Raw genomic sequence first — 56891 nt, 5'->3', positions numbered from 1 at the left:
CGAGGACGATGTGGCGGCGGTGGTCCTGGCCAACTGCACCTCCGGCCCGCCGCTGTCCGCCGTGGGCGCCGATCTGGTGCGCATCGTCGCGGAGGCCGAACCCAGGATTCCCGAGCCCTGGCGGCCGCTGCCGGACGTCGACCCGTCCGTCCTGGAGCTGGCCGGACCGTGGTACTGGGGGACGAACTCCTTCGCCCTGCGGCTCACCGCCGGGGGAGGCGTTTCCCTGGAGCCGCTGACGGGCGGCGGCCGGCGGTCGCGGTTCCGGCCCAACGGCGACGGCACCTGGCGCGGACTGGAGGGCTACTACGCCGGTGAGCTGCTGCGGGCCGTACGGCGCGGGGACGGGACGGTGAGCCACCTGGACCTCGGGTCATTCGTCTTCACCCGGCAGCCCTACGAGGCGGACGCCCCTGTGCCGGGGGGAGTGGACCCGGAGGGCTGGCGGGGGATCGGCTGAACCGGGGCGGTGTGCGGCGGGGCCGTGTTTCACGTGGAACACGGCCCCGGGCGGCGCTCCGTCAGAGCTGCATCTTGAAACCGACGTGCGAGGCCGAGAAGCCGAGCCGCTCGTAGAAGCGGTGCGCGTCGGTGCGGCTGGCGTCGGAGGTCAGCTGGACGAGGGCGCATCCGAGGCGCCGAGACTCCTCGATCGCCCACGCGATGAGCTGTGTGCCCAGGCCGCTGCCGCGCTCGTCGGCGTGGATACGGACGGCCTCGATGACCGACCGGGTCGCGCCGCGCCGGGACAGCCCGGGGACGACGGTCAGCTGAAGTGTGCCGATGACCCGGCCCCTGCGGACGGCGACGGTCAGCCGCTGGTTGGGGTCGGCGGCGATCCGCTCGAAAGCGGCCAGGTAGGGGCCCGGGTCGTCAGGTGACTCACGCTGGGCGCCCAGCGGGTCGTCGGCGAGCATCGCCACGATCGCCGGTATGTCGTCCGCGACGGCGGGCCTCATCTCAAGATCTCCCATGCCCCGCACCCTACGCAGGGGCGTCCCGTGCCGGGAGGGCGAGCGGGTCAGGCGGGAACCGGTGCCTTCAGCGTCTCGATGACCCGGACCAGCGGCGCCAGGTCGGGGTTCCGGGCGGCTTCGTCCAGAGCCTCGCGCAGTGCGGCGTCGTTGGTGGGCCGGGCCTCCTCCAGCAGCTTCAGGCCGGCCTCGGTGACGTTGGTGTAGATACCCCGGCGGTCGGTGGGGCAGAGATAGCGCTCCAGCAGGCCACGGTCCTCCAGCCGGGTCACCAGCCGGGTGGTCGCGCTCTGGCTGAGCACCACCGCGTCGGCGACCTGCTTCATCTGCAGATGCCCCCCGTCGCCGTCGTGCTGCCGGCTGAGCACGTCGAGCAGGGAGTACTCGCGCACGCTGAGGCCATGGCCGGCCTGCAGGGCGCGCTCGATGTGGGCCTCGATCCTCCCGTGCAGCAGGGAGAGGGCGCACCAGCCCTGGGCGAGGGCGGTGAGCGCGGGGTCCGTCGCTGTCATGGCGGTTCTCCTCCGTCCGGAGCGGCTCACACCAGGGTAGACCAGATCCGCAATTGCCAGCCTTTGCCATTAGCCCGCGTGTGCAACTATTGTGGACGCGTTCAATCTTCTTCCGCAATCTCTTGGAAGGTGTACCCCTTCATGCCTCTCGCGCTGCTGGCCCTGGCCATCGGGGCCTTCGGGATCGGGACGACCGAGTTCGTGATCATGGGGTTGCTTCCCGAGGTCGCGAGTGACTTCGGGGTCTCCATCCCCACCGCCGGGTTCCTGGTGACCGGCTACGCCCTCGGCGTCGTGCTCGGCGCGCCGGTGATGACCGTCCTCGGCACCCGGTTCTCCCGCAAGCGGATGCTGATGCTGCTGATGGGACTGTTCGTCGTCGGCAACCTGCTCTCCGCCGTCGCCCCCGTCTTCTCCGTCATGGTGACCGGCCGGGTGGTGGCCTCCCTCGCCCACGGCGCCTTCTTCGGCATCGGGTCGGTCGTCGCCGCCGACCTGGTCGCCCCGGACAAGAAGGCCGGCGCCATCGCCATGATGTTCACCGGGCTGACCGTCGCCAACGTGGTCGGCGTCCCGCTGGGCACCTTCGTCGGCCAGTCCGCCGGCTGGCGCGTCACCTTCGCCCTCGTCGCCGGCCTCGGCGTCATCGGACTGGCCGGTGTCGCCAGGCTGGTCCCCGACCTGCCGAAGCCCGAGGGGGTACGGCTCCGGCACGAACTGGCCGCCTTCCGCAACGTCCAGGTCCTGCTCGCGATGGCGATGACCGTGCTCGGCTTCGGCGGGGTCTTCGCGGCCATCACCTACATCGCGCCGATGATGACCCATGTGGCGGGCTTCGCGGACTCCTCGGTCACCTGGCTGCTGGTCCTCTTCGGCCTCGGCATGGTCGGCGGCAACCTCGTCGGCGGCCGGCTCGCCGACCGGGCCACCATGCCCCTGCTGTACGTCTCCCTGAGCGCCCTGGCCGTCGTGCTGGCGCTGTTCACGCTCACCGCGCACAACGAGGTCGCGGCGGCCGTGACCATCGTGCTGATCGGCGCCCTCGGCTTCGCGACCGTGCCGCCCCTGCAGAAGCGCGTCCTCGACCAGGCCCACGGCGCCCCGACCCTGGCCTCGGCCGTCAACATCGGCGCCTTCAACCTGGGCAACGCGCTGTCCGCCTGGCTCGGCGGCCTGGTCATCGCCGCCGGCTTCGGCTACACCGCCCCGAACTGGGTGGGCGCCGTCCTGGCCGCCGCCGCCCTGGTCCTCGCCGTCCTCTCGGCCGCCCTCGAACGGCGGCGGGTCGGTGACGCCGGCACCGTCGTCACGGGCTCGGCCTCCCTGCCCGCGGACCGGCGGCACACCGCCGCCCACTGAGCCGTCCGACCGGCCTCCCTCCGGTGCGGCCGACCGGTCACCGGGGCCGGCCGGCCCCACTCCTCATCCAGCTCCCGGGGCCGGTCGGCTCCACCCCTCACCCCAGCAAGGAGAACCACCCATGAGCACCACCACCGCGGCCGTCGCCCCGCTGACCACCCAGGACGCCGACGCCCTGGTCACCGCGGCGCGGCGGGCCGCCGAGGCCGCCGGAGTGGCGGTCAGCGTCACCGTCCTCGACGCCGGCGGCCACCAGCTCGCCTTCCGGCGGGACGACCGGGCCGTGCTGATCTCCGGGGAGACCAGCACCCGCAAGGCGTACACGGCACTCCAGCTGGACGCGCCCACCGCCGACCTCGTCGAGGCGGTCCGGCCCGGCGGCCTCTTCCACACGCTGCCCACCGCGCTCGACCGGCCGCTGCTGTTCATCGCGGGCGGCGTGCCCGTGCACCGCGACGGCCGGCTGATCGGCGCGGTCGGGGTGGGCGGCGGAACCCCCGAGCAGGACCACTCCCTCGCCACGGCCGCCGTGACGGCCCTGGCCTGACGGACCGGGGTCCGCGTCCGCCGCCGAGCGTGCCGGACGGAGTCAGCCGGCCGCCACCGTCAGCGGAGCGAACCGGCGGGTCCAGTCCCCCGGCAGCTCGGCGGCGCCGCACGTCATGACCGCGTTGTCGGCGACACGCTCCAGACCGCGGGCCGTCACCCAGGCAAGCAGCTCCTCGTGCCGTACGTCGATGTCCGTCCGCAGCGGGCGTCGGGTGTGCGCCGCGAGGGAGGAGACCAGGGCCTTGGCCGTCTCCGTGTCGCGGGCGACGAGTGGGCCCACGACGTCGTCGTGCGTATGGGGCCAGGACGCGGCATAGCCGATGAGCCGGCCCTCCTCCTCCGCGACGTGGAACCGGTCGGCGAAGGCGGGCAGCCGCGCGATGATGTGCGTACGGTCCGTCCCGAAGACCTCCGCGTCCAGCCGCAGGACCGCGGCGAGGTCCTCGGCGGTGGCCGCGCGGGTGGCGGTCCGGGGCACGGGACCGCCGGGCGAGAAGCGCCCGCGGACCATCTCCGCGCGCCCGACGACCTTGAAGCCCAGCTCCTCGTAGAGCGGCCGGCCGTTCGGCGTCGCGTGCAGGGTCAGGGGCGTGGGGCCCAGCGCCGAGATGACATGGCGCATCAGCCGGCGGCCGACTCCTCGGCGGGCGTGCCGCGCGGCGACCAGCACCATGCCGACGGCCGCGAGCGCCGGGCGCTCGGGCGGTCCGTACTCGGTGACGGTGCACGCGCTGACGAGTCCCCCCTCGGGGTCGTCGATGCCGTACCCCCGTCCGGCCGTCAGGAGCAGGCCCCACTTGTGTTCTTCGCGGGACCAGCCGCGGTCCTCGGACAGATCGGCGCAGGCGCGGAGGTCGCGGAGGGTCAGGCGTCGGACCGGCAGCGCGGCGAGGGAAGGAGTCGGCACGCGGGTCAGGCTGTCGGACGGCGGGCCGTGCCGTCCACCTGTTAACACCGGGACGGACGAGCTTCGGCCATGCCGGAAGGGGCCGACGGCCCTCATGGCCCGCTCGCGCTCGGCGTTTCACGTGAAACATCGCTGAACGCGTGGTGGCGGCGCGGAAGGACGACAGTCCGGGGACAGGCGGGCAGCGTAACGTGCTGCTCCGGTCGAATTCCGGTGTTTCCGATCCCGGGGTCGTGCAGCCGGGTTCCTTCACCGTGTTAAGCGGCCGGGGCCCCTCCGTACGGTGGGATGCTCGGGCGGAACGCCGCGACGCGTGTCCCGGCGAAGGACGCAGACCGACCGCGAGCTGTTCTGGCGAGGCACCCATGGACGCGTCCCCGGACGCCCTCCTCATCCGGCGCACCCTGGCGGAGATCGCGCCCGTGTCCGGAAAGGTCACCTCGTACTTCTACGCCCCGCTGTTCGTCCGCCGTCCCGAGCTGCGCGCGCTGTTCCCGCCCGCGATGGACGTCCAGCGCGACCGGCTGGCGAGGCGCTGCTCACGGCCACCGAGCACATCGACGCCCCGCCTGCCCCCGCCGCCTTTCTGGCGGACCTCGGCCGGGGGCACCGCAAGGACGGCACCCGCCCCGAGCGCTGTCCGGCGGTCGGCGAGTGCCTCCTCGGGGCGCTCGGCGCCCACGCCACCGACACCTGGGACGCGGAGACCGAGCAGGCCGCCTGGATACGGGCCTGTACCACCGTCTCGCAGATGATGATCGACGCGGCGGCGGAGGACGAACCACGCGCCCCTGCCTGGTGGTACGCCGCGATCGTCGCCCATGACCGCAGAACCCCCGACGTCGCGGTCCTCACGCTCCGCCCGACCAGTCCTGCCCCTTCCTTGCCGGGCAGTACACGAGCCTGGAGACGCCGTAGTGGCCCCGGGTGTGGCGGAACTACTCCTTCGCGTCGGCGCCCCGCTCCGACGGGTTGCTGACGCCCCAGGTGAAGGCCGTCCCGGCGGGCTGGGTCTCCAGCGCCCTGGTACACCGCGCCCGGTCCGGCGACATCATCCGCCTCGGTCCGCCGGCCGGCTCGATGACCGTCGACCACACCACCGACACCGGGCTGCTCTGTCTCGGCGGCGGAGCCGGCATCGCGCCGATCAAGGCACTGGTCGAGGACGTCGCGGAACACGGGGACCGGCGACCGGTCGAGGTCTTCCGCGGCGCCCGCACCGAACGGGAGCTGTACGACACCGACACCATGCTCCGGCTGCAGCAGACCCATCCGTGGCTCTCGGTCCGGGCGGTCACCGACGAGCGGGCCCGCCTCCAGCTCCCCGACGCGGTGCACGCCTACGGGTCCTGGACCGAGTACGACGCCTGTCTGCGGGGTCCGCCCGGGATGATCCGCAGGGGTCTGGCCACGCTGCGCGCCGGTGGCCTTCCGCGGGAACGGATCCGCCATGACGCGGTGGACGAGCCGGACGTGCGAAAGTGACCGGACGCGCCGTCCTCAGCCCAGGTCATGGGCCTGAAGGGCCCGCACTCCCTCGATGTTGCCGTCCAGATAGTGCCGCAGCGACAGCGGGACGAGGTGGACGGTGGCGATGCCGACCCGGGTGAACGGCACCCGGACGATCTCGTACTCCCCGGCCGGTTCCTCGATCTCGGGGCCATGGCGCTGGGACGGGTCCATGGACTCCAGGTGGCAGACGAAGAAGTGCTGCACCTTCACGCCCGTGGAGCCCTCGTCGGCACCGATGTGCTCCACCGTGTCCACGAAGCACGGCACCACGTCGGTGATCTTCGCGCCGAGCTCCTCGTGCACCTCGCGGTGCAGGGCGTCGACGACGGTCGCGTCCCCCGGCTCGACCCCGCCGCCGGGGGTGACCCAGTAGGGGTCCACACCGGGCTTGGTGCGCTTGATCAGGATCAGGTCGTCGCCGTCCAGGAGCACGGCACGGGCGGTGCGCTTGACCACGGGTCGGTCGGTCATGGGGGAAATGTGGCCCGGCTGGTTCCACGTGAAACATCGCGGCACGACGCGGAGCCCGGATGCTTCCGGTGCCCGCCTGTGCGAACGCGTTCAGTTCCAGTCGGCCGCCGCCCGCAGCAGCCACTCATGGGCCCGCGCGACATGCGGCAGGGCCAGGGTGCCGGTACGCACCGCCAGGAAGTACGTCCGCAGCGGCGGCACCGCCGGATCGTGGAGGGAGACCAGATCGCCGCGCCGCAGCGTCTCGGCGCACAGATAGCGGGGCAGCACCGCCAGCCCGGCGCCCGCCAGGCAGCAGGCGAGCACCGCCCGCAGGTCGGGAGCGATGACCGTCCCGGGAGGGACGGGGCAGGTGTCGAAGACCGAGGCCCAGTAGCGGGCCACGAAGGGCAGCGACTCGTGCACCTCGATCACGGGGACGCGCTCCAGCAGGCACGTCCCGTCGCCGGGCCGTCCGGCGGCGCCGGTCTGCTTGGCCCAGCGGGGCGCGGCGACCAGGACGTGCTCCTCGTCGCAGAGCGGAGTCGCCGTGAGCAGAGCGCCGCGCGGACGGGCCGTACTGATGGCCAGATCATGATGGCCCGAGGCCAGTCCCTCCAGCGTCTCGTCCGCGGTGCCGAAGGAGGCCCGCAGGGCGAAGCCCTGGCCGTCCTCACCGGTGAGTTCCGACAGCGCGGGCAGCGCCCGCTCGGCGGTGAACTCCGGGGGACCGGCCAGGTGCAGCGTCCGTAAGGACGACCCGTCGTCGAGGCCGGTCTCGGCTATCTCCACCAGGGCGTCGAGGTGCGGCGCGGCCTTGTGCGCCAGCTCGTCCCCGATGGACGTGGGCGTCACACCACGGGCTTGACGCAGGAAGAGAGGGCGGCCGAGCTGCCGTTCCAGTGTGCGGATCTGCGAGGTGACGGCCGGCTGGGAGAGACCGAGCAGCGCGGCGGCCCGGGTGAAGGAACCGGCCCGGTGGACCGTGACGAACGTGCGCAACAAGGCCAGATCCACAAAGACGCTTCCCCTCTTCGGCCCTTCACCCGGCCTCCCGGCCCCCCGGCACCCGACCAACCATAAAAACGACGATAGGCATCTGTCGCTACTGTGATTGGACACTGACACAGAGTCAACTAGCCTTGTGGGCGCGGTTCTTCGCGCGCGGAACCGAGGGCGGTCCGAGCCACGAGGGGGGGAGGTTCGGATCGCCCGCCGTACCGGCCGGCCGGACCGGGGACGTCCGGTCGGCCGGTTCCCGCCGTACGGGTCACCCGGCGGACGCGTCCAGCGCCCTCAGCAGATCGGCTACCAGGTCCTCCGGGTCCTCGGCGCCCACCGAGAGGCGGACGAAGCCCTCCGGCACCGCGTCCCCGCCCCAGCGTCCGCGCCGCTCCGCCGTGGACCGCACGCCGCCGAAGCTCGTCGCGTCGTCCACCAGGCGCAGCGCGTCCAGGAAGCGGTCGGCCCGGTCGCGCGAGGGCAGCGTGAAGGACACCACGCACCCGTAGCGCCGCATCTGCCGCGAGGCGATCTCGTGCGAGGGGTCGTCGGGCAGCCCGGGGTAGCGCAGTCCCGTGACCTCCGGCCGGCTCCGCAGGGCCTCGGCCACCCTCAGGGCGGTGGCGTTCTGCCGGTCGGCGCGGAGCTGGAGCGTGGCGAGCGAGCGGTGGGCGAGCCACGCCTCCATCGGGCCGGGGATCGCGCCGACGATCTTGCGCCAGCGCCGTACCGCGGTCATGGGCGCACCGGTGCGGCCGGCGACGTATCCCAGCAGGATGTCGCCGTGCCCGGTGAGCTGCTTGGTGCCGCTGGCCACCACGAAGTCCGCGCCCAGCTCCAGCGGACGCTGCCCGAGGGGGGTGGCCAGGGTGTTGTCGACGGCGACGAGAGCGCCCCGCGCCTGGGCCGCCTCGGCGAGCCGCCGGACGTCGCACACGTCGAGGCCGGGGTTCGACGGCGTCTCGATCCACAGCAGCCGCGCCCCGTCCAGCACGTCGAGCTGGGCGTCCTGGCCGGTCGGCGCGGTGCGCACCTCGACGCCGTACGCCTCCAGCTGCGCGCGCACCAGGGGCAGCACCTGATAGCCGTCGGAGGGCAGGACGACGACGTCCCCGGCCTTCACCTGCGAGAAGAGCACCGAGGAGATCGCCGCCATGCCCGAGGCGAAGACGAGCGTCTCCACGTCGTCCCGGCCGGGCGCCTCCAGCCCGCCGATGGCGTCCTCCAGCAGCGTCCAGGTCGGGTTCTCGTCGCGGCCGTAGGTGTACGGCCCGGTGGGGTCGCCCGGCAGGTGGAAGTGCGCGGCGAAGACCGGGCCGGGCAGCGTCGGCTCGTGCTTGACCGGCTCGGGGAGCCCGGCGCGCACGGCGCGCGTGCCGTCACCCGCGTCGGGCGGAAGCGCCGTCCGCGCCGCGTCGTGCCCGTTGGTAGCGGAGTCGCTCATGCCGCTCGTCCTTCCACTTGCTCACGTACGGCGGCGAGCAGACCGTCGCTCGCCGCCTCCACCATCTCAAGGCACTCCTCGAAGCCGTCCCTGCCCCCGTAGTACGGATCGGGGACGTCGAGGCCGCCGTCGTGGCCGGCGGGGTCGTAGGACCGCAGCAGGCGCACCTTGGCCGCGTCCCGCTCGGTGGGCGCCAGGCGGTGCAGTTCCCGGAGGTGGCCGGAGTCGAGGGCGACGACGAGGTCGAGGCGGGAGAACCAGGAGGCGTGGAACTGCCGGGCCGTGTGGTCGACGGCGTAGCCGTGGGCCGTCAGGACGGACACGGCCCGCGGGTCCGCGCCCTCGCCCTCGTGCCAGCCGCCGGTGCCGGCGCTGTCGGCCTCGACCAGGCCGTCGAGCCCGGCGTCCGCCACGCGCGCGCGGAAGACGGCCTCGGCCATCGGTGAGCGGCAGATGTTGCCGCTGCAGACGAAACAGACGCGGTAGGTCATGGCGCGGTCCTAGTCCTTGTCCGGCAGGGCCATGTTCAGGGCCCAGGAGACGATCGAGACGATCAGGCCGCCGAGGACGGCGGTCCAGAAGCCCTCCACATGGAAGGCGAGGTCGAGCTTGTCGGCGAGCCAGGAGGTCAGCAGCAGCATGAGCGCGTTCACCACCAGGGTGAACAGGCCGAGGGTCAGGACGAACAACGGGAACGTCAGCAACTGGACGACCGGTTTGACCAGAAGGTTCACCAGGCCGAAGACGAGCGCGACGAGGATCAGCGTGCCGGCCTTCTTGCCGGTGCCGCCGCCGGTCAGCGTGATCTTGTCGAGCAGCCAGACGGCGACCGCGAGGGCGGCCGCGTTGGCGATCGTCTTGACTACGAAATTCTTCATGTGTCTGATCGTGGCAGACACGATCGGACATCACGGGTGAGGCAGGGGCGGACGAGGCGATGAAGGCATTCCGGCTGGACGAACTGGAGGCGGAGCGCGCCGCCAACGACGGTGCCTACCTGCAGTTCCTGCGGGAACGGAACATGTCGGTCGGGCTCTACGCGCTCGACGCGGGCACCTCCGACCCGCAGCAGCCGCACGCGCAGGACGAGGTGTACTTCGTCGTCAGCGGGCGGGCCGCGATCACCGTCGGCATGGAGACGACCGAGGTGGCGCGCGGCAGCGTGGTGTACGTGCCGGCCGGAGTCGCGCACAAGTTCCACCACATCAGCGAGGACCTCAGGGTGCTGGTGGTCTTCTCTCCGCCCGAGAGCTGAGGCCCCGGCCCCCGGGTTCCCTAGGGGATCGGTCAGGGGAGGACAAGGGCTGCCGGGCCCCCGCACGGGAGCGGCGCCGCCTAGCATCGGGGACAGGACATCGGAAGATCCCCGGACGCCGGGCGATTCCCGGGAGCGGGAGAGAAGAGGACGAGGGCGATGCGAGAGATCTTCGCGGGACTGCCGTGGTGGGTGAAGTGGATCGCGGTGCCGGTCATCGCCCTGGTGGTGTTCGGCGGCCTGATCGCCAGCGTGGTCGGCTTCCTGGTCGGACTGCTCTTCAAGCTGCTGGTCTTCGTGGCGCTGGTCGGCGGGCTCATCTACATCGTGCGGAAGTTCATGTCCAACTCCTCCACCCGCGGCGACTGGTGAGAGCGGCGGGGCACCGGTGGGGATGACGGGAACCGCGGGTTCCCTCGCGCGAGGGACATTTGCCGGGCGGGCCGCCTGCGAGCGGTGAGCGGCGATTAGAGTCCGGAGCTCCAGGCGGGGGCGACCCCGCAGCGGCGTACACCCCCACCCGTGTTCCCCGCAACGGCTGCCCCCTCGCTCCGGGAGTGACCCTTGGCCACGGCTGACACCGCATCCGCCCACTCGCACGCACTCCCCGTACAGCCCCGCCCGGCGTCGTCCCCCGCCGACGGCCCGCCCGCCGATCCCCCCTCCGGGACGCTCATCGGTTCCGTGCAGCGGGCCATGCGCCTGCTGGAGTGCGTGGCCGGACACCGGTACGGCGCCCCCGCCAAGCAACTGGCCCGGGAGACCGGCCTGGCCCTGCCCACGGCCTACCACCTGCTGCGCACCCTGGTGCACGAGGGATACCTCCGGCGCGACAAGGGGCTGTTCTTCCTCGGGGAGGCCGCCGAGCGGCTGAGCGGCAGCGCGGCCCAGCAGAAACGTCGCACCGCGCTGACGGACGCGCTCGCCGGCCTGAGCGAGGTGATCGGTGTCCCCGTGTACTACGCGAGGTACCGCGCCGGAGAGATCGACGTGGTGTGCGTCGCCGACACCCCGAGCGCCCCGGCGGTCGAGGAATGGACGGACTTCCGCGGGACCGCGCACGCCCACGCCGTCGGCCAGTGCCTGCTGGCCCAGCTGGACGAGGACGCCCGCCTGGACCACCTCGGCCGCCACCCCGTGCGGCCCATCACCCGGTACACCGTGCGGGACGCCCACACCCTGCTGAAGCGACTGGAGCGGCTGGGGTGCGACGAGCCGGTGACCGAGCATCAGGAGTACGCCCTGGGCACGGTGTGCGGGGCGATCCCGCTCACCGTCGGCGACATGGCGGCGACCCTGGCCGTCTCCCTGCCGGTCCACCAGGCCGACCGGCTGCTGCCCGCGGTGCGGCAGTTGCGGAGCGAGGCGGGCCGGCTCATGGGGACTCTCTCGCTCTCTATCAGTATGTGAAAACTAACTCCTTGTGATCTGGTGTGTACGTTCAGCAAGATGCCATCAGTGTTAGAGGTTGATTCCCGGCCAGTCGACGGCGAATGACGGGGTAGGCGATGCACGAGTCCGTACAGGCAGAGGTCATGATGAGCTTTCTCGTCTCCGAGGAGCTCTCCTTCCGTATCCCCGTGGAGCTGCGCTACGAGACCAGCGATCCCTACGCCGTGCGGCTGACCTTCCATCTGCCCGGAGACGCGCCCGTGACCTGGGCCTTCGGCCGGGAGCTGCTGATCGACGGCGTGGGCCGGCCCTGCGGGGACGGCGATGTGCGCATCGCTCCCGTCGATCCCGAGCCCCTGGCCGAGGTGCTGATCCGTCTTCAGGTCGGCGCCGATCAGGCGCTGTTCCGCTCCTCGGCGGCCCCGCTCGTGGCCTTCCTCGACCGCACCGACAAGCTGGTGCCGCTGGGGCAGGAGGGCGTGCTCGCCGACTTCGACGCCCATCTCGACGAGGCCCTGGACCGCATCCTGGCCGAGGAACAGAGCGCGGGCTGAAGCGTTCCGGCAGTTTCAAGCGGTGGCGTAACGCTTCGCCGGACGCCGCTTCCGATGCCGGAACGATTCTTCGGGTGCGGTGCCTTCCCGTGCCGGGGGTATCCAGGTACCGCTGTCCTCAGAGGTTCCGCTGTTCTCCGGGGTACCGCTGTCCGCAGAGGTGCCGCTGCCCTCCGGGGTGCCGCTGCCCTCCGAGGTGCCGCCGTCCTCTGGGGCATCGCCGTACTCCGGGGCACTGCTGCTCCCCTGGCACGCCGTACTCCGGGCCGTCGTCGTCCTCAAGGCGCCCCGTCCGGACGCCCCCGCAGTCACCGCTTACGGCGCCGGCCCCGCCCGCCACGAGCCGCGCCCGGGGCCGGTGCCGCCGTCGGCGCGGTGGTGCCGGCGCCCGGCCGGTCGGCCGAGACGACGAGCGCCGCGAGCGCGGTGGTCACCGGCACCGACGCCACCAGCCCGATCGAGCCGACCAGGGTGCGCACGATCTCCTCGGCGACCAGTTCGCTGTTGGCGACCGTGCCGACGCTGCTCTGGGCGATCGAGAACAGCAGCAGCAACGGCAGCGCGGCACCCGCGTAGGCGAGGACCAGCGTGTTCACGACGGACGCGATGTGGTCCCGGCCGATCCGGATGCCCGCGCGGTACAGCGCGCGCCGGCCCATCGCCGGGTTGGCCTCGTGCAGCTCCCAGACCGCCGAGGTCTGCGTCACCGTCACGTCGTCCAGCACACCGAGCGAACCGATGATGACGCCCGCCAGCAGCAGACCGCTCATGTCGATCGACGGGTACAGGCCGTGGATCAGCCCCGTGTTGTCGTCCGTGTCACCGGTCAGCGCGGCCCAGCCGATGAAGAGCGAGCCGAGGACACCGATCAGCACCAGCGAGACCAGTGTGCCGAGCACCGCGACGGAGGTGCGGGCCGACAGCCCGTGGCACAGGTACAGGGCGATCAGCATGATGGCGCTGGACCCGACCACCGCCACGACCAGCGGGTTCGATCCTTGCAGGATCGCGGGCAGGACGAAGAAGTTCAGCACCAGGAAGCTGATCGCCAAGGCCACCAGCGCCATCACGCCCCGCAGCCGCCCGACGACCACGACGGCGAGGGCGAAGATCCCGGCGAGCAGCGCCATCGGGAACCGGCGGTTGGTGTCGGCGACCGAGTACTGCAGGTCCTTCGGCGCGGAGGGCTCGTAGGCGACCACGACCTTCTGCCCCTGGCTCAGCTGCCGTGACTGGTCCGGCTGCACGATCTCGGTGAACGTCCGGCCTTTGTCCTGGCCGGTGTCGACCCGGATCGTCGCCTTCTTGCAGGTCCCGCTCTCCTGCTGCTGCGCCGACGAGCCCTCTGCCGTGGACGTGTCCCCGGTGGCGGGGACGCCGGAGGCGTTGACCTGCGAGCAGCTCAGCTCCTTCACCGTCGTGACGGTGCCCTGCTGGGTCTGCCGGTCGAACCCCACCCCGGTGCGTTCGTGCGCGGGCGCCCCGCCCGGCCACAGCACGGCGAGCCCGACGACCACGGCGGCGGCGAAGGGCACCAGGATCGCCGCGATGACCTTGCGCAGGTGCCGGGAGACCGGAGCCGCCGGGCCGTGACTGTGCGTATGCCCGTGCCCTCCGCCGCCCGGACCACCGGCGCCCTGCGCCCCGCCGGAACCGCCGCCGCCGGAACCGCCGCCGCCGTGCCCGCTGCCGCCCGGACCACCGGTGCCCTGCCCGCCGCCGAAGCCGTACTCCTGGCCGTGCCAGGGCCCTTGCTCCTGACCCGGTACGCGGCCCTGGCCCTGACCCTGCGCGAGCCCGTGTCCATGTCCGAGCCCGTGTCCATGTCCGAGCCCGTGCCCGTGCCCGTGTCCGTGTCCGTGCCCGTGTCCGCGGCCGGTGTCCTCCGGAGCGGAGCCGTCACCGCCCCAGGAGGCGCTGCCGTCGCCGCTTCCGGCACGCGGGCCGGGCCGCGGCGCGCGGCCTGGTTCGGGCGGGGGAAAGGGAGGACGCTGCGTCGTGGTCACGGCCCGATCATCGCAAGAACGAAGGGGGCCCTCTGTTCACCGCGCCCGAACTGACGCTAGCGTGGAGGCACCTTTGTACACGCGGGAGCTCGGAGCACCGGGCTGAGAGGGCGCTGACCTCCGTCCCAGCGATGTTTCACGGGAAACATCACCGAAGCCGAGTGATGTTCCCCACGAAGCGTCGGCAGACGGATACCGCTGCGTCGACCGCCGAACCTGTTACCGGGTAATGCCGGCGTAGGGAGTAGGTCTCATGACCATCAAGGACGCACGCACGCCTGCCTCCGCACAGAGCGCCGCTCAGGAAACCCCCACGGAGGCCGGGAAGTCCATCGGCTGGCACAAGGCGTATGTCGAGGGCTCGCGCCCCGACCTGCGCGTGCCGGTCCGTCAGGTGCACCTCACCAACGGGCGGTCGGTCACCTTGTACGACACCTCGGGGCCGTACACCGACCCGCTCGTCGACACCGATGTGCGCAGGGGACTGCCCCCGCTGCGCGAGAACTGGATCATCGCCCGCGGGGACACCGAGGAGTACGCGGGCCGTCCCGTCCGCCCCGAGGACGACGGCATCAAGCACACCGCACCGCGTGGCGGACTGCGCAACCTCGACGCGGTCTTCCCCGGACGCCCGCGCCAGCCGCGCCGGGGCCGCGGCGGAGCGCCGGTGACCCAGCTCGCGTACGCGCGGCGCGGCGAGATCACCCCCGAGATGGAGTACGTGGCCGTCCGGGAGAACGTCTCGCCCGAGGTCGTACGCGAGGAGATCGCGGCCGGCCGGGCGGTCCTCCCGGCCAACGTGAACCATCCCGAGATCGAGCCGATGATCATCGGCAAGCGGTTCCTGGTGAAGGTCAACGCCAACATCGGCAACTCCGCGGTGACCTCCTCCATCGAGGAGGAGGTCGAGAAGATGACCTGGGCCACCCGCTGGGGCGCCGACACGGTCATGGACCTCTCCACCGGCCGCAACATCCACACCACCCGTGAGTGGGTCCTGCGCAACTCCCCCGTGCCCATCGGCACGGTCCCCCTCTACCAGGCCCTCGAAAAGGTCGACGGCAAGGCGGAGGAGCTGACCTGGGAGATCTACAAGGACACGGTGATCGAGCAGGCCGAGCAGGGCGTGGACTACATGACCGTCCACGCGGGCGTGCGCCTGCCCTTCGTGCCGCTGACCGCCAACCGGAAGACCGGCATCGTCTCGCGCGGCGGCTCGATCATGGCGGCCTGGTGCCTGGCGCACCACAAGGAGTCGTTCCTGTACGAGCACTTCGAGGAACTGTGCGAGATCCTCGCCGCCTACGACGTCACGTACTCGCTCGGCGACGGCCTCCGGCCCGGATCGATCGCGGACGCCAACGACGAGGCCCAGTTCGCGGAACTGCGTACGCTCGGGGAACTCAACACGATCGCCAAGCGCTTCCACGTACAGACCATGATCGAAGGCCCGGGACACGTCCCGATGCACAAGATCAAGGAGAACATCGACCTTCAGCAGGAGATCTGCGACGAAGCTCCGTTCTACACGCTCGGCCCGCTGACCACGGACATCGCGCCCGCCTACGACCACATCACCTCGGGCATCGGCGCCGCCATGATCGCCTGGTGGGGCACGGCCATGCTCTGCTACGTCACGCCCAAGGAGCATCTGGGACTGCCCGACCGGGACGACGTGAAGACCGGGGTCATCACCTACAAGATCGCCGCTCATGCCGCCGACCTCGCCAAGGGCCACCCCGGCGCCCAGGAATGGGACGACGCGCTGTCCGACGCCCGGTTCGAGTTCCGGTGGGAGGACCAGTTCAACCTCGCCCTGGACCCGGACACGGCCCGCGCGTTCCACGACGAGACCCTCCCGGCGGAGCCGGCCAAGACGGCCCACTTCTGCTCGATGTGCGGGCCGAAGTTCTGCTCGATGAAGATCTCGCAGGACATCCGCCGTGAACACGGCGGCACCAGGGGCGAGATCGAGGCGGGCATGGCCCAGAAGTCGAAGGAGTTCGCGGAGGCGGGCAACCGGGTCTACCTCCCGATCGCCGACTGACCCAGCGCAGCGGCGGCCCCGCCACCGGGGCCACCGGCATGCGCTCCCCCCGGGGCGGGGACGCCCGTCGGGGAGCGCGTGCCGGCGGTCACTCGGGGCGGTGCTCCGGGCCTGTGAAGTCCGGGCTGGAGTAGTCCGGGCTCGAGTAGCTCGGACGCGATCCGGCGGGTCCCCGGTCCGGGCTGGTGAAGCCCGGACGGTCGTAGCCCAGGTGCGGCATGCGGCCGGCCGGGGCGGACGGTCCCGTGCCGCTGGCCGAGGCCGCCGCCGCGGGGTCGGCCAGCGCCTCCCGCAGGAACGGCACGATGCCCTGCTCCAGCAACGCCGCGCGCCAGGCGTCCCTGGCCCGTCGCACCTCCCCGTCGCGTTCTCCGTACACCGCGGCCTCGGCCGAGGGACGGTTGCGCAGGGCGGTGGTGAGCAGGCCGGCCGCGGCGACCAGGATGGCCAGCGCGGTCACGGCGCCGAACACCCAGCCGGTGGTCAGCATGGTCCGGGCGAACGCCTGCTCCGGGGCGATCACCCTCAGGACGTACCCGACGAGCAGGAATATCGCGGCGGCCGTGCCCGCCAGGACCGGCGCCAGCACCGCGACCACGGCGACGGCCCCCGCCCCCGCGGTCTCGGCGGCCTCCCCCATGGCGGCGGCGAGCCCCATGGGGCCCGAACCGGGCTCGGCCGGCTCCGGCTCGCGCGCGGTGGACGACGAGGCGGACGGCGCCGGGTGACGCAGCTCCTCGCGGACCTTCACGTAGTGCTGGTACTCGGTCGCCGCCGCGGCGGTGATGAGAGCGGTGGCGCTGAGGGCCATCGTGCGCAGTTGTTCGGTGGTGAGCCGCCGTCCCACAGCGGCCAGTTCCGGGCGGTGTGGTGCGGAGCGCAGCGCCTCGTTGAGAACCCGCTCGTACTCCTGGCGGTCCTCGCTCAACAGGTGCTGCGGAACGCTGTTCATGTGCATCCCCCGATGCTCCGTAGGGCTTGGGGCTCGCATGCCAACGAGCCGTCGGGCAGAAACGGAGGGGAGCCTGCTACGGATAAGCCGATGGTAGAGCGGTGACCGTGCGGGGCGTTAGGGGGTTTCCAGAAATTGGGTGTCGGCCCGCAGGAAGGCCGCCGGGCGCAAACCGGGAGAAAAGCGCGCCGGTGAAGGCTCAGTCGGCCAACGGCAGTTGCTGGACCAGCAGTTTTCCGGCCATGGTCACGCCGCCGTCCATCGCGATGGCGAGTCCGTCGGCGTAGACGTGCGGTCCTTCGACCGACGGACCGGAGTCGTCGTCCCCGTCCTCGGAACCGACCTCGCCGAGCAGATACGGGATCGGGCTGTGCCCGTGGACGATGCGGGTGCCGCCGTACGTGTCGAGCAGGGAGCGCACGGCCTCCGCGCCGCCCTCGTCCCGGAAGGAGAACCGCTTGGTGAACTTGCGGAAGAGGTCCCACACCTCGTCCGCGTCATTGCGGGTGAGGGTCTCGTGGATGGTGTCGTTGACCTCTTCGATGGAGCGGCCGTAGTCGAGGTAGGCGGTGGTGTCGGAGTGCACCAGGAGATGGCCCTCGACCTCCTCGACGGCGTCCAGCCGGGCCATCCACTGCAGGTGGTGGTCCTGGAGGCGGTCCATGTCGGTCTTCTGGCCGCCGTTCAGCAGCCAGGCCGCCTGGAAGGTGGCGGTGCCCGCGCCCGAGTTGACGGGGGTGTCGCCGAACCGCTTGGCGCCCAGCAGCAGCAGCTCGTGGTTGCCCATCAGCGCCTTGCAGTAGCCGCCGGCCGCGGCGGCCTCGGCGGACAGCCGCATCACCAGGTCGATGACGCCGATGCCGTCCGGGCCACGGTCGGTGAAGTCGCCGAGGAACCACAGGCGGGCGGTGCCGGCGCACCACTGGCCGGACGCGTCGATCAGGTTCTGCTCCTGGAGGGCGGCCACCAGCTCGTCCAGGTAGCCGTGGACGTCGCCCACGACGTACAGCGGACCGGGACCCGTGGCCGGCCCGTCCGCCGGGGCGGGCACGGGGTCGACGAGTTCCTGGACCGTGCTCGGGTCGACGACGGGCAGGTCCCGCTCCGCGGGGACGTACCCCTCCGGAAGGGCCTCCTCGTGCGGCGGTACGACGTCTGCGCCCTGGGCGTACGGACCGGTCTCATGGACGTACGCGGGCACTCGGAAGTCGCGCAACGTCGCCGTCCGCTCCACCTCGGGTCCCTGACCGGCCCCCTGAGTCATCGACCCCTCCACCATCGCGCCGCTGCTGCACCGCTTCGGACTGCCTGGTCGCAGCGGCCCGCGGTGTCGTGCGCCCATCATAGGAATGCGGATCGCGCTGTGTGATGACCCAGGGGTGGTGAATCGGAACAGGTCCCCGCCTCGACGCGGCTTTCGCCCCGATTGGCCCGCTCTTCATCCGCCCCTCTGTCACCTCACGGTCACCTTCCGGCCGTCCTTCCCCTCCCGTCCCGCCTCCCGGTCCCTACTCGCCCCCGGGGGAGCGCGGCGGGCTGACCGTCGTGCGCGGCGGCCGGCGCTGCGAGGAGGTGCGCACGATCAGCTCGGTCGGTATCACCTGCTCGACCGGCTGGTGCGCCTCGACGCTCTCGATGGCGTCGATCAGCAACTGCACCACGGCCGTGCCGATGCGGCGCGGCTTGAGCGACAGGGTGGTGATGGGCGGTTCGGTGTTGGCGTAGACCGTGGACTCGCTGCAGCAGACCAGCAGCAGGTCGTCGGGTACGCGCAGCCCGTAGCGGCGGGCCGCGGCGAGCAGATCGGTGCCGTTGGGGTCGAACAGCCCGTACACGGCGTCGGGCCGGTCCGGGCGGGCGAGCAGCCGGTCGGCGGCGACGGCGCCCGCGCACGGGTCGTGCGCCGGGTACGCCTCGTAGACCGGGTCCTGGCCGACCCGCTCGCACCAGCGCAGGTACGCGGTGGTCGACAGATGGGTGTACGTGTCGGTGGTGGTGCCGGTGAGCAGGCCGATACGGCGGGCGCCGGCGTCGGCGAGGTGGTCGAGGATGCCGAGGACGGCGGCCTCGTGGTCGTTGTCCACCCAGGCGGTGACCGGGAGCGCGCCGGCCGGGCGGCCGTCGGAGACGACCGGGAGGCCCTGGCGGACCAGCTCGCTGACGACCGGGTCCTGGTCGGAGGGGTCGATGACGACCGTGCCGTCCAGGGCGACGTTGGACCACACGTCGTGGCGGGAGGTCGCGGGAAGGATGACGAGGGCGTAGCCGCGGGCGAGCGCGGCCGATGTGGCGGCCCGCGCCATCTCGGCGAAGTAGGCGAACTCCGTGAAGGTGAAAGGTTCATTCCCGTACGTCGTCACCGTCAGGCCGATGAGTCCCGACTTGCCGGTGCGGAGTGTGCGGGCGGCGGCCGACGGCCGGTAGCCCAGCCGGTCGGCGACCTCGCGGACGTGGCGTCGGGTGGCGTCCGGGAGCCTGCCCTTGCCGTTGAGGGCATCGGAGACGGTCGTGATGGAGACTCCGGCGGCGGCGGCGACGTCCCTGATGCCCGCCCGACCCGGCCTGCTGCCTCGACGTGAGGTTTCCGCGCGGCTCACCTGGTGCTTCCCTGCTGCTGTCATGGCGAGCCGATAGTAGGGCTCATGCGGTGGGGTAGGGCGGACGCATATGCATGCATTGACAGGCACGTTTCTGCATGGCGAAAAAGGTTCAACTTCCTTGGATCGCAAGGTAGTTAGACCTCTCGACCCCCGGACGTAGGGTGTCGACGCGTGTGGGCCTGCCAAGAGTGCGATGTTGCGAAGAGGTCTCAACTCACCACTACGGGGGACGCGCGCCACGGCGCAAGCCACCGGCGCATAGATATATGTAGGGGCGCTCCCCCGGAACGTACGCCTTCGGCCGCTGATGCCCCTGATGTCGGTGTGACCGGACGGCACGCCGGAACGACCGAGCGGCGTGCCGTGTGACCGAGCGGCCCGTCCGAGCCGGTACGCGCCGGGACCGAATCCTCATAAGGTGAGAAGTATTCGATGCCGGTGGTGGTCACGAGGAGGACTGCGGTGAGCGAGACGAGCCCCAAGCTGCGCGCCGAGCTGGAAGGGATTCCCACCTACAAGCCGGGCAAGCCCGCGGCGTCGGACGGGCCGGTGGCCTACAAGCTGTCCTCCAACGAGAACCCGTATCCGCCGCTGCCGGGTGTGATGGAGACCGTCACGGCGGCGGCCGCGTCCTTCAACCGCTATCCGGACCTGGCCTGTACGGGACTGGTCGACGAGCTGGCAGAGCGGTTCGGCGTCCCGGCCTCCCATGTGGCGACCGGTACCGGTTCGGTGGGCGTCGCCCAGCAGCTGGTCCAGGCGACGGCGGGCCCCGGGGACGAGGTGATCTACGCCTGGCGGTCCTTCGAGGCGTACCCGATCATCACGCAGATCAGCGGCGCGGCCTCGGTCCGGGTGCCGCTGACGCCGGGGGACGTGCACGACCTGGACGCCATGGCGGACGCGATCACCGAGCGGACCCGGCTGATCTTCGTCTGCAACCCGAACAACCCGACCGGCACGGTGGTCGGGCGCGAGGAGCTGGAGCGGTTTCTCGACCGGGTGCCCGGTGATGTGCTGGTGGTCCTGGACGAGGCGTACCGCGAGTTCATCCGCGACCCCCGGGTGCCGGACGGCATCGAGCTGTACCGCGAGCGGCCCAACGTCTGCGTGCTGCGGACCTTCTCCAAGGCGTACGGCCTCGCCGGGCTCCGGGTCGGTTTCGCCGTGGCGCACGAGCCGGTGGCGGCGGCACTGCGCAAGACGGCGGTGCCGTTCGGCGTGAGCCAGATCGCGCAGGAGGCGGCGATCGTCTCGCTGAGGGCGGAGGACGAGCTGCTCGGGCGGGTCGGCTCCCTGGTGTGCGAGCGCACGCGGGTGGTGGAGGGGCTGCGGGCCCAGGGCTGGACGGTGCCCGAGACCCAGGCGAACTTCGTCTGGCTGCGGCTGGGGGAGCGCACGGTCGCCTTCGCGGAGGCGTGCGAGCGCGCCGGCGTGGTGGTGAGGCCGTTCCCGGGGGACGGGGTGCGGGTGACCGTGGGGGAGACCGAGGCGAACGACATCTTCCTGAAGGCGGCGGAAGGGTTCCGCAAGGGGCTGTAACCCCGGGCCAGGAGGCGGCGGGCGTCTCGCGGGTGGCGTTGGTCACCTGCGGGGCGCCCGTTTCACGTGAAACGGGGCCTTCTGTACCGGGTGCGGTTCAACGGTCCGTGGAAAAGGTCCGTCCGAGGGGTTGACGTCACAGGGGACCCCCCTTCCGGAGCCGAAAAGCAGTAGGTCATAATTGCTTGTGAATGTGAACGCGTTCACAAGCGTGTCGGATCGCTCCCGATATGGGTGTGTCATACATGCACAATGTGCCGCTGACCACGGCGATGTGAGGAGAGTGACGACGTGGACTTGGCTCTGGCGCCGGAGACGCTGGCGCGCTGGCAGTTCGGCATCACGACCGTCTACCACTTCCTGTTCGTGCCGCTGACGATCTCCCTGGCCGCCCTGACGGCCGGTCTGGAGACCGCCTGGGTGCGCACCGGCAAGGAGAAGTACCTCCAGGCGACCAAGTTCTGGGGCAAGCTCTTCCTGATCAACATCGCCATGGGCGTGGTCACGGGCATCGTCCAGGAGTTCCAGTTCGGCATGAACTGGTCCGACTACTCCCGCTTCGTCGGCGACATCTTCGGCGCTCCGCTGGCCTTCGAGGCGCTGATCGCCTTCTTCTTCGAGTCGACCTTCATCGGCCTGTGGATCTTCGGCTGGGACAAACTGCCCAAGAAGATCCACCTGGCCTGCATCTGGATGGTCTCGATCGGCACGCTGCTGTCGGCGTACTTCATCCTCGCCGCCAACTCCTGGATGCAGCACCCCGTCGGCTACCGGATCAACGAGGAGAAGGGCCGGGCGGAGCTGACGGACTTCTGGCAGGTCCTCACCCAGAACACCGCGCTCAACCAGGTCTTCCACAGCTTCTCCGCGGCCTTCCTGACCGGCGGTGCCTTCATGGTCGGCATCGCCGCCTTCCACCTGTGGCGCAAGAAGCACATCCCGGTGATGCGGACCTCGCTCCGCCTCGGCCTGGTCACACTGGCGGTCGGCGGCCTGCTCACCGCGATCAGCGGCGACACCCTCGGCAAGGTCATGTACGAGCAGCAGCCGATGAAGATGGCCGCGGCCGAGGCGCTCTGGGACGGCGAGGAGCCGGCGCCCTTCTCCGTCTTCGCCTACGGCGACGTCGACGAGGGGCACAACAAGGTCGCCCTGGAGATCCCCGGCCTGCTCTCCTTCCTGGCGCACAGCGACTTCGACTCGTACGTGCCCGGCATCAACGACACCAACAAGGCCGAGCAGGAGAAGTTCGGGCCCGGCGACTACAAGCCCATCGTCCCCGTCGCCTACTGGGGCTTCCGTTGGATGATCGGCTTCGGGATGGCGTCCTTCACGCTCGGTCTGGCCGGGCTGTGGCTGACGCGGAAGAAGTTCCTGCTGCCGGCCGCCTGGCGGACCGGTGACGACGAGGTGCCGCACCTGGTGCTGCTGCGCAAGCCGCTCGGCGCCCGGCTCTCCCGGCTGTACTGGCTGCTGGCCCTGTGGACGATGGGCTTCCCGCTGATCGCCAACTCCTGGGGCTGGATCTTCACCGAGATGGGCCGCCAGCCGTGGGTCGTCTACGGCCTCTTCCAGACCCGCGACGCGGTCTCCCCCGGTGTCTCCCAGACCGAGGTCATCCTCTCGATGACCGCCTTCACCCTGCTCTACGCCGTCCTGGCCGTCGTCGAGGTCAGGCTGATGGCGAAGTACGTCAAGGCCGGACCGCCCGAACTCACCGAGGCCGACCTCAACCCGCCCACGAAGATCGGCGGCGACGTCCGCGACGCCGACAAGCCGATGGCCTTCTCGTACTAGGCGTAAGGGAGCTGCACCGTCATGGAACTGCACGACGTCTGGTTCGTCCTCATCGCCTTCCTGTGGACCGGCTACTTCTTCCTGGAGGGCTTCGACTTCGGGGTCGGCGTCCTGACCAGGCTGCTGGCCCGGAACCGGCCCGAGAAGCGGGTGCTGATCAATACGATCGGCCCGGTCTGGGACGGCAACGAGGTCTGGCTGCTCACCGCGGGCGGCGCCACCTTCGCCGCCTTCCCCGAGTGGTACGCGACGCTGTTCTCCGGCTTCTACCTGCCGCTGCTGGTCATCCTGCTGTGCCTGATCATCCGGGGCGTGGCCTTCGAGTACCGGGTGAAGCGGCCCGAGGAGCGCTGGCAGCGCAACTGGGAGACCGCGATCTTCTGGACCTCGCTGATCCCCGCCTTCCTGTGGGGCGTGGCCTTCGGCAACATCGTCGGCGGCGTGAAGATCGACCGGGACATGGAGTACGTCGGCAGCCTGGGGGATCTGCTCAACCCCTACGCGCTGCTCGGCGGCGTGGTGACGCTGACGCTGTTCACCTTCCACGGCACGGTGTTCACCGCGCTCAAGACGGTCGGTGAGATCCGGGAGCGGGCACGGAAGCTGGCGCTGCGCGTCGGCCTGGTCACGGCGGTGGCGGCACTGGCCTTCCTGCTGTGGACGCAGCTGGACCACGGCGACGGCGCGAGCCTGGTGGCGCTGGTGGTGGCGGTGGCGGCCCTGGCCGCCGCGCTCCTCGCCAACCAGGCCGGACGCGAGGGCTGGGCGTTCACCCTCTCCGGCGTCACCCTCGTCGCCTCGGTGGCCATGCTGTTCCTGACGCTCTTCCCGAACGTCATGCCGTCCACGCTGAACGCGGACTGGAGCCTGACCGTCACCAACGCCTCGTCCAGTCCCTACACCCTGAAGATCATGACCTGGCTCGCGGTGATCGGCACGCCTGTCGTGCTCGTCTACCAGGGATGGACGTACTGGGTCTTCCGCAAGCGCATCGGTACGCAGCACCTCGCCGACGCCACGCACTGAGTCCGGCCGGGGTACGTTCACGGAGCACGCTCACTCCGCGTGTTTCACGTGAAACGCACCCTCGGGACGGGAGGGCATGTTCCACGTGAAACCCATCGATCCACGACTGCTGCGGTACGCCCGCACCACCCGGCTCTTCCTCATGGCCGTCGTCGGCCTGGGCGCCGTCGGCGCGGGGCTGGTCATCGCCCAGGCCATGCTCATCGCCGAGATCGTGGTGGGCGCCTTCCAGGACGGCCTGACGGCCACCGGACTCCGCACTCCCCTGCTGCTGTTGGTGGCCGTCGCCGGTGGCCGGGGCCTGGTGGGGTGGCTCACCGAACTGGCCGCGCACCGGGCGAGCGCGGCGGTGAAGTCGGAGCTGCGCGGCCGGCTGCTGGACCGGGCGGCCACCCTCGGCCCCGGCTGGCTCACCGGACAGCGCACCGGGTCGCTGGTGACCCTGGCCACCCGCGGGGTCGACGCCCTCGACGACTACTTCTCCCGCTATCTGCCGCAGTTGGGCCTCGCCGTCGTCGTACCGGTCGCGGTGCTGGTCCGGATCGTCACCGAGGACTGGGTGTCGGCGGCCATCATCGTCGTCACCCTTCCGCTCATCCCGGTCTTCATGGCCCTGATCGGCTGGGTCACGCAGTCCCGGATGGACCGGCAGTGGCGGCTGCTGTCCCGGCTGTCCGGGCACTTCCTGGACGTGGTGGCGGGACTGCCGACGCTCAAGGTCTTCGGCCGGGCCAAGGCCCAGGCCGAGTCGATCCGGCGGATCACCGACGACTACCGCCAGGCGACCCTGCGGACCCTGCGGATCGCCTTCCTGTCCTCCTTCGCCCTGGAACTGCTCAGCACGCTCTCGGTCGCCCTGGTCGCCGTCACCATCGGCATGCGCCTCGTCCACGGCGACATGAACCTGTACGACGGTCTGGTCGTGCTGGTGCTGGCGCCGGAGGCGTATCTGCCGCTGCGGCAGGTCGGGGCGCAGTACCACGCGGCGGCCGAGGGGCTCGCCGCGGCCGAGGAGATCTTCACCGTCCTGGAGACCCCGGCCCGGCGCCCGGGGACCGGTGCCGTGCCCGCGACCGGCGCGCTGGCCTTCGAGGGAGTGACCGTCCGCCCCCCGGGTCGGTCGGCGGACGCCGTGTCGGACGTGAGCTTCACCGTGGAGCCCGGTGAGACGGTCGCCCTCGTCGGTCCGAGCGGGGCCGGCAAGTCGACGCTGCTCGATGTGCTGCTGGGCTTCGTACGGCCGGACGAGGGCCGGGTGACGGTCGGGGGAGCCGATCTCGCCGGCCTGGACCCGGAGCAGTGGCACGCACGGGTCGCCTGGGTGCCGCAGCGACCGCACCTGTACGCCACGACGATCGCCGAGAACGTACGGCTGGCCCGGCCCGGCGCGGACGACACCGCCGTACGCCGGGCGCTGCGCGACGCCGGGGCGCTGGCCTTCGTCGACGCGCTGCCCGAGGGTGCGGAGACGGTGCTCGGTGAGGACGGTGCCGGGCTGTCCGCCGGGCAGCGGCAACGACTCGCGCTGGCCAGGGCGTTCCTCGCGGACCGGCGCGTGCTGCTGCTGGACGAGCCGACCGCGGCGCTGGACGGGGCGACCGAGGCGGAGGTCGTGGCGGCGGTACGGCGGCTCGCGCAGGGGCGGACCGTGCTGCTCGTGGTGCACCGCCCGGCGCTGCTAGAGGTGGCCGACCGGGTGGTGCGGTTGCCCGAGCCGGGGACCGGAGATCGGGTACGGCCGGCTGAGCCGGGGGCGGCCGGCCGGATGCCGTCACCGGCCGAGTCGGAGGCCGCCGTCCCCGGTGCGGGGGCCCGCCTGCCCGTGGACGGACCGGTCGCCGGGGCGGCGGGTGGCCCCGCAGCCGCCGTGGCCGAGGAGGACGCGCCGGGCGTTCCGGCCTCCGTCGCCTCCGCCTCCGCCTCCGTCGCCTCCGCCGCGAGGGACGCCCGGGGCCGTGGCGGGGTGCTCGGCCGGGTGCGGGCGATGTCCGCCCCGCGGCGTGGGCGGCTCGCGCTCGCCCTGCTGCTCGGCAGCCTGGCGCTGGGCAGTGCCGTCGGTCTGATGGCCACCTCCGGGTGGCTCATCTCCCGGGCCTCGCAGCAGCCGCCGGTGCTGTACCTGATGGTGGCCGTCACGGCGACCCGCGCCTTCGGCATCGGCAGGTCCGTCTTCCGCTACGCCGAGCGGCTCGTGTCGCACGACGCCGTGCTGCGGATGCTCGCCGACACCCGGGTCGCCGTCTACCGGCGGCTGGAGCGGATCGCGCCCGCCGGGCTGCGCCGCAGCCGCCGCGGCGACCTGCTGTCCAGGCTGGTCGCCGACGTCGACGCGGTCCAGGACTACTGGCTGCGCTGGCTGCTGCCGGCCGGGGCCGCGGCGGTCGTCTCCGCCGCGTCCGCCGGCTTCACGGCCTGGCTGCTACCGGAGGCCGGTGCCGTGCTCGCCGCCGGGCTGCTCGCCGCGGGCCTCGGTGTGCCGCTGCTCACCGGTGCCGTGGCGCGCCGGGCCGAGCGCAGGCTGGCCCCCGCCCGCGGCGCGCTCGCCACCCGGGTGACCGATCTGCTCACCGGCACCGCCGAACTGACCGTGGCCGGTGCCCTGCCCGCACGCGCCGCCGACGCGCGCCGGGCCGACTCCGCGCTGACCCGGATCGCCTCGCGGACGGCCACCGCCACCGCGCTCGGTGACGGGCTCACGGCCCTGATCTCCGGCCTGACCGTCGCGGCGGCCTCGTCCGTCGGTGCCCAGGCGGTCGCCGACGGCCGGCTCTCCGGGGTGGCCATGGCCGTGGTCGCGCTCACCCCGCTGGCCGCCTTCGAGGCCGTCCTCGGCCTGCCGCTCGCCGTGCAGTACCGGCAGCGGGTCCGCCGCGGCGCCGAGCGCGTGTACGAGGTGCTCGACGCCCCGGAGCCCGTACGGGACCCGGAGCGGCCCCGGCAGGTCCCGGCGTCGCCGTTCCCGATCGTCGTCAAGGGGCTCGCCGCCCGTCACCCCGGGCAGTACCGGGAGGCCCTGACCGGACTGGACCTGACCCTGGCCGAGGGGCGCCGGATCGCCGTGGTCGGTACGTCCGGGTCGGGCAAGACGACGCTCGCCCAGGTGCTGCTGCGGTTCCTGGACCCGGGCGCGGGGTCGTACACCCTCGCCGGGGTGGACGCCCGCGCCCTGACCGGCGACGCCGTGCGCCGGATCGTCGGGCTGTGCGCGCAGGACGCCCACCTCTTCGACAGTTCGGTGCGGGAGAACCTGCTGCTGGCCAGGAAGGACGCCACCGAGGACCGACTGCGCGACGCCCTGCGGCGGGCCCGGCTGCTGGAATGGGCCGACGGCCTGCCCGACGGGCTCGACACCCTGGTGGGGGAACACGGGGCCCGGCTGTCCGGTGGTCAGCGGCAGCGCCTCGCCCTGGCCCGCGCGCTCCTCGCCGACTTCCCCGTGCTGGTGCTCGACGAGCCCGCCGAGCACCTCGACCTGCCGACCGCGGACGCGCTCACCGCGGATCTGCTGGCCGCCACCGAGGGCCGGACGACCCTGCTCATCACCCACCGGCTCGCCGGTCTGGAGGCCGTCGACGAGGTGATCGTGCTCGACGAGGGCCGGGTCGCGCAGCGCGGGACGTTCGCGGAGCTGAGGGCGGTGCCGGGGCCGCTGCGGTCGATGGCCGAACGGGAGGCGGCGGCGGACCTGCTGGTAGCGGGGTAGGCGGTCCGGGCGGGGAGCCGGTGGCCGCACGGCACCCCCAGGGCGAGCTTCCGGACGTTCTCTGGCTTTCCTGGGCAAAAGGGTCTCATTAGGCTCGGTGCATGTCCGGTACCCCGCCGCCCCCGCCGCCTTCCGGCCCCGGGCCGTCCGGGGAGGGGGCCTCGGTGGAGCTGCGGGTGCGGGTGCGCAAGCTGCTGGCGGCGATGCGGTCCGTCGGCAGCGGCCTGGACCCGCACGCCACGCTGGAGCGGATCTGCGCGACCGCCGCCGACCTCGCCGGGGCGCGGTACGCGGCGCTGGGCGTCCTGGCCGAGGACGGTGAGGGCCTCGCCGACTTCGTCCACCACGACGCCGGCGCGGCGACCGCCGGCCTGATGGGCAGCCCGCCGGACCGCCCTACGGCGCCGGGCACCGTGACCGACGCCCCCGGGCCGGCCCGCTCGCCCGACCCGGCCGACGGTTCCCGTGACCTGGGCGGCGATTCCCGCGCCCTGGCCGGCGATTCCCGGGCCTTGGGCGGCGATTCCCGCGCCCCGACCGACGAGCCCGGTGACCCGACCGGCGCCCCCCGCGACCTGGCCGGCATCCTCCGCGCCGGCGGCCTCCCGGCAGCGTACGAGCCGCCCCCGCCCGGCGTCCTCAGCGTTCCCGTACGGGTTCAGGGCGAGTTCTCCGGCACCCTCTACCTGGCGGACAAACGCGACGGCAGGGCGTTCGACGACCACGATCTCGCCCTGGTCCGGGTGCTCGCCGTAGAGGCGGGCATCGCCCTCGGCAACGCCCGGCTCCACGCGTCCGCGCGGGCGCGGGAGCGCTGGATCGACGGATCGGTCGCCGTCACCACCGCCCTGCTCTCCGGCGCCGGCCCCGACGACTCCCTGCGGGTGGTCGCCGAACAGGCCCGCCGGCTCTCCGGGGCGGTCGCCGGCATCGTGCTGCTGCCGGCCGCGTGCGGCGGCATGGAGATCGCGGCCGTCGCCGGGCGGCGGCCCGCCGAGGATCTCGGCACGGTGCTCGCGCCGGACAGCGGGCTGGTCGCCGGTCTGCTCGCCGGCCGGTCCGAGGTCGTGACCGACGCGGCCACCGATCCGCGCCTGCTCACCGGCCCGGCCCGCGCCTACGGCCCCGCCCTGGTGCTGCCGCTGCGCAGCGACGGGCGGGTCCTCGGCGGGCTGGTCCTGCTCCGTGCGCGGGGGGAGCGGCCGTTCACCCGGACCGAGCGCGTCCTCGCCGACCGGTTCGCCGCGCAGGCCGCGCTCGCGCTGGTCATGGCCGAGGCGCAGCGGGACCGTGAGCGGCTGGCCGTGTACGAGGACCGCGACCGCATCGCCCGGGACCTGCACGACCTCGTCATCCAGCGGCTGTTCGCCACCGGGATGACGCTGGAGAACGCCGAGCGCGTCTCGGCCGTGCCCGAGGTACGCGACGGCGTAGCCAAGGCCGTGGCCGAACTCGACGTCACCATCCAGGAGATCCGCTCGGCGGTCTTCGCGCTGCGCCGGCCCGCCGAGACCCCGGCCCGGCTGCGCACCCGGGTCCTGCGGGAGATCACCATGGCCGCCGCGCCCCTCGGCCACACCCCCGCGCACCGCTTCGTCGGCCCGGTCGACGGCGCGGTCGGGGAGGCGACCGGCCGCAATCTCCTCGCCGCCCTGCGCGAGGCGCTCTCCAACGCCTACCGGCACGCCCACGCCTCCCGGACCGAGGTCGTCGTCGACGCGACGGTGACCTTGCCGGACGGCCGCCCCGGCGTCCGGCTGACCGTCGCCGACGACGGTGTGGGCCTCCCCGAGGGCGGCCGGCGCAGCGGCCTGCACAACCTGGAACGCCGGGCCCAGGCACTCGGCGGGACGAGCCGCACCGGGCCGGGCATCGGGCCGGACGGCGCCGGCACGACCGTCGTGTGGGAGGCGCCGTACTGAATCCGGCCGGGGCGGCCGGCGAGCCTCGGTCTCGCGTCGAAGCGGGCCGCTCTCCCCCATGTGCAGCAACGGAATCCCCCGCCCGTACGAGCCGGACATGACCCGGCGGCCCCGCAGGGGCCACGATCGCTGACATGCGCTCACCTCGCCGCCGTCCGCTGCTCGTTCCGGTGCTGCTGTGCGCGCTCGCCGTCCTCGCGGCCCGCCCCACCGCCGAGGGGGACGGCGGCTCCGCCGGCGAGGCCGGCACGGAGGTCGCCCGGCTCTACCAGGACGCCGCCACGGCGACCCGGCGGTACGAGGAGGGGCGACGGGAGGCGGAGGCCCGGCGGGCCGAAGCCGCGCGGTACGCGGCCCTGCTCGACCGGCAGCGCGCGGAGATCACCGTCCTGCACGAGGAACTGGGCCGCATCGCCCGTGCCCAGTACCGCGAAGGAGGCGGGCTTCCGCTCACCGCGCGGATGCTCCTCGCGGACGACCCGGAGCAACTGATGCGGGGCCGGCACACCATCCGGCGGGCCGGCCGCGCCCTGGGCGACGCCATCGGCAGGAGCCGCCGGGCCGCGGCGCGGCTGGCCGCCGACGAGGCGAGGGCGGAGGCGGCCCGGCGGGAACTGGACCGGCACAACGCGGAACTGGCCACCCTGAAGCGGAGCATCGAGCGCAAGCTGGCGGCGGCCCGGGCGAAACTCCGGGACCGGGCGGAGACACCGGCCGCCGCGGGGTCCTGCCCGGGCGCCGTCCGCCTCGACCAGCCGGACGCGCGTGCGGAGCGGGACTGGGTGGCACCGGTGGAGGCGTACGAGCTGTCCGCGTCCTTCGGCAGCGGCGGATCGCGCTGGGCGAACCGGCACACCGGGCAGGACTTCGCGGTGCCGGTCGGCACACCGGTGCGCGCGGTCGGCGCCGGGCACGTGGTGAAGGTGTCGTGCGGCGGGGCCTTCGGCATCCAGGTCGTGCTCCGGCACTCCGGCGGCTACTACACGCAGTACGCGCATCTCGCCGCCGTCGCCGTCGGCCAGGGTGACCGCGTCGCCGCCGGGCAGTGGATCGGGCAGTCGGGCAACACCGGCAACTCCACCGGCCCGCACCTCCACTTCGAGGTGCGGATCACCCCGGAGACGGGATCGGCGCTGAACCCGGTGCCCTGGCTGGCCCTGCGGGGCGTGACCGTCTGATCCGTCCCACGACCCGCCGGGAAGCCCTCGCGAAGGTCAGGAGAATCGTTCCAGCAGATGTTCGATGACGCGGGCGACCCCGTCGTCGTTGTTGGCGACCGTCCGTCCCGAGGCGGCGGCGACCGCGTCCGGGTGGGCGTTGCCCATGGCGTACGACTGTCCCGCCCAGGTGAGCATCTCCACGTCGTTCGGCATGTCCCCGAAGGCGACGACCTCCTCGTGCGAGATGCCGCGCTCGGCACAGCACAGGGCGAGCGTGCTGGCCTTGGAGACCTCCGGGCCGCTGATCTCCAGCAGGGCGCTGGGGCTGGACCGGGTGACGTTGGCGCGGTCGCCCACGGCGAGGCGGGCCAGCGTCAGGAAGGCGTCCGGCTCGATGGCCGGGTGGAAGGCGAGGATCTTGAGCACCGGCTCGTCCGGTGCCGGACCGTCCGGGCCGAGCAGTTCCTCGGCCGGCCGCAGGACGTCCGGGGCCTCCAGGTGCAGCTTCGGATAACCGGGCTCCTGGTTGAAGCCGTACGTCTGCTCCACCGCGTACACCGTGCCGGGGGCCGCCTCGCGCAGCAGCCGTACGGTGTCCAGCGCGTTCTCCCGGGCCAGCGCCCGCACCTTCACGAACCGGTGGGCGCCGGGACCGCCGTGCAGGTCGACCACGGCGGCGCCGTTGCCGCAGATGGCGAGGCCGTGGCCGTGGACGTGGTTGCTGACGACGTCCATCCAGCGGGCCGGTCGGCCGGTCACGAAGAAGACCTCGATGCCCGCCTCCTCGGCGGCGGCCAGCGCGGCCACCGTACGGGGCGAGACCGTCTTGTCGTCGCGCAGCAGGGTCCCGTCGAGGTCGGTGGCGATCAGACGGGGGCGAGCGGCGGCGGCCGGGGGCGGGGGCTGTCGAGTCGCTGAGGTCACCCGGTCATTGTCCCGTACGGGACCGCACGGGCGTGCGGCAGTCCGCACATCTGTGAGGTACGGCCCTCATGAGTGCCGCCCCCGCCCCCGCCCCGCCGCCCGGCGCCCGGTGAAGCTCAGCCCAACTGGGCGAGCGCCTCCATCGCGATCCGTTCGAAGACCTTCTCGTCGATCGCGAAGTCCGACCCCGGGATCGGCCAGTGGACGACGATCTCGGTGAACCCCGCCTCCCGGTGCCGCCCGGCGAAGTCCACGAAGGCGTCCAGGGAACGGAACGGCTCGTTGCGGTCCGGCGTGAACCCGGTGAGCAGCACCTTGTCGAGTTCTCCCGCGTCCCGGCCGATCTCGGCGCAGGCGTCGGCCAGCCGCTCCGCCTGCGTCCGCAGCGCGCGCAGTGACTGATCGGGCGTGCCGTTCTCGAACAGCTTCGGGTCGCCGGTGGTCACCCACGCCTGTCCGTACCGGGCGGCGAGCCGCAGACCGCGCGGTCCGGTCGCGGCCACCGCGAACGGCAGCCGGGGCCGCTGCACACAGCCCGGAATGGTGCGCGCCTCGTGCGCAGCGTAGAAGTCGCCCTCGTAGGACACCGTGTCCTCGGTCAGCAGCCGGTCGAGCAGGGCGAGGAACTCGGCGAAGCGGTCGGCCCGCTCGCGCGGCGTCCAGGGCTCCTGACCGAGCGCGGTGGCGTCGAAGCCGGTGCCGCCCGCCCCTATGCCCAGCGTGATCCGTCCGCCGGAGATGTCGTCGAGGGAGATCAGTTCCTTGGCGAGCGTCACCGGGTGCCGGAAGTTGGGGGACGTCACCAGGGTGCCCAGCCGCATCCGCTCGGTGGCCGCCGCGGCCGCGGTCAGCGTCGGTACGGCACCGAACCACGGGCCGTCGCGGAAGCTGCGCCAGGAGAGGTGGTCGTAGGTGTAGGCGGCGTGGAAACCGAGCTGCTCCGCCCGTGTCCAGGCCGCGCGGCCGCCCTCGTGCCAGCGGCGATGGGGGAGGATCACGGTGCTCAGGCGCAGACTCATGGCACCGAGCCTAAGCGGCGTCCGCCGTTTCACGTGAAACAGCCCCCGGCCACCGCGCCGCTACGAGCACCGCCCGCAGTTGCCGCGCCGCTACGGAAGCCGCGAGAAGCCGCCGTGTCGTTACGGAAGCCGCGAGAAGCCGCCGTGTCGCTACGGGAGCCGCCCGAAGCCGCCGTGTCGTTACGGGAGCCGTCCGAAGCCGCCGTGTCGCTACGGAAGCCGTCCGAAGTCGCCGTGTCCCTACGGAATCCACGCGGTCACCGAGCCACTACAGCAACCACGTGGTGCCGGCGCGCTACCCGAACCGCAGATAGCGCGCCGGCACCGCCTCGGTCAGCCATACGCCGTTGGCGCTGATCCGGAAGACGTGGCCGTCGCGGTGCATGGCGGCGGCGTCCACCGCCAGGACCACCGGCCGGCCGCGCCGGGCACCGACCCGGGTGGCGGTCTCGCGGTCGGCCGAGAGGTGCACCGCGTGCCGGTTCATCGGCCGCAGTCCCTCGGCCCGGATGGCGTCCAGGTGGCGGGCGACCGTGCCGTGGTACAGGTGCGGCGGCGGGGTCGCCGGGGGCAGGCCGAGGTCGACGTCGACGCTGTGTCCCTGGCTGGCGCGGATGCGGGTGCCGTCGACCGCGAAGCGCTGCTTGTCGTTGGCGGCGACCACGTGGTCCAGTTCCTCGCGGCCGATGCGGAAGCCATGGGCGGCGGTCGCCGCGAGGAGGGTGTCGATCTCGACCCAGCCGCCCTCGTCCAGCGTCAGCCCGATCCGTTCCGGCTGGTGACGCAGATGCTTGGCGAGGTACTTCGACACCTTCACGGTGCGTCTCTCGTCCTCGCCCCTCTCACTTCGTTCCTTCATTCGACCAGGGTGCCGAAAGAGACGCGCGTCACGCGATCGATTTCTCCCGGGAGGTTTGGTCCACAGCCAAGTGATGTTATCCACAGGTCTCTTGGGGATGTCTGTGGAGAACCGGCGCGTCACACCGGGGGATCGACCCGGGCGAGCGCGCGTCCCGCCCCCGGGACGAAGCGCGACAGGAACCGGGCGACACGCGCCTCCGCCGCGACCGGGACGACGGCCCGGTCCCGCGCCACCGCATCCAGGATCGCGTCGGCGACCCTCTCCGGCGGGTAGTTCCGCAGCCCGTACAGCCGGGCCGTGCGCCGCTGCCGCCGCCGCTGTCCGGCCGCGTCGGCGCCCGCGAACCGCGCCGCCGAGGTGATGCCCGTGTCCACGAACCCCGGGCAGACCGCCGTCACGCCGATGTCCCGACCGGCCAGCTCGGCGCGGAGGCACTCGCTCAGCATCAGCACCGCCGCCTTGGAGGTGCTGTACGCGGGCAGCGCCCGGGAGGGCTGGTAGGCCGACGCCGAGGCGACGTTGACGATGTGGCCGCCCTGGCCGCGCTCGGCCATGTGCCGGCCGAACAGCCGGCAGCCGTGGATCACGCCCCACAGGTTGACGCCGAGGACGTCCCGCCAGTCCTGCGGCGTGGTGTCGAAGAAGGAGCCCGACAGACCGATGCCGGCGTTGTTCACCAGGACGTCCACCACGCCGTAGGCGGCGGTGACCTGGCCGGCGAGTTCCTCCATCGCCCGTTCGTCGGAGACGTCGGCGGTCTCGGCCCAGGCCGCCGGCGCGCCGGTCAGCCGGGCCCGTTCGGCGGTGCGCCGCGCGGCCGGGCCGTCCCGGTCGACGGCGATCACCCGCGCCCCGGCCCGCGCGAACGCCAGCGCCGTGGCCCGTCCGATGCCGCCGCCCGCCCCGGTGACCAGGACGAGCTGCCCTCCGAAGCGGTGACCCCAGGGCGACTCCTCCCGGGCGTGCCCCGGGGGCGCCGTCTCCTGAACCTCCGCAGGCCCGTCGTGCCGCTCGCCCTCCACCCCCAGGGCGAAGTCCGTGATCCACACCGCCAGCAGGTCCGGCCGGGTCCGCGGAATCCAGTGCCGGGCGGGCAGGGTGCGCCGGGTCAGGTCCGGCACCCACCGCTCCAGACCGTCGTAGAGCGCCTCGGACAGGAACGCGTCGTGCACGGGGGTGATGAGCTGGACGGGCGCGTGGGCGTACGCGTCGGGGCGCGGTCGGCGCAGCCGGGGCCGTACGTTGTCCCGGTAGAGCCAGGCGCCGTGCGCCGCGTCACCGGGCAGGGACGCGGTGGGGTAGCCGGCGGAGGAACCGGCGGGCAGCTTCTCCATGCGGCGGAGGATGCCCGGCCAGCGCTTGCCCAGCGGGCCGCGCCAGGCCAGCTCCGGCAGGACCGGCGTGTGCAGCAGGCAGATGTACCAGGACTTGGCGCCCTGGCGGAGGAGCTGGCCGGCCCGGCGCGGGGTCGGCCGCCGCAGCCGGCCGTCGATCCAGTGCCCGAAGTGGTCCAGGGACGGCCCCGACATCGAGGTGAAGGACGCGATCCGCCCCCGGGTGCGCTCGACCGTGACGAACTCCCAGGACTGCACCGAACCCCAGTCGTGCCCCACCAGGTGGACGGGCCGGTCCGGGCTCACCGCGTCGGCGACCGCCAGGAAGTCGTCCGTCAGCTTCTCCAAGGTGAACCCGCCGCGCAGCGGCCGGGGAGCCGTCGACCGGCCGTGGCCCCGGACGTCGTAGGCGACGACGTGGAAGCGGTCGGCGAGGCGGGCGGCCACCGGCGCCCACACCTCCTTGCTGTCGGGATAGCCGTGGACGAGGACGACCGTCGGCCGCGCCGGATCACCCAGCTCGGCGACGCACAGCTCGACCTCACCGCTCCGCACACGGCGAACCCGCGCACCCTCGAAGCCCGCCCCATCGGTACCGCCGGTACCGCTGACCCCGTCGGCCCCATCGATTCCGCCGACCCCGCCAGTCCCCTCCGTACCACCAGTCCCGCCGGTCACATCCGCCACGTCTCCTCCGTCCGCCACCCGCCCGTTCTCCCGTCCGCCGCCGAATCTCCCAGTTGTTAGACGACCCGTCAACAGGGTTGCCCCGAACCGGCGGGCCGTCGTAGCCCTCAGGCAGGGGTACCCCTAAGGTCCCGTACGCCTGGAGTCGGACGCCAAGACGGACCTGCGGTCTGACGACCGGTGCCGCGGCCGTCATTACTGTCATGGACGTGACTGTGATCGCGACCGAAAGCCTGAGCAAGCGGTTCCCCCGGGTGACCGCGCTCGACCGGCTGTCCGTGGACATCGGAGCCGGTGTGACCGGACTCGTCGGGGCCAACGGCGCCGGCAAGTCCACCCTGATCAAGATCCTGCTGGGTCTGTCCCCCGCCACCGAGGGGCGCGCCGAGGTGCTCGGCCTCGACGTGGCCACCAAGGGAGCCGCCATCCGGGAACGGGTCGGCTACATGCCGGAGCACGACTGCCTGCCGCCCGACGTCTCGGCCACCGAGTTCGTCGTGCACATGGCCCGCATGTCCGGCCTGCCGCCCACCGCCGCGCGTGAGCGCACCGCGGACACCCTGCGCCACGTCGGCCTCTACGAGGAGCGCTACCGCCCCATCGGCGGCTACTCCACCGGCATGAAGCAGCGCGTCAAGCTCGCGCAGGCCCTCGTCCACGACCCCCAGCTCGTCTTCCTCGACGAGCCGACCAACGGCCTCGACCCGGTCGGCCGCGACGAGATGCTCGGCCTGATCCGCCGCATCCACACCGACTTCGGCATCTCGGTGCTGGTCACCTCCCACCTGCTGGGCGAACTGGAACGCACCTGCGACCACGTCGTCGTCGTGGACGGCGGCACACTGCTGCGCGCCAGCTCCACCACCGACTTCACGCAGTCCACCACCACCCTCGCCGTCGAGGTCACCGACACCGACGAGCACCCCGAGGGCACCCGCGCGGTGCGCGACGCGCTCCACGCGCGCGGGATCACCGTCGAGGACGGCAGCGGACTGCCCGGCGCCGGCCACGTCCTGCTGCTCACCGCCACCGGCGAGGAGACCTACGACGTGATCCGCGACGTGATCGCCGGCCTCGGCCTCGGCCTGGTCCGCATGGAGCAGCGCCGGCACCACATAGCGGAGGTCTTCAAGGACAGCGACGACGCGCAGCGGAAGGAGGCGGTCGGCCATGGCAACTGAGCAGCCCACAGCCGCCGTCACAGGCGACCAGACCCGCATCCACAACATCGGCTACCGCGCCTACGACGGCCCCCGCCTCGGCCGCGCCTACGCCCGCCGCTCCCTCTACTCGCAGTCCCTGCGCGGTGCCTACGGCCTCGGCCGTTCGGCCAAGGCCAAGGTGCTGCCGATGCTGCTGTTCGTCGTCATGTGCCTGCCCGCCGGGATCATGGTCGCCGTCGCCGTCGTCACCAAGTCCAAGGAACTGCCCCTGGAGTACACGCGGTACGCGATCGTCCTCCAGGCGGTCATCAGCCTGTACATCGCCTCCCAGGCGCCCCAGTCGGTCTCCCGTGACCTGCGCTTCAAGACCGTGCCGCTCTACTTCTCACGGCCGATCGAAACCTCCGACTACGTCCGCGCCAAGTACGCGGCGCTGGCCTCGGCGCTGTTCCTCCTGACCGCCGCGCCGCTGATCGTCCTCTACGCGGGCGCCCTGCTCGCCGAACTCGACTTCGCGGACCAGACGGCAGGGTTCGCTCAGGGACTCGTCTCCGTGGCACTGCTCTCGCTGCTCTTCGCCGGCATCGGCCTGGTCATCGCCTCCGTCACCCCGCGCCGCGGCTTCGGCATCGCCGCCGTCATCGCCGTCCTGACCATCACCTACGGCGCGGTCTCCACGCTCCAGGCCATCGCCGACGTCCAGGACAGCACCGGCGCCATCGCCTGGATCGGCCTGTTCTCCCCGATCACCCTCATCGACGGAGTGCAGTCCGCCTTCCTCGGCGCCACCTCCGCCTTCCCCGGCGGCCACGGCCCCGGCACCGGGCAGGGCGTCGTCTACCTCCTCGTCACCCTCGGCCTGATCGCCGGCGCCCACGGCCTCCTGATCCGCCGCTACAAGAAGGTGGGCCTGTGACCACCCTGAGCATCGACCACGTCTCCCGCTGGTTCGGCAACGTGGTCGCCGTCAACGACATCACCATGACCATCGGCCCCGGCGTCACCGGCCTCCTCGGCCCCAACGGAGCCGGCAAGTCCACCCTCATCAACATGATGGGCGGCTTCCTCGCCCCCTCCACCGGCACCGTCACCCTCGACGGACAGCCGGTCTGGCGCAACGAGGACATCTACCGGCACATCGGCATCGTCCCCGAACGCGAGGCGATGTACGACTTCCTCACCGGCAAGGAATTCGTCGTCGCCAACGCCGAACTCCACGGGCTCGGCGCCAAGGCCGCCCAGCGCGCCCTGGCCACCGTGGAGATGGAGTACGCGCAGGACCGCAAGATCGCCACGTACTCCAAGGGCATGCGCCAGCGCGTGAAAATGGCGAGCGCCCTCGTGCACGACCCCTCGCTCCTCCTCCTGGACGAGCCCTTCAACGGAATGGACCCCCGCCAGCGCATGCAGCTGATGGACCTGCTGCGGCGCATGGGTGACGAGGGCCGCACCGTGCTGTTCTCCTCGCACATCCTCGAAGAGGTCGAACAGCTCGCCTGGCACATCGAGGTCATCGTCGCCGGACGGCACGCCGCGAGCGGTGACTTCCGCCGCATCCGCCGCCTGATGACCGACCGCCCGCACCGCTACCTGGTCCGCTCCAGCGACGACCGGGCGCTCGCCGCCGCGCTGATCGCCGACCCGTCGACCTCCGGCATCGAGGTCGACCACGCCGAGGGCGCGCTGCGCGTCCAGGCCGTCGACTTCGCCCGCTTCACCGCCCTGCTGCCCAAGGTCGCCCGGGACCACGGCATCCGGCTGCTCACGGTCTCGCCGTCCGACGAGTCCCTCGAGTCCGTCTTCTCGTACCTCGTCGCGGCGTAGGAGGCCAGCATGTACGACCCCACAGTCGCCCGGCTCACCTACCGGGCCCTGCTCGGCCGCCGCCGGGCCCTCATCCTGGGCGCCCTGCCCCTGCTGCTGCTCGTCATCGCCGTCGCGGTCCGCGCCCTCACCGGCGCCGACGACCAGACCGCGGCGGACGTCCTCGGCGGTTTCGCGCTCGCCACCATGGTGCCGATCATCGGCGTCATCGCCGGCACCGGCGCCATCGGCCCGGAGATCGACGACGGCTCGGTGGTGTACCTGCTGTCCAAGCCCGTCAAGCGACCGACGATCATCTTCACCAAGCTGACCGTCGCCATCGCCGTGACGATGGTCTTCTCCGCGCTGCCCACCCTGCTCGCCGGCCTGATCCTCAACGGCAACGGCCAGCAGGTCGCCGTCGCCTACACGGTCGCCGCGCTGGTCGCCTCCATCGCGTACGCCGCGCTCTTCCTGCTGCTCGGCACGGTCTCCCGGCACGCGGTGGTGTTCGGCCTGGTCTACGCCCTGGTCTGGGAGGCCCTCTTCGGCACCCTGGTGCCCGGCGCCCGCACCCTCAGCGTCCAGCAGTGGTCGCTCGCGGTCGCCCAGGACATCGCCGGCGGCGACCTCGTCACCTCCGACGTCGGCCTGACCACCGCGACGGTCCTGCTGGTCCTGGTGACCGTGCTCGCCACCTGGTACGCGGGCCAGAAACTGCGGACGCTGACCCTCGCCGGGGAGGAGTGAGCCGACGGCGGACAGGAGCGGCCGGGTGCCCGATCCGATCGGCGGCGCCCGGCCCGCCCGTTCCCGCACACCTGTGCCATGTCCGAGCCGCCGCACCCCTGCGGGGGCGCCCCGGACCGGGAGAGGAACGGGGCGATGTCCAGGTACGACAGATCGGCCGGCTCCGGACAGGGCGGCCCGCGGCGGGTTCCGGAGCAGCAACCACCGTCCGTCGAGCCCGCCGTGCGCGGGAAGCCGCCCGGGGCGGTCGCTTCGAGCACGCGGTGCGCGCGGCGCCCGCGTGGACCGCCCACCCGGAGGATCGGCCGACCGGTGAGGCACCGGCTCGCCCCCCCGAGTCGTCGAAAGACCCGGGGCGAGCCGCGGTCGGGCCCGGACTGCCCGCGCACGTCTCGATCCGTGCGTCCTCCGCCGACGGCTCAGCTCTCGCCGAGCAGCCGTTCCAGCACCACCGCGATGCCGTCCTCGTCGTTCGACGACGTCACCTCGTCCGCCACCGCCTTCAGCTCCGCGTGGGCGTTGGCCATCGCCACGCCCCGCGCCGCCCAGGCGAACATCGGCAGGTCGTTGGGCATGTCCCCGAAGGCGATCGTGTCCGCCGCCCGCAGCTTCAGCCGGCGTGCCGCCAGCGACAGCCCCGTCGCCTTGGACAGTCCCAGCGGCAGCAGCTCGACCACCCCGGCGCCCGCCATGACGACGGTGACGAAACCGCCCGCCGTCCGCCGGGCCACCTCGGCCAGTTCGTCGTCGGTCAGCGTCGGATGCTGGATGTAGATCTTGTTCAGCGGAGCCGACCACAGGTCCTGGGCGTCGGTGAACGGCATCGCCGGGAGCTTGCCCCCGACCTCGTAACCGGGGCCGACCAGCACCTCGCCGTCCAGCCCGTCGCGGCTCGCCGCCAGGTACAGCGGTCCGGTCTCCGCCTCGATCTTCGCCAGCGCCACCCCGGCCAGCTGCCGGTCCAGCGTCACCGAGGTGAGCAGCCGGTGCTCCCCGGCGTGGTACACCTGCGCGCCCTGCCCGCAGACCGCCAGCCCGTCGTACCCGAGGTCGTCCAGGACGTGCCGGGTCCACGGGACCGCGCGGCCGGTGACCACGATGTGGGCGGCGCCCGCCGCGGTGACCGCGGCGAGCGCGTCCCGGGTACGGGCCGAGACCGTGTCGTCGGTGCGCAGCAGCGTGCCGTCCAGATCGGTCGCGACCAGGCGGTACGGGAAGCCCGCGGCGTCCGGGCCGGAGGCGACGTCGCTCACCTGGTCACCGGCTCCAGGACTTCCCGGCCGCCCAGGTAGGGGCGCAGCACCTCGGGCACGCGGACCGAGCCGTCGGCCTGCTGGTGGTTCTCCAGGATCGCCACGATCGTGCGCGGTACGGCGCACAGCGTGCCGTTCAGCGTCGCCAGCGGGCGCACCTTCTTGTCCTCGCGGACCCGGATCGACAGCCGCCGGGACTGGAACTCGGTGCAGTCCGAGGTCGAGGTCAGCTCGCGGTACTTGCCCTGCGTCGGGATCCACGCCTCGCAGTCGAACTTGCGGGCCGCGGAGGCGCCGAGGTCCGCGGAGGCCACGTCGATGACGCGGAACGGCAGCTCCAGCGAGGTCAGCCACTGCTTCTCCCACTCCAGCAGGCGCTGGTGCTCGGCCTGCGCGTCCTCGGGGAGGACGTAGGAGAACATCTCGACCTTGTCGAACTGGTGGACGCGGAAGATGCCCCGGGTGTCCTTGCCGTGCGAGCCGGCCTCGCGGCGGAAGCAGGGCGAGAAGCCGGCGTAGCGCAGCGGCAGCCGCTCGGCCTCGATGATCTCGTCCATGTGGTACGCGGCGAGCGGCACCTCGGAGGTGCCGACCAGGTACAGGTCGTCCTTGTCGAGGTGGTAGACGTCCTGCGCGGCCTGGCCGAGGAAGCCGGTGCCGGCCATCGACTGGGGGCGGACCAGCGCCGGGGTCAGCATCGGGATGAAGCCGGCCGCGGTGGCCTGCGCGATCGCCGCGTTGACCAGGGCCAGCTCCAGCAGGGCGCCGACGCCGGTCAGGAAGTAGAAGCGGGAGCCGGAGACCTTGGCGCCGCGCTCGACGTCGATGGCGCCGAGGAGCTGGCCCAGCTCCAGGTGGTCCCGGGGCTCGAAGCCCTCGGCGGCGAAGTCGCGGTGGGTGCCGTGCGTCTCCAGCGTGACGAAGTCCTCCTCGCCGCCCACGGGGACCTCGGGGTGGACCAGGTTGCCGAGCTTGAGGAGCAGTTCCTGGGTCTCGGCGTCGGCGGCCTCGCGCTCGGCGTCGGCGGCCTTGACGTCGGCGGCGAGCCGGCTCGCGCGCTGCAGCAGCTCGGCCTTCTCGTCACCGGTGGCCTTGCCGATGAGCTTGCCGAGCCCCTTCTGCTCGTTGCGCAGCTCGTCGAAGCGGACGCCGGACGACCTGCGCCGCTCGTCGGCGGAGAGGAGGGAGTCGACGAGCGCGACATCCTCTCCACGGGCACGCTGGGAGGCGCGCACACGGTCGGGGTCCTCACGGAGCAGACGAAGGTCAATCACACGGCCAAGGCTACCGGTGACCGGTGACCGGGTTCGACTCCGTATTGCGCGGGCCGGACCGGCGACCGGTCAAGAAAGAGTGCCCGTTTCGCCGGAACGGGTCGGCGACCGGCGGACGATTGACCGGATTCCCTTGCGCGGCAGGGGACTTGGGGGTACCGCCGTCCACAGATATCCCCAGCCCGGAAAAGTTATCCACAGGCTGTGCGAAAGATCTGTGGACTCCGGAGTCGATCATTCCTATTCGGGCATCCGGGATGAATGAATCCCGTCCTAAACCCGCTCCGGGCTCACTTTCGAGTGGAAACGGGTCACTCCGGAGGATGACGGGCAAGAAACAGGTGGACGAGAGGTGATCTGCGGCTCTGTGGACGAGAAGGGGTCCGTAGGGGGATTTGTCGACTGAATGGTGTTTCGTTGTCGACTTGTCCCCAGGTCGAGAAGCGGACCTGTGGATAACTCCTGTGGATAACTAAGATCGGCCCGTACGACCGTCAGAACCGGCCGTCCTGGCACCGGGCGACCCACTCCGCGGCCGCCACGAACTCCTCGTCCGACGTCCCCGGGAACCGTCCGCCCAGCTCCGCCGTGTCCGCGTCCGCGCGCGGGTACGAGCCGAGGTACCGCACCTGGAGGCAGATCCGCTTCAGCCCCATCAGGGCCTCGGCCATCCGCCGGTCGGAGATGTGCCCCTCGGCGTCGACGCAGAAGCAGTAGTGGCCGATGCCGGCGCCGGTGGGCCGGGACTGGAGCAGCATCAGGTTGATGCCCCGGGTCGCGAACTCGCCCAGCAGGTCGCGCAGCGTGCCGGGGTGGTCGTCGCGCTGCCACAGCACGACGGAGGTCTTGTCGGCTCCGGTCCGCGCGGCCGGCCGGGCGGGGCGGCCGACCAGCACGAACCGGGTCTGCGCGTTGTGCGGCGAGTCGTGGATGCCGGTCTCCAGCGCCTCCAGGCCGTACCGGGCCGCGGCGAACTCACCGGCGAAGGCGGCGTCGTAGCGGCCCTCCTGGACCAGCCGGGCGCCGTCCGCGTTGGAGGCGGCGGACTCCCAGACGGCCTCCGGCAGGTGGGCCTTGAGCCAGTTCCGTACCTGCGGCTGGGCGGCCGGGTGGGCGGTGACCGTCTTGATGTCCGACAGCGTGGTGCCGGGACGGACCAGCAGCGCGAAGGTGATCGACAGCAGCACCTCGCGGTAGATCATCAGCGGCTGGCCGGCGACCAGCTCGTCGAGGGTGGTGGTGATGCCGCCCTCGACGGAGTTCTCGATCGGCACGAACGCGGCCTCGGCCTCGCCGACGCGCACCGCGTCGAGCGCGGACTGCACGGAGACGTACGGGGCCAATTCGCGGGTCGCCGCCTCCGGGAGGGTGCGCAGGGCGACTTCGGTGAAGGTGCCTTCGGGGCCGAGATACGCGTAACTGGCTGGCATGGCCTCACCCTAATGCGCCCCGCGGCGGCCCGGTGAGCCGATCGCGCGGGCCTCACCCGGTTCAGCCCTCCAGCAGCCGCTGTCCCACGTACTCCCCCTCCGCCGCGCCGCCCGGCACCGCGAACAGGCCGCTCGCCTCGTGCCGGACGAACGCCGACAGGGCGTCCCCGCGGTCCAGCTTGCGCTGCACCGGCACGAAACCGCGCAGCGGGTCGGCCTGCCAGCAGATGAACAGCAGCCCGGCGTCCGGGACCCCGTCCGCGTCGAAGCCGTCGTGGTACGAGAAGGGCCGGCGGAGCATGGCCGCGCCGCCGTTCTGGTCGGGGCGGGTGATCCGGGCGTGGGCGTTGATCGGGACGAGGAGGTTCCCGTCCGCGTCCGTCTTCTCCAGGTCCATCTCGGTGGTCTCGCCGCCCCCTGACAGCGCGGACAGCGGCGCCCCGTCGGACTTGCGCCGCCCGATGACGGCCTCCTGCTCCCTGGCCGACAGCTCCTCCCAGTCGTCGAGGAGCATGCGGATGCGGCGTACGACGACGTAGGAGCCGTTCGCCATCCAGGCGGGATCGCTCCCGCCGGACTCCGGCACCCAGATCCGCCGGTCGAAGTCGGACTCGGTGGGCTTGGGGTTGCGGGTTCCGTCGACCTGGCCCATGAGGTTGCGGACGGTCATGGGGTGGGCGGTGGCGCCCGGCGACCGGTTGAAGCCGTTCATCTGCCAGCGGACCCGGGCGGCCGAGCCGGCGTCCTTCTGGAGCGCGCGCAGGGCGTGGAAGGCGACGAGGGCGTCGTTGGCGCCGATCTGCACCCACAGGTCGCCGTTGCTGCGGTTCTTGTCGAGGCGGTCGGAGGAGAAGTCGGGGAGCGGGTCGAGGGAGACCGGGCGCTGCTTCTCCAGCCCGGTCCGGGCGAAGAAGCTGTTCCCGAACCCGAAGGTGACGGTGAGCGAGGAGGGACCGGCGTCCCGGGCCACGTCCGTGTCACCGGAGGCGGCGGGTTCGCCCGCCATCAGCCGCCGGGCGGTGTCCGACCAGCGGCGCAGCAGCGCGGCGGCCTCCTTGCGCCCGGCGCCCGCCGTCAGGTCGAAGGCGACGAGATGACCGCGGGCCTGTGCGGGGGTGGTGATGCCGGGCTGGTGTTTCACGTGAAACGGCACCCGCTCCTCGCCCAGCGAGGCCAGCGGCGTGGCCCCGGAGGGAGCGGCGGCGTACCCGACGGCTCCGCCGGCGGCGCCGAGCACGAGCCCGGTGGCGCCGGCGGTGGTGAGCAGCCGGCGCCGGGAGACGCCCGCCGGGGCGGTGGTGTCCTCGGCGTCCGGGAGGCCGGGGGCGGCGGGGGTGCGGGCCTTCGGGAGGGACTGGTCAGCCATGGTGCGGTTCAGCCGATCTGCGCGTTCTTGGAGACGGTCACCTGGTCGATGTCGGAGGTCCGCACGGTCGCGGCGACCGTCCAGTCGCCGGCCATGGGAATCTGCACCTCGCTCGCCGACCAGTGTCCGGTGGTGATGTGGTCGGGGGCGACGGGCAGCGGCCCGATGTCCTTGGCCTCCAGGGTGAGGGCGAGCTTCACCTCGGGGATGTCGACGGCGCGGCCGTCGGGGTCCTCGACATAGACGTGGACGTCGTTGGCGCCGGTGCGGGCAGGGTCGAGTTCGACACGGACCACGCCCTTGCCGTCCTGGCCGCCGGTGTCGAAGGGCATGTCCAGGGTCACCGTGGCGGCGCCGGCCGCGGCGTCGGCGGCGGCGGAGGTGGCGGCCCGGGCCTCTTGCTCGGTGCGGCCCGGCTCGGTCTGGGTCAGGACGGTGGTCACCGCGAGCAGCACGACGGCGACCCCGGCCTCGGCCAGGACGGAGCGGCGCAGGCCGGAGCGGTGGGGGTCGGCGTCCCGCTCGCGCTTCTGCCGGGCGGCGTCCACGGCGGCCCGCTGCCGGGCGAGCTGGGCGGCGCGCCGGGGGTCGCCGGCGGCGGCCGTGGAACCCTTCACGCCGGTGGTCCTGGAACCGTCCGTGCCGGTGTCCCTGCTCCCTCCCGCTCCCGACGGGCTGCTCTTGCTCTCGCTCCTGGCCACCGGAGCCGCGGTCCGCTCCCGGTTCCGGGGCCGTGGCACGGCGGGTGCCGTCTCGGCCAGCCGGGCCGTCCAGCGCCGGGAGAAGAAGGCGGTGCCGAGGAGGACCGCCACCAGCGCGATCTTGGCGAGCAGCAGCTGCCCGTAGCGGGTGTCGGTCAGCGCCGACCAGGAACCCAGCTGGCGCCAGGACTGGTAGCCGCCGGTCACCACCAGGGCGAGCACGCTGCCGAAGGCGACGCGCGAGAACCGGCGTACGGCGCCGGCGCCGACCGGGGTGTCGGCGGGCGCCTTGGCGAGGGCGACGAGCAGGGCGGCGAGTCCGCCGAGCCATGCGGCGACGGCCAGCAGGTGGACGACGTCGGCGGGCATGGCGATACCGGGCTGGAGGCCGACCGAGGCGTGCTCGGCCATCGCCCAGGTCGCGGCGAGCCCGGCGGCGACGACGGCTCCGCCGACGGCGAGACCGAAGGTCAGGTCCCGCCGCTCCGCGTCCTCGCGCTTGTCGTACGCGCCGAAGAGCACGGCGACGAACAGGGCCGCCGCGGCGAGCAGCAGCAGCCGGGAGACCAGGGCCGCGCCCGTCTTGGTCTGCAGGACCTGCCCGAGCAGCTCCAGGTCGAAGACGTCGGCGACCGTGCCGGAACCGGTGTAGGAGCCGCGCAGCAGCAGCATGGCGAGGGTGGCGGCGGTGAGCGCGAGCCAGCCCGAGACGACCAGCCGCTGCACGGCCCGGACGCCCGAACCGCGCGGCCAGCAGGCGAGGACGAAGGCCGCGCCGCCGACCAGGACGGCGAACCCGGCGTAGGCGACGTAGCGGCCGAGACCGTAGAGCAGGCCGACGGGACCGTCGCCGGAGCCCTGGCCCGCGGCCGTCACCGAGGTCTTTGAGGGGGCGCCGATGGAGAAGGTGAAGGCGCCGGAGACCGGGTGGCTGTCGGCGGAGACGACCTGGTAGGTGACGGTGTAGGTGCCGTCCGGGAGGCCGGAGTGCAGGGCGACGCCGTAGGTGGTGCCGCTCAGGTTCACGGGCGCGCCGTCCTCGACGCGCCTGCCCTTGGGGTCGAGGACGCGCAGGGAGTCGTCGTCCAGGGAGACGGACTCGGAGAAGGTCAGGGACACCCGGGCCGGTGCCTGCCCGACCACCGCCCCCTGCCGGGGGTCGCTGCCGGTCAGCGCGGCGTGTGCGGAGGCCGGGGCGGCGGTGGCGAGCAGCGCGCCGACCGCGGCCAGGAACAGCAGCACCAGTGTCCGCGCACGGGGGGCGGTGGTCCGCGTCAAGGTGGTCCCTCCCTCAGTTGCCGGTGTGTCCGGAGTGCGCCGAGCCGCCGCCGGGCCGGTACGTGGCGGGCTTGACCGGCATCTCGACGGTGACGGGGTCGGAGTCGGCGAAGTGCAGCTCGACGGAGAGCGTCTGGCCCTGCTTCGGCTGCCGCTTCAGCTTCTCGAACATCAGGTGGTTGCCGCCGCTCTCCAGGGCGAGTTCGCCGTGCGCCGGGATCGGGAGGCGGTCGACCTGGCGCATGGCCCCGTCGACGGTCTCGTGCACGGTGACCTCACCGGCGTCGCTGGTGACGGAGGTCAGTTCGTCGCCGGTGCCGCCGTCGTTGGTGATGGTCAGGAAGCCGGCCGCCATGGTGGCGGAGACCGGCTGCGGCATGTACGCGGTGCCGACGGAGAGGTCGGCGGGGGAGTCCCCGGCCCCGCACCCGGCGAGGGCGAGCGCGCCGGCCAGCACCGACGCGCCCAGGACGGGGCGGTGCCTCACGGCTTCTCTCCCTTGACGAGCTTGGGGAGGTCCTTGGTGTAGTCGTCCACCGTGGCGTCCTCGCCGTAGAGCACGTATCCGGCGTCGGTCTTGGGGGAGAAGGCGATGACCTGGGTGCCGTGGGTGGAGACGACCTCGCCGTTCTTGTCCTTGGTGGGCGGCTCGATGGAGATGCCGAGAGAGCGGGCGCCGGCCTGGATGGTGTCGAAGTCGCCGGTCAGCCCGACGACCTGCGGGTCGATGCCCTTGAGCCACGTGCCGAGGGCCTTCGGGGTGTCCCGCTCGGGGTCGGTGGTGACGAACACGACGCGCAGGGCGTCCTGTTCGGCCCGGGGGAGCTGCTTCTTGGCCACGGCGATGTTGTTCATCGTCAGCGGGCAGACGTCGGGGCAGTTGGTGTAGCCGAAGTAGACCAGGGTCGGCCTGCCGGCCGTCTCCTCGCGGAGGTCGTACGTCTTGCCCGCGGTGTCGGTGAGCACCAGGTCCGGCTTCTCGAACGGCTGGTCGAGGACGGTGGCGGCCCGCTGCGAGGAGGAGTCCTCGGAGACCATGGTGACGGGTGAGCCGGCGGAGTCGTCACCGCCGCCGCAGGCGGACAGGGTGAGGGATGCGGCGGCGAGCAGAGCGGCCGCGGCGAACGTCTTCTTGCGCATAGCGAAAAATGTCCCAGTTGTCGGTGCTCCGGCGCGCACCGGGGGCCGTGGGTCACGGCTCCCCGGCGCGCACCGGACGTACGGTGCCCTCAGGGGGCGGTCACGCGCCTCAGGCGGTGCTGCCGCGCCGGCGGCCGGCGAGCACGCCGTAGGCCACGCCCGCCGCGCCGACCACGATGCCGACGATGCCCAGGACGCGGGCGGTGGTGTCGGTGGAACCGCCGGAGTCGTCACCGGCGGCCTCGGTGGTCCGCGCCGCGGCCTCGGTGTCGTCGGCCTCGCTGCCGGAGGAGGCGGCCGCGTCGTGGGTGCCGGAGCCGTCGGCGGCGGCCAGTTCGAGCACCGGCGCCGGGGTGTCGGGCTCCTCCTGCCCCTCCTGCGGCACCTCGATCCAGCGGACGACCTCCTTGTTGGAGTACGTCTGGACCGCCTTGAACACGAGCTGGTCGGTGTCCTCGGGCAGGGCCCCGAGGGAGACCGGGAACTTCTGGAAGTAGCCGGGCTCGATGCCGTCGCCCGTCGCGGTCCACGTCACCTTGGTGACGGCCTCGGTGAGCTTCTCGCCGTGCGACTCGATCGGCTTGTCCAGGGTGCTCCTGGTCGTCTTGATCTCCCAGCCCTGGACCGGCTGCGGCATCACCGAGGCCAGCGGGTGGTCGGTGGGCAGGGTGACCTCCAGCTTGGTGGTGGAGGCGTTGTCCCGCTCGTTGGGGACCTTGAAGTCGACGACCGCGTAACCGCCCTGGGCGGCCTCGCCCTCCGGCTGCACGGAGACGTGCGCGAAGGCGGGCGCGGACAGGACGAGGACGGTGGCGCCGGCGACGGTGCCGGCGGCGGCGATACGGGAAGCCTTCATGAAGGGCACTCCGCTTCTGGTGGTGTCCGGTGAGGGAAGGAACGAGCGCGCACGCGCGCGTGCCGCACGACGGCGTCCCCCCTCCACCGGCGGGCGGAGCGGCGGTCGCGTCGTGTCAGGCGGCGAGAACGAACGCGGCGCGCGGCGGTCCCCGCCGGATCACCGTGTGCTGGAGCGCGGTGGTACGGGGGCGCGGCACGGCGAGCAGGGCCGTACGCGGCAGGCGCGCGGCCTCGTCCGGCGCGCTCGGCAGCCCGGCGCACAGGGCGTGCACCAGGGAGAGCGCCGCTCGCAGGGAGCGCACCAGCGCGCCCTCACCGACGAGGTGCGCGGAGTGCGCCGACAGGTCGACGAGCCGGGCGAGGGCGAGGTCCCCGCGGCGCAGCAGCCAGCCCGCGGCCAGGGCGGCCAGGACGTGGCCCAGCAGCATCGGCAGGGACGGCAGCAGCGAGACGAGCGACCCGGGATCACCGGCCAGGGCGTCCGCCGAATGGTGCGCCGCGCCGTGTACGGCGGTCCCCGCGCCGGCCTCCGGCGTCAGGCGCGCGTCGCTGAGGATGCGCTGCGCCCGCGCCGGGTCGAGCGCCGCCGCGGTGGTCCCGCACACCAGCCGGGCCGCCTGCTGCACCAGCGAGGCGTCGGTCGCCGGGGCCGTGGCGGTGGCGGCCGGGGTGGTGGCACCGTGCTGCCCCAGCCCGAACAGCGCGTGCAGCGCCGTCTGCCCGACCGCGAGCAGCGCCGCGATCCCGGGCAGCGACCGCTCCCGCCCGGCGAGCGGCACGGCGACCAGGACCGCCCCGAGGAACCCGGCCCCCAGCGACCACAGCGGGACGCCGGCACAGGAGGCGAGGCTGTGCCCCGCGCCGGCCAGCACGACGCAGACCGCGGCGAACACCGCGGCCCGCAGTATCCGGAGGTCGTTCCCGGAGCGTGCCGAAGGCGGGTGGGGGGCAGTCATGGCGGGCTCATCATCCCACTGGACCCACCCGCGCGGTACGGCAGGTCCACAAGATGCCGTACGACCGGAAGGTCACGGTCCGGCAGGTGGTGTCCGGCCGGTGAAACCCGCTCTTACACCGGCGCCCGCCGGGGCGCATCCGCCGTATGGGCGGTCTGATGTCAACCCCGCGCTTACGGCCCGGCACGCCGGGCAATACGTAACGGTATGTCGAGCCGCGGCCAGGAGGCTGGTGGAGCATGAGCATCTGGTGGTCACTCCATCTGCGGCGCGAGGCCGCGAGCGTGCCGCTGGCCCGCCGCCTGCTGCTCGGCACGATGGAGACGGCGGGCGTGGACCCGGACATCTCCTACGACCTCTCCGTCGCCCTCACCGAGGCGTGCGCCAACGCCGTCGAGCACGGCGGGGACGACACGCGGGACGACCCCTCGGCGGCCTACCGCGTCACCGCCTACCTGGACGGTGAGCGGTGCCGCATCGAGGTCTCCGACACCGGGCCCGGCTTCTCCGGCGGCGCGGCGGCCGTGTCCGCCGCCACCGCCCGTACGGCGCCCGCCGACGCCGAGCACGGCCGGGGGCTCTGCCTCATCCGGGAGCTGGCCGACCACGTCCACATCGGCAGCGCCTCGGCCCGCGGCGGCGCCGTGGTCAGCTTCGACAAGATCATCAAGTGGCGCAACGACACCCCGCTCGCGGCGGTGTGAGCCCCGGGCACGCGAACGGCCGGGCGCGCCCCGCGCACCCGGCCGCCGCCGGTCCGTGACCGTCGTGGGGGTCAGCCCCTGAGACCGGCCATCCACGCCTCCACCTCGTCGGACCGGCGGGGCAGCCCGGCCGACAGGTTCCGGTTGCCGTCCGCGGTGACCAGGATGTCGTCCTCGATCCGGACGCCGATGCCCCGGTACTCCTCCGGCACGGTCAGGTCGTCGGCCTGGAAGTACAGCCCCGGCTCGACCGTGAGGACCATGCCCGGCTCCAGCGTGCCGTCGACGTACGTCTCGGTGCGCGCGGCGGCGCAGTCGTGGACGTCCAGGCCGAGCATGTGCCCGGTGCCGTGCAGCGTCCAGCGGCGCTGGAGGCCCAGCTCCAGGACCCGCTCGACGGGCCCCTCGACGAGCCCCCACTCCACCAGCTTCTCGGTGAGCACGCGCTGTGCCGCGTCGTGGAAGTCGCGGTACTTGGCGCCGGGCTTCACCGCCGCGATCCCGGCCTCCTGGGCCTCGTAGACGGCGTCGTACACCTTCCTCTGGATGTCGCTGTACGTCCCGCTGACCGGCAGCGTGCGGGTGACGTCCGCCGTGTAGTACGTGTGCGTCTCCACGCCCGCGTCGAGCAGCAGCAGGTCACCGGAGCGCACCGGGCCGTCGTTGCGCACCCAGTGCAGGGTGCAGGCGTGCGGACCGGCGGCGGCGATGGTGCCGTAGCCGACGTCGTTGCCCTCCACGCGCGCGCGGAGGAAGAACGTGCCCTCGATGTAGCGCTCGCTGGTCGCCTCGGCCTTGTCGAGGACCTTCACGACGTCCTCGAAGCCGCGCACGGTGGAGTCGACGGCCTTCTGCAGCTCGCCGATCTCGAAGTCGTCCTTGACGAGGCGGGCCTCGGAGAGGAAGACGCGCAGCTCCTCGTCGCGCTCGGCGGTGACCTTGTCGGTCAGGGCCGCCTCGATCCCGGCGTCGTGGCCGCGCACGACGCGCACCGGGCCGGTGGCCTCGCGCAGCGTGCCGGCCAGTTCCCGCACGTCGGAGGCGGGAACGCCGTACAGCTTCGCCGCCTCGGTGAGCGAGTGGCGGCGGCCGACCCACAGCTCGCCCTGGCCGTCCAGCCAGAACTCGCCGTTCTCCCGGTCCGAGCGCGGCAGCAGGTAGATCGTCGCCCGGTGCCCGTCCGCGGTGGGCTCCAGGACGAGGACGCCGTCCTCCGTCTGGTTGCCGGTCAGGTACGCGTACTCGACGGAGGCGCGGAAGGCGTACTCCGTGTCGTTGGAGCGGGTCTTCAGGTTGCCGGCCGGGATGACCAGGCGCTCGCCGGGGAAGCGGGCGGAGAGCGCGGCGCGGCGGGCGGCGGTCTCGGCGGCCTGGGGGATCGGCTCCAGGTCGCGCAGCTCGGTGTCGGCCCAGCCCGACTTCATGTTCTCGGCGAGCTCGTCGGAGACGCCCGGGTACAGGCCGTTCTTCCGCTGCTTGATCGGTTCTTCCTCAGCGGTCTCCGGGGTTTCCGGCAGCTCCTCCGACACGGTCATCCTCCTTGTTACGGCACTGGACCACCCCCCATCGTACGGTCGTGCGGAAGGGGGCCCAGGGCCGAAGGGCCTGTTACACCGGCCGCCTACCGCTCGCCGCCCCGGCCGTTACTCGAAGCGCACCGCCAGCAGGACGACGTCCTCCTCGGAGTCCGCCCCTCCCGCCCCGCCCGGCCCCTCCGCCTCGTCCGGCAGCACCGCGCGCAGCACGTGGTCGGCGACGGCCTCCGGGTCCTGCCGCTTGGCCCGGGGAACACCGGCCGCCGCCGCGTGCAGCCGGGCGAAGGCGCGGTCGACCGGGTCGCCGGTACGCCGCAGCAGCCCGTCGGTGTACAGCAGAACCGTCTCTCCTGGCGCGGCCAGCACCTCCGCGCTCGGCGCCTCCCAGCAGGCCAGCATGTTCAGCGGCGCGGAGACGGAAGTCTCCACGAACTCCGTACGCCGCTCCCCGGTCAGCAGCGGCGGGCAGTGCCCGGCGCCCGCCAGCGTGATGCGGCGCAGCGCGGGCTCGCAGTAGCCGAACAGGGCGGTGGCCGAGCGGGCGGGCTCGGTGAGCCGCAGCAGCAGCTCCAGGTCGGACAGGACGGCGACCGGGTCCTCGCCCTCCATCACGGCGTACGCCCGCAGGGAGGCGCGCAGCCGGCCCGCCGTGGCGAGCGCCCCGGGCCCGCCGCCGGTGACGGAGCCGACGGCGAGGCCGAGCGCGGAGTCCGGCAGCGGCAGCGCGTCGTAGAAGTCGCCGCCGCCGCGCGGCCCGGTGCGGTGCCGGACGGCGAGCCGGACGCCGGGGGTGCGCGGCAGCCGGGCGGGGAGCAGTTCCTCGGCGACGGCGGCCATGCACGCGCGCGTGCGCTCCAGTTCGCGGAGCCGGTCCAGGTGCTCGGCGGCGCGGCGGACGTACAGCCCGGCGAGGTGCCGCTGCCGCTCGCGCGGCTCGGCGGGTTCGTCGTAGAGCCACACGGCGGCACCGAGCCGGCCGGTGGTCTCGCCGCGCAGCGGGAGTGCGTAGCTGGCGGCGTAGCCGAGCCGGGCGGCCACCTCGCGGTGCCGGGGGTCGAGTCCCTCCCCGGCGAGCAGGTCGGGCTCGGCGATCCCGCCCTCGCCGGCCGGTAGCCCCTCCAGAATGCGTCCGTACGCCAGTGCGGCGCGCGGCACGGTCTCCAGATGGCCGAGGTCGGCGCGGGTCAGGCCGAGGCCGACGGAGGTGTCCGGGCCGAGTCCGTCGGCCGGTTCCAGGACGGCGAGGCCGCGGCGCGCGCCCAGCAGGGCGGCGCCGGCGCGCAGCACTTCGCGCAGGGCGTCGCCGAGGGTGCCCGTACGGGCCAGGCGCCCGGTGAGTTCGTGCAGGGTGGTGAGGTCCGACACCCAGCCGGCGAGACGGCCTTGGAGGAGGGCGCCCGGGGCGCCGGGGGAAGCCGCGGGTACGGACGGGGTGCCGTCCGGCGTGACGGACGCGACAGTGTGTGCGGGTGAGGGAACCGTTGAATCGATTCCGGCCACTTTCGCGGCGTGCGGGGCGTTCATGGCAGTCGGCTTTCCGACCGGCTCCTACTGCACAAAAGCATCGCAAACCCCCATGTCATGCTGCGTCGCCGGCAGTGTCTCCACATGTACACGCACTCGTAAGGAGATGTCCAGCATTGTCCTGCTGGGATTACTGGTGTCTGTGAGGCGGAAGTGACGCCCTTCTCTTCTTTGTGCGAAAAAACAAAGTTGGCCGAAAACTGCCCCGGAGGACGGCTTGTTGCGGTCGACTGGTGGTGCTTCACGGAGCGTCACAGCGGTCGTGATGGGTACGTACCCGGTGAAAGCCAGGGGTGATGGGCGGGTGGCCGGCGGCCACCCGGAACCTGGCGGGGGCCCCGGGCGTCCTATCCACCGACGACCGTGCCCCATCCTCCCGTGGCGGAGGCGGAGAGAAATACGCGGGACGGCAAAACGCCACACTCCGCCACCCCGCGCCACGCCCATGCTTTTGAGCGGCGCAGTATGGACGGACCGGCCGCGCGGCCGATGCTCGACCCATAGGGGTTCCCCTTGTCCGTCGACAAGGTGTGACGCGCCGGCAGATGGGCGCAAGAACGCGCAGTACGTGCAAGTACGCGCAAGCGAGCAGTACGCGCAAGCGATTCGCGCAGTGAAGAGATCGACACATGGTGTGATGTGGACCTCGGTGTTGCCAGGCGTGCAACGGAAAGGAACGAGCGCTCATGCGCGAGATCCTCGGAAGGCGACGCAGGCTCCTGTCCCGGCGTGGCGACGGAGGAGGGCCTGACCTGATCGGCGCGGCCCTGACCTACGCGACGCGATGGCAGTGGCCCGTGCTCCCGGGCGTGGCGGCGGACCCACAGGGGCGCTCCGGCTGCTCCTGCCCCGACCCGGAGTGCACGGTGCCCGGCGCGCACCCCTTCGACCCCGGCCTCCTCGCGGCCACCACCGACGCGCGCATGGTGCGCTGGTGGTGGACCGACCGGCCGGCCGCCCCGATCGTCCTGGCCACCGGGGGCGCCGCTCCCTGCGCCGTCTCCCTGCCCGCGCTGCCGGCCGCGCGCGCGCTGGCCGCGCTGGACCGGGCGGGCATGCGGCTCGGCCCGGTGGTCGCCTCGTCGACCCGATGGTCGATCCTGGTCAAGCCGTACTCCATGGAGCAGCTCGGCGAACTGCTCTACGCCAAGGACCTCGTCCCCGGCTCCCTGCGTTTCCACGGTGAGGGCGGCTATCTCGCGCTGCCGCCGTCCGAGAGCGGCGCGGGCGCCGTCCGCTGGGAACGCGCGCCGCTGCCCGGCTCGGCCACCCCCTGGGTGCCCGATGTGGAGGCCGTGGTGGACGCGGCGGTCGACGCCCTCACGCGCAGGGGCGTGAACGCGCCCGAGCTGTAGGGCCGCCGGGAAGGGTGCCGCCGCGCGCGGCGGCACCTCCGGGAGACAACTCACCTGCAGAAACGGGCGGTTGAGGCGTGCTCGCGCTCGGTGACCGGAGCCGCACGCAGAAAGACCCGGTTGCTGGCGACGGGGGATGCACCAGCAACCGGGCTACTGGAACGGTAACAAGAGATCGGCGGTTAGCAAATTCGGTCTCCGGATTTCCGGTCACCGACTGGCTTGATCCGGCCGGGTGTTGTGACCGGAGTCACTCGCCCCGGCCGGGACGGCGGGCCGCCGGTCAGCTGAGCGTGACCTGCCGGTTCGTCAGTCCGCCGCGCGCCCGGCGCTCCTCCGCGGTGAGCGGCGCGTCGGCGGCCAGCGCCTCGGCGAGACGCTCGGCGAACTCGGCCGCGGGCTTCTCGATGTCCGCCGCCGAGACGGCGCCGGGCAGGTCCCAGACGGGCACGGTCAGCCCGTGGGCGCGGAAGGAACCGACCAGCCGGGTGCCCTCGCCGAGGGAGGACCGGCCCGCCGCGTGCAGCCGCGCGAGAGCGTCCAGAAGCCGCTCCTCCTCGTACGGCATGACCCAGCGCAGGTGGTTCTTGTCCGGCGTCTCGCACCAGTAGGCGGCGTCCACGCCCTGGAGCCGGACGGTCGGGATCGCCGCGGCGTTGGCGCGCTCCAGGGAGGCGGTCACCTCGGGCGTGGCGTTCTCCGCGTCCGGGACCCAGAACTCGAAGCCCTCGTGCACCACCGGCTCGAACGTGCCCTCGGGGTCGAGCAGGTCCTGGAGCCGGGGCCCGTCGGCCGGCGCCCTGCGGGACTGGACCGGCGAACCCGGCGCGGCCTCCAGGGCACGCTGGAGGGTGTCGGCGAGGTCGCGGCTGATGTCGCCGGACGGCGTGTCGTTCTGGAGGCCGAGCAGGACCGAGCCGTCGTCGCGGCGCAGCGCCGGCCAGGCCATCGGCAGCACCGTGGCCAGGGTGACGGACGGGACGCCCTCGGGGAGACCGCCCTTCAGCGTCAGCTCCGCCGTGGCCGCCGGCACCAGCTCGCGCAGCGCCACCCAGTCGCCCTCGCCGGGCAGGCCCTCGAACGGGCGCTGCACCAGCTCGGTGACGGCCTGGGCGGCGGCCCGGCCGTGACACGCCTTGTACCGTCGGCCGCTGCCGCACGGGCAGGGCTCGCGGGCGCCGACGACCGGGACCTCCGCGTCGGTGAACTGCGGCCGCTCGGCCTTCGTCTGGGGTCGCTTCTTGGCCATCGTGGGTGTCTCCCGGTTACGGCTCATCTCGTACGGGCGCGAGCCTAGCCGTTCGCGTCGGGGCGGACGGGTCCCTGTGGACAACCGCGGGGCGGCCCTGGGGCGCTCCCGGGACGTCCCGGCTCCGGAGCCTCGAAGACGTGCCGGTGCGGAGCCTCAAGGGCCTCTCGGCCCGCGCCCCCGAGGACTGCCGGCCCGGTGTCCCGACGACGTCCCGGTCCGGAGCCCGAAGGTGTCTCGTCCCGGATCCCCGGAGACGTCTCAGCCCGGGGCCGGGCTCGAAGACGTCTCAGCCCGGGGCCGGGCTCGAAGACGTCTCAGCCCGGGGCCGGCCCCGAAGATGTCTCAGCCCGGGGCCGGCCCCGAAGACGTCTCAGCCGGCGGCCGGCCTCGAAGACGTCTCAGCCCAGATCCTCGAAGGCGTCCGCGAAGTCCAGGCCCGGGATGTCCGCCACCGCCGGGGCGCCCACGCGCGCGGCGAAGTCGTCACGCCGGTGCCCCGCGTCGGGGTCGTACACGTCGTCGTGGACGACGACCCAGACGGTGACCTCGCCGCCGGCGTCGTCGCGGACGCCCCAGTCGTCGGCGAGCGCCGTGATGATGTTGAGCCCGCGGCCCCCGTGTGCCGTCACCGAGGGTGTCGCCGGGGCCGGGCGGGTGGGACCGCCGCCGTCCGTCACCTCGACCAGGAGCCGGCCGCCGGGGTCCACCCGCCAGGCCGCCCGGACGTCCCCGTCACCGGCCAGGGCGTCGCCCAGGGGCCGGCCGTGCTTGCAGGCATTGCTCAAAAGTTCGGAAAGGATCAGTACGGCGTCGTCGATGACCGATTCGGTGACCCCGCCTCTGCGCAATTGATCGCGCATGCGGTGTCGCGCTTTCCCCACGCCCGACGGACCATGGGGAACGGCCATGCTCGACGACGTCGGCACCTCCTGTGCCACCACCAACGCCACCCCCGAGACCTCCTTTGCCCCACGCCACGGTGTGGATGCCCCATTGGCCTGAACCGGAAACCGGCCGCTCCCCGCCCGGTGACGCATTCGACATACCCGGACACACAG

Annotated in this window: 49 protein-coding genes and 1 pseudogene (1 of these 50 cut by a window edge); 21 read left to right on the top strand and 29 right to left on the bottom strand. The window is 72.7% G+C overall.

Going from position 1 to position 56891, the window contains the following annotated elements; genetic code table 11:
- Positions 1 to 460, top strand: the end of a protein-coding gene (locus tag Sdagh_RS21130; protein ID WP_190076919.1) for a serine hydrolase domain-containing protein. 926 nt of this gene lie to the left of the window's left edge; the window shows 460 of its 1386 coding nt (coding positions 927–1386); its start codon lies beyond the left edge, outside the window; it ends in the stop codon at positions 458 to 460.
- Positions 461 to 521: 61 nt separating this feature from the next.
- Here the strand turns inward: Sdagh_RS21130 and Sdagh_RS21125 are convergent, their stop codons facing one another.
- Complete coding sequence (locus tag Sdagh_RS21125) at positions 522 to 974, bottom strand: GNAT family N-acetyltransferase (protein WP_190076918.1); 453 nt, start codon at positions 972 to 974, stop codon at positions 522 to 524.
- A gap of 47 nt (positions 975 to 1021) precedes the next feature.
- Positions 1022 to 1486 (bottom strand): MarR family winged helix-turn-helix transcriptional regulator, encoded by a 465-nt coding sequence (locus Sdagh_RS21120; RefSeq protein ID WP_189416914.1) that lies wholly within the window; start codon positions 1484 to 1486, stop codon positions 1022 to 1024.
- 141 nt (positions 1487 to 1627) lie between these two features.
- On the opposite strand from Sdagh_RS21120, the gene Sdagh_RS21115 reads away from it, so the two are divergent.
- Both Sdagh_RS21115 and Sdagh_RS21110 read left to right on the top strand, forming a co-directional pair.
- The gene (locus tag Sdagh_RS21115) at positions 1628 to 2845 is read left to right on the top strand and encodes an MFS transporter (RefSeq protein WP_190010080.1); all 1218 of its coding nucleotides are present in this window, start codon (positions 1628 to 1630) and stop codon (positions 2843 to 2845) included.
- Positions 2846 to 2966: 121 nt separating this feature from the next.
- A complete protein-coding gene (locus tag Sdagh_RS21110) occupies positions 2967 to 3392 on the top strand; it encodes a GlcG/HbpS family heme-binding protein (RefSeq protein ID WP_189416920.1) in 426 nt (141 codons plus the stop codon).
- 42 nt (positions 3393 to 3434) lie between these two features.
- On the opposite strand, the gene Sdagh_RS21105 is transcribed toward Sdagh_RS21110, so the two are convergent.
- Entirely contained in the window at positions 3435 to 4301 is an 867-nt protein-coding gene (locus Sdagh_RS21105) for a GNAT family N-acetyltransferase (RefSeq protein WP_190076917.1), read from the bottom strand.
- 365 nt (positions 4302 to 4666) lie between these two features.
- Between Sdagh_RS21105 and Sdagh_RS21100 the strand changes: the two are divergent.
- Positions 4667 to 5786: pseudogene (locus tag Sdagh_RS21100) on the top strand (globin domain-containing protein).
- 15 nt (positions 5787 to 5801) lie between these two features.
- On the opposite strand, the gene Sdagh_RS21095 reads toward Sdagh_RS21100, so the two are convergent.
- From Sdagh_RS21095 to Sdagh_RS21075, 5 genes are all read right to left on the bottom strand, one after another.
- Entirely contained in the window at positions 5802 to 6284 is a 483-nt protein-coding gene (locus Sdagh_RS21095) for an NUDIX domain-containing protein (protein WP_189416927.1), read from the bottom strand.
- A gap of 90 nt (positions 6285 to 6374) precedes the next feature.
- A complete protein-coding gene (locus tag Sdagh_RS21090; RefSeq protein ID WP_189416929.1) occupies positions 6375 to 7280 on the bottom strand; it encodes a LysR family transcriptional regulator in 906 nt (301 codons plus the stop codon).
- A 253-nt stretch (positions 7281 to 7533) separates the two neighbouring features.
- A complete protein-coding gene (locus Sdagh_RS21085; protein ID WP_189416932.1) occupies positions 7534 to 8709 on the bottom strand; it encodes a cystathionine gamma-lyase in 1176 nt (391 codons plus the stop codon).
- Positions 8706 to 9200 (bottom strand): low molecular weight protein-tyrosine-phosphatase, encoded by a 495-nt coding sequence (locus Sdagh_RS21080; RefSeq protein WP_190076916.1) that lies wholly within the window; start codon positions 9198 to 9200, stop codon positions 8706 to 8708. Before Sdagh_RS21080 ends, Sdagh_RS21085 begins: the two co-directional genes overlap by 4 nt.
- Positions 9201 to 9209: 9 nt before the next feature.
- Positions 9210 to 9587, bottom strand: coding sequence for a phage holin family protein (locus Sdagh_RS21075; protein WP_189416939.1), 378 nt, complete (start codon positions 9585 to 9587; stop codon positions 9210 to 9212).
- Positions 9588 to 9646: 59 nt separating this feature from the next.
- Between Sdagh_RS21075 and Sdagh_RS21070 the strand changes: the two genes are divergently transcribed.
- The 4 genes from Sdagh_RS21070 (at position 9647) to Sdagh_RS21055 (ending at position 11910) form a co-directional block, all read left to right on the top strand.
- Positions 9647 to 9964, top strand: a complete 318-nt coding sequence (locus tag Sdagh_RS21070) for a cupin domain-containing protein (protein WP_189416944.1) — start codon at positions 9647 to 9649, stop codon at positions 9962 to 9964.
- A 159-nt stretch (positions 9965 to 10123) separates the two neighbouring features.
- Positions 10124 to 10336 carry a DUF5326 family protein gene (locus Sdagh_RS21065; RefSeq protein ID WP_189416947.1) on the top strand — a complete coding sequence of 71 codons (213 nt, stop codon included), beginning with the start codon at positions 10124 to 10126 and terminating at the stop codon, positions 10334 to 10336.
- A 192-nt stretch (positions 10337 to 10528) separates the two neighbouring features.
- Complete coding sequence (locus Sdagh_RS21060; protein WP_226535491.1) at positions 10529 to 11374, top strand: IclR family transcriptional regulator; 846 nt, start codon at positions 10529 to 10531, stop codon at positions 11372 to 11374.
- 98 nt (positions 11375 to 11472) lie between these two features.
- Positions 11473 to 11910 carry an SsgA family sporulation/cell division regulator gene (locus Sdagh_RS21055; protein ID WP_189416950.1) on the top strand — a complete coding sequence of 146 codons (438 nt, stop codon included), beginning with the start codon at positions 11473 to 11475 and terminating at the stop codon, positions 11908 to 11910.
- A gap of 308 nt (positions 11911 to 12218) precedes the next feature.
- On the opposite strand, the gene Sdagh_RS21050 is transcribed toward Sdagh_RS21055, so the two are convergent.
- Complete coding sequence (locus tag Sdagh_RS21050; protein ID WP_190076915.1) at positions 12219 to 13916, bottom strand: YibE/F family protein; 1698 nt, start codon at positions 13914 to 13916, stop codon at positions 12219 to 12221.
- A gap of 253 nt (positions 13917 to 14169) precedes the next feature.
- On the opposite strand from Sdagh_RS21050, the gene thiC reads away from it, so the two are divergent.
- A complete protein-coding gene (gene thiC, locus Sdagh_RS21045) occupies positions 14170 to 15963 on the top strand; it encodes a phosphomethylpyrimidine synthase ThiC (RefSeq protein WP_226535489.1) in 1794 nt (597 codons plus the stop codon).
- A gap of 88 nt (positions 15964 to 16051) precedes the next feature.
- On the opposite strand, the gene Sdagh_RS21040 is transcribed toward thiC, so the two are convergent.
- From Sdagh_RS21040 to Sdagh_RS21030, 3 genes are all read right to left on the bottom strand, one after another.
- On the bottom strand, positions 16052 to 16921 hold the full coding sequence (locus Sdagh_RS21040) for a hypothetical protein (RefSeq protein ID WP_189416954.1): 870 nt from the start codon (positions 16919 to 16921) through the stop codon (positions 16052 to 16054).
- Between the two features lie 193 nt (positions 16922 to 17114).
- Entirely contained in the window at positions 17115 to 18194 is a 1080-nt protein-coding gene (locus Sdagh_RS21035; protein ID WP_264201196.1) for a metallophosphoesterase, read from the bottom strand.
- Positions 18195 to 18423: 229 nt separating this feature from the next.
- On the bottom strand, positions 18424 to 19536 hold the full coding sequence (locus Sdagh_RS21030) for a LacI family DNA-binding transcriptional regulator (RefSeq protein WP_189416956.1): 1113 nt from the start codon (positions 19534 to 19536) through the stop codon (positions 18424 to 18426).
- Between the two features lie 441 nt (positions 19537 to 19977).
- Here Sdagh_RS21030 and hisC point away from each other — a divergent pair, with 441 nt between their 5' ends.
- From hisC to Sdagh_RS21000, 6 genes are all read left to right on the top strand, one after another.
- A complete protein-coding gene (gene hisC, locus Sdagh_RS21025) occupies positions 19978 to 21057 on the top strand; it encodes a histidinol-phosphate transaminase (protein ID WP_189416957.1) in 1080 nt (359 codons plus the stop codon).
- Positions 21058 to 21348: 291 nt separating this feature from the next.
- Positions 21349 to 22854: a cytochrome ubiquinol oxidase subunit I gene (locus Sdagh_RS21020; protein WP_189416960.1), complete on the top strand. Its 1506-nt coding sequence runs from the start codon at positions 21349 to 21351 to the stop codon at positions 22852 to 22854.
- Between the two features lie 21 nt (positions 22855 to 22875).
- The gene (gene cydB / locus Sdagh_RS21015; RefSeq protein WP_189416963.1) at positions 22876 to 23880 is read left to right on the top strand and encodes a cytochrome d ubiquinol oxidase subunit II; all 1005 of its coding nucleotides are present in this window, start codon (positions 22876 to 22878) and stop codon (positions 23878 to 23880) included.
- An 85-nt stretch (positions 23881 to 23965) separates the two neighbouring features.
- Positions 23966 to 27583, top strand: a complete 3618-nt coding sequence (cydD, locus tag Sdagh_RS21010) for a thiol reductant ABC exporter subunit CydD (protein WP_190076940.1) — start codon at positions 23966 to 23968, stop codon at positions 27581 to 27583.
- Positions 27584 to 27684: 101 nt separating this feature from the next.
- A complete protein-coding gene (locus Sdagh_RS21005; RefSeq protein ID WP_190076913.1) occupies positions 27685 to 29505 on the top strand; it encodes a GAF domain-containing protein in 1821 nt (606 codons plus the stop codon).
- A gap of 134 nt (positions 29506 to 29639) precedes the next feature.
- Positions 29640 to 30683: a M23 family metallopeptidase gene (locus Sdagh_RS21000; RefSeq protein ID WP_190076912.1), complete on the top strand. Its 1044-nt coding sequence runs from the start codon at positions 29640 to 29642 to the stop codon at positions 30681 to 30683.
- A gap of 36 nt (positions 30684 to 30719) precedes the next feature.
- Here Sdagh_RS21000 and Sdagh_RS20995 read toward each other — a convergent pair whose 3' ends face one another.
- The 4 genes from Sdagh_RS20995 to Sdagh_RS20980 all read right to left on the bottom strand — a co-directional run bounded on the left by Sdagh_RS20995 (position 30720) and on the right by Sdagh_RS20980 (position 35359).
- The gene (locus tag Sdagh_RS20995) at positions 30720 to 31589 is read right to left on the bottom strand and encodes a Cof-type HAD-IIB family hydrolase (RefSeq protein ID WP_226535486.1); all 870 of its coding nucleotides are present in this window, start codon (positions 31587 to 31589) and stop codon (positions 30720 to 30722) included.
- Between the two features lie 116 nt (positions 31590 to 31705).
- Positions 31706 to 32608, bottom strand: a complete 903-nt coding sequence (locus Sdagh_RS20990) for an LLM class flavin-dependent oxidoreductase (RefSeq protein WP_190076911.1) — start codon at positions 32606 to 32608, stop codon at positions 31706 to 31708.
- Positions 32609 to 32903: 295 nt separating this feature from the next.
- Positions 32904 to 33467: an RNA 2'-phosphotransferase gene (locus Sdagh_RS20985; protein ID WP_189416976.1), complete on the bottom strand. Its 564-nt coding sequence runs from the start codon at positions 33465 to 33467 to the stop codon at positions 32904 to 32906.
- Positions 33468 to 33586: 119 nt separating this feature from the next.
- Positions 33587 to 35359, bottom strand: a complete 1773-nt coding sequence (locus Sdagh_RS20980; RefSeq protein ID WP_229879769.1) for an SDR family oxidoreductase — start codon at positions 35357 to 35359, stop codon at positions 33587 to 33589.
- A gap of 335 nt (positions 35360 to 35694) precedes the next feature.
- Between Sdagh_RS20980 and Sdagh_RS20975 the strand changes: the two genes are divergently transcribed.
- Genes Sdagh_RS20975 through Sdagh_RS20960 form a run of 4 tightly spaced genes read left to right on the top strand, consistent with a single transcriptional unit; the run spans position 35695 to position 39207 of the window.
- Positions 35695 to 36672, top strand: coding sequence for an ABC transporter ATP-binding protein (locus Sdagh_RS20975; protein ID WP_190076909.1), 978 nt, complete (start codon positions 35695 to 35697; stop codon positions 36670 to 36672).
- Complete coding sequence (locus Sdagh_RS20970) at positions 36662 to 37570, top strand: ABC transporter permease (protein WP_189416982.1); 909 nt, start codon at positions 36662 to 36664, stop codon at positions 37568 to 37570. The genes Sdagh_RS20975 and Sdagh_RS20970 overlap by 11 nt, the downstream gene beginning before the upstream one ends.
- Entirely contained in the window at positions 37567 to 38478 is a 912-nt protein-coding gene (locus tag Sdagh_RS20965) for an ABC transporter ATP-binding protein (RefSeq protein WP_189416984.1), read from the top strand. The genes Sdagh_RS20970 and Sdagh_RS20965 overlap by 4 nt, the downstream gene beginning before the upstream one ends.
- A gap of 9 nt (positions 38479 to 38487) precedes the next feature.
- The gene (locus Sdagh_RS20960; RefSeq protein WP_189416987.1) at positions 38488 to 39207 is read left to right on the top strand and encodes an ABC transporter permease subunit; all 720 of its coding nucleotides are present in this window, start codon (positions 38488 to 38490) and stop codon (positions 39205 to 39207) included.
- A gap of 419 nt (positions 39208 to 39626) precedes the next feature.
- On the opposite strand, the gene Sdagh_RS20955 is transcribed toward Sdagh_RS20960, so the two are convergent.
- The 9 genes from Sdagh_RS20955 to Sdagh_RS20915 all read right to left on the bottom strand — a co-directional run bounded on the left by Sdagh_RS20955 (position 39627) and on the right by Sdagh_RS20915 (position 49463).
- Entirely contained in the window at positions 39627 to 40460 is an 834-nt protein-coding gene (locus tag Sdagh_RS20955) for an HAD family hydrolase (protein ID WP_190076908.1), read from the bottom strand.
- Positions 40457 to 41734, bottom strand: coding sequence for a serine--tRNA ligase (serS, locus tag Sdagh_RS20950; protein ID WP_189416992.1), 1278 nt, complete (start codon positions 41732 to 41734; stop codon positions 40457 to 40459). The genes Sdagh_RS20955 and serS overlap by 4 nt, the downstream gene beginning before the upstream one ends.
- Before the next feature lie 494 nt (positions 41735 to 42228).
- A complete protein-coding gene (gene pheA, locus Sdagh_RS20945) occupies positions 42229 to 43164 on the bottom strand; it encodes a prephenate dehydratase (RefSeq protein ID WP_189416996.1) in 936 nt (311 codons plus the stop codon).
- 61 nt (positions 43165 to 43225) lie between these two features.
- On the bottom strand, positions 43226 to 44530 hold the full coding sequence (gene efeB, locus Sdagh_RS20940; protein ID WP_190076907.1) for an iron uptake transporter deferrochelatase/peroxidase subunit: 1305 nt from the start codon (positions 44528 to 44530) through the stop codon (positions 43226 to 43228).
- A gap of 8 nt (positions 44531 to 44538) precedes the next feature.
- Positions 44539 to 46509, bottom strand: a complete 1971-nt coding sequence (locus Sdagh_RS20935) for a copper resistance CopC/CopD family protein (protein ID WP_190076906.1) — start codon at positions 46507 to 46509, stop codon at positions 44539 to 44541.
- A 13-nt stretch (positions 46510 to 46522) separates the two neighbouring features.
- Complete coding sequence (locus tag Sdagh_RS20930) at positions 46523 to 46996, bottom strand: copper chaperone PCu(A)C (RefSeq protein ID WP_190010104.1); 474 nt, start codon at positions 46994 to 46996, stop codon at positions 46523 to 46525.
- Positions 46993 to 47649: an SCO family protein gene (locus Sdagh_RS20925; protein WP_189417006.1), complete on the bottom strand. Its 657-nt coding sequence runs from the start codon at positions 47647 to 47649 to the stop codon at positions 46993 to 46995. Before Sdagh_RS20925 ends, Sdagh_RS20930 begins: the two co-directional genes overlap by 4 nt.
- Positions 47650 to 47758: 109 nt before the next feature.
- Positions 47759 to 48505 carry a YcnI family copper-binding membrane protein gene (locus Sdagh_RS20920; RefSeq protein WP_189417009.1) on the bottom strand — a complete coding sequence of 249 codons (747 nt, stop codon included), beginning with the start codon at positions 48503 to 48505 and terminating at the stop codon, positions 47759 to 47761.
- Positions 48506 to 48620: 115 nt separating this feature from the next.
- The gene (locus Sdagh_RS20915) at positions 48621 to 49463 is read right to left on the bottom strand and encodes a hypothetical protein (protein ID WP_189417011.1); all 843 of its coding nucleotides are present in this window, start codon (positions 49461 to 49463) and stop codon (positions 48621 to 48623) included.
- Between the two features lie 239 nt (positions 49464 to 49702).
- On the opposite strand from Sdagh_RS20915, the gene Sdagh_RS20910 reads away from it, so the two are divergent.
- Positions 49703 to 50167 carry an ATP-binding protein gene (locus Sdagh_RS20910; protein ID WP_189417012.1) on the top strand — a complete coding sequence of 155 codons (465 nt, stop codon included), beginning with the start codon at positions 49703 to 49705 and terminating at the stop codon, positions 50165 to 50167.
- A gap of 71 nt (positions 50168 to 50238) precedes the next feature.
- Here the strand turns inward: Sdagh_RS20910 and Sdagh_RS20905 are convergent, their stop codons facing one another.
- Together Sdagh_RS20905 and Sdagh_RS20900 are read right to left on the bottom strand one after the other, a co-directional pair.
- Entirely contained in the window at positions 50239 to 51696 is a 1458-nt protein-coding gene (locus Sdagh_RS20905) for an aminopeptidase P family protein (protein WP_189417013.1), read from the bottom strand.
- A 114-nt stretch (positions 51697 to 51810) separates the two neighbouring features.
- Positions 51811 to 53226 (bottom strand): PP2C family protein-serine/threonine phosphatase, encoded by a 1416-nt coding sequence (locus Sdagh_RS20900; RefSeq protein ID WP_190076905.1) that lies wholly within the window; start codon positions 53224 to 53226, stop codon positions 51811 to 51813.
- A 686-nt stretch (positions 53227 to 53912) separates the two neighbouring features.
- Here Sdagh_RS20900 and Sdagh_RS20895 point away from each other — a divergent pair.
- A complete protein-coding gene (locus tag Sdagh_RS20895; RefSeq protein ID WP_190076904.1) occupies positions 53913 to 54581 on the top strand; it encodes a bifunctional DNA primase/polymerase in 669 nt (222 codons plus the stop codon).
- A gap of 283 nt (positions 54582 to 54864) precedes the next feature.
- Here the strand turns inward: Sdagh_RS20895 and Sdagh_RS20890 are convergent, their stop codons facing one another.
- Positions 54865 to 55830: a DUF5926 family protein gene (locus Sdagh_RS20890; protein WP_189417016.1), complete on the bottom strand. Its 966-nt coding sequence runs from the start codon at positions 55828 to 55830 to the stop codon at positions 54865 to 54867.
- A gap of 401 nt (positions 55831 to 56231) precedes the next feature.
- Positions 56232 to 56870, bottom strand: a complete 639-nt coding sequence (locus Sdagh_RS20885) for an ATP-binding protein (RefSeq protein WP_189417018.1) — start codon at positions 56868 to 56870, stop codon at positions 56232 to 56234.
- Positions 56871 to 56891: the final 21 nt, after the last annotated feature.

The sequence above is a fragment of the Streptomyces daghestanicus genome (assembly GCF_020521275.1).
GTDB classification, from domain to species: domain Bacteria; phylum Actinomycetota; class Actinomycetes; order Streptomycetales; family Streptomycetaceae; genus Streptomyces; species Streptomyces griseoviridis.
This window is presented reverse-complemented; position numbering and strand designations above follow the sequence as displayed.

Bases quoted from the DNA above. Each gene is read 5' to 3' on its own strand.
- Sdagh_RS21125 (WP_190076918.1), bottom strand. From the start codon at position 974: ATGGGAGATCTTGAGATGAGGCCCGCCGTCGCGGACGACATACCGGCG.
- Sdagh_RS21120 (WP_189416914.1), bottom strand. From the start codon at position 1,486: ATGACAGCGACGGACCCCGCGCTCACCGCCCTCGCCCAGGGCTGGTGC.
- Sdagh_RS21115 (WP_190010080.1), top strand. From the start codon at position 1,628: ATGCCTCTCGCGCTGCTGGCCCTGGCCATCGGGGCCTTCGGGATCGGG.
- Sdagh_RS21110 (WP_189416920.1), top strand. From the start codon at position 2,967: ATGAGCACCACCACCGCGGCCGTCGCCCCGCTGACCACCCAGGACGCC.
- Sdagh_RS21095 (WP_189416927.1), bottom strand. From the start codon at position 6,284: ATGACCGACCGACCCGTGGTCAAGCGCACCGCCCGTGCCGTGCTCCTG.
- Sdagh_RS21085 (WP_189416932.1), bottom strand. From the start codon at position 8,709: ATGAGCGACTCCGCTACCAACGGGCACGACGCGGCGCGGACGGCGCTT.
- Sdagh_RS21080 (WP_190076916.1), bottom strand. From the start codon at position 9,200: ATGACCTACCGCGTCTGTTTCGTCTGCAGCGGCAACATCTGCCGCTCA.
- Sdagh_RS21075 (WP_189416939.1), bottom strand. From the start codon at position 9,587: ATGAAGAATTTCGTAGTCAAGACGATCGCCAACGCGGCCGCCCTCGCG.
- Sdagh_RS21070 (WP_189416944.1), top strand. From the start codon at position 9,647: ATGAAGGCATTCCGGCTGGACGAACTGGAGGCGGAGCGCGCCGCCAAC.
- Sdagh_RS21065 (WP_189416947.1), top strand. From the start codon at position 10,124: ATGCGAGAGATCTTCGCGGGACTGCCGTGGTGGGTGAAGTGGATCGCG.
- Sdagh_RS21055 (WP_189416950.1), top strand. From the start codon at position 11,473: ATGCACGAGTCCGTACAGGCAGAGGTCATGATGAGCTTTCTCGTCTCC.
- thiC (WP_226535489.1), top strand. From the start codon at position 14,170: ATGACCATCAAGGACGCACGCACGCCTGCCTCCGCACAGAGCGCCGCT.
- Sdagh_RS21040 (WP_189416954.1), bottom strand. From the start codon at position 16,921: ATGCACATGAACAGCGTTCCGCAGCACCTGTTGAGCGAGGACCGCCAG.
- Sdagh_RS21035 (WP_264201196.1), bottom strand. From the start codon at position 18,194: ATGGTGGAGGGGTCGATGACTCAGGGGGCCGGTCAGGGACCCGAGGTG.
- Sdagh_RS21030 (WP_189416956.1), bottom strand. From the start codon at position 19,536: ATGACAGCAGCAGGGAAGCACCAGGTGAGCCGCGCGGAAACCTCACGT.
- cydB (WP_189416963.1), top strand. From the start codon at position 22,876: ATGGAACTGCACGACGTCTGGTTCGTCCTCATCGCCTTCCTGTGGACC.
- Sdagh_RS21005 (WP_190076913.1), top strand. From the start codon at position 27,685: ATGTCCGGTACCCCGCCGCCCCCGCCGCCTTCCGGCCCCGGGCCGTCC.
- Sdagh_RS21000 (WP_190076912.1), top strand. From the start codon at position 29,640: ATGCGCTCACCTCGCCGCCGTCCGCTGCTCGTTCCGGTGCTGCTGTGC.
- Sdagh_RS20990 (WP_190076911.1), bottom strand. From the start codon at position 32,608: ATGAGTCTGCGCCTGAGCACCGTGATCCTCCCCCATCGCCGCTGGCAC.
- Sdagh_RS20985 (WP_189416976.1), bottom strand. From the start codon at position 33,467: ATGAAGGAACGAAGTGAGAGGGGCGAGGACGAGAGACGCACCGTGAAG.
- Sdagh_RS20975 (WP_190076909.1), top strand. From the start codon at position 35,695: ATGGACGTGACTGTGATCGCGACCGAAAGCCTGAGCAAGCGGTTCCCC.
- Sdagh_RS20970 (WP_189416982.1), top strand. From the start codon at position 36,662: ATGGCAACTGAGCAGCCCACAGCCGCCGTCACAGGCGACCAGACCCGC.
- Sdagh_RS20960 (WP_189416987.1), top strand. From the start codon at position 38,488: ATGTACGACCCCACAGTCGCCCGGCTCACCTACCGGGCCCTGCTCGGC.
- pheA (WP_189416996.1), bottom strand. From the start codon at position 43,164: ATGCCAGCCAGTTACGCGTATCTCGGCCCCGAAGGCACCTTCACCGAA.
- efeB (WP_190076907.1), bottom strand. From the start codon at position 44,530: ATGGCTGACCAGTCCCTCCCGAAGGCCCGCACCCCCGCCGCCCCCGGC.
- Sdagh_RS20925 (WP_189417006.1), bottom strand. From the start codon at position 47,649: ATGCGCAAGAAGACGTTCGCCGCGGCCGCTCTGCTCGCCGCCGCATCC.
- Sdagh_RS20920 (WP_189417009.1), bottom strand. From the start codon at position 48,505: ATGAAGGCTTCCCGTATCGCCGCCGCCGGCACCGTCGCCGGCGCCACC.
- Sdagh_RS20915 (WP_189417011.1), bottom strand. From the start codon at position 49,463: ATGACTGCCCCCCACCCGCCTTCGGCACGCTCCGGGAACGACCTCCGG.
- Sdagh_RS20910 (WP_189417012.1), top strand. From the start codon at position 49,703: ATGAGCATCTGGTGGTCACTCCATCTGCGGCGCGAGGCCGCGAGCGTG.
- Sdagh_RS20900 (WP_190076905.1), bottom strand. From the start codon at position 53,226: ATGAACGCCCCGCACGCCGCGAAAGTGGCCGGAATCGATTCAACGGTT.
- Sdagh_RS20895 (WP_190076904.1), top strand. From the start codon at position 53,913: ATGCGCGAGATCCTCGGAAGGCGACGCAGGCTCCTGTCCCGGCGTGGC.
- Sdagh_RS20890 (WP_189417016.1), bottom strand. From the start codon at position 55,830: ATGGCCAAGAAGCGACCCCAGACGAAGGCCGAGCGGCCGCAGTTCACC.
- Sdagh_RS20885 (WP_189417018.1), bottom strand. From the start codon at position 56,870: ATGCGTCACCGGGCGGGGAGCGGCCGGTTTCCGGTTCAGGCCAATGGG.